At 42.7% G+C, this 57,671-nt stretch carries 40 protein-coding genes and 2 pseudogenes (1 of these 42 only partly in view); 29 read left to right on the top strand and 13 right to left on the bottom strand.

The window, feature by feature from the left end:
• Positions 1 to 228, bottom strand: partial view of a hypothetical protein gene (locus G399_RS0114370; RefSeq protein WP_006010258.1) — the 5' portion only. The gene continues 180 nt to the left of window position 1, outside the view; the window shows 228 of its 408 coding nt (coding positions 1-228); the start codon lies at positions 226 to 228; its stop codon lies off the left edge, out of view.
• Positions 229 to 252: 24 nt separating this feature from the next.
• Positions 253 to 807 (bottom strand): LysR family transcriptional regulator, encoded by a 555-nt coding sequence (locus tag G399_RS0114365; protein WP_006010256.1) that lies wholly within the window; start codon positions 805 to 807, stop codon positions 253 to 255.
• A 249-nt stretch (positions 808 to 1,056) separates the two neighbouring features.
• Between G399_RS0114365 and G399_RS0114360 the strand changes: the two genes are divergently transcribed.
• A complete protein-coding gene (locus tag G399_RS0114360; protein WP_006010253.1) occupies positions 1,057 to 1,728 on the top strand; it encodes a DedA family protein in 672 nt (223 codons plus the stop codon).
• On the opposite strand, the gene tcdA is transcribed toward G399_RS0114360, so the two are convergent.
• The gene (gene tcdA / locus G399_RS0114355; protein ID WP_006010251.1) at positions 1,725 to 2,513 is read right to left on the bottom strand and encodes a tRNA cyclic N6-threonylcarbamoyladenosine(37) synthase TcdA; all 789 of its coding nucleotides are present in this window, start codon (positions 2,511 to 2,513) and stop codon (positions 1,725 to 1,727) included. The two genes, G399_RS0114360 and tcdA, sit on opposite strands and share 4 nt — an antisense overlap.
• 167 nt (positions 2,514 to 2,680) lie before the next feature.
• On the opposite strand from tcdA, the pseudogene G399_RS21750 reads away from it, so the two are divergent.
• The 5 genes and pseudogenes from G399_RS21750 (at position 2,681) to G399_RS0114325 (ending at position 6,823) form a co-directional block, all read left to right on the top strand.
• A pseudogene (locus tag G399_RS21750) lies at positions 2,681 to 3,160 on the top strand (glutathione S-transferase family protein).
• Between the two features lie 22 nt (positions 3,161 to 3,182).
• Positions 3,183 to 3,556 (top strand): annotated as a pseudogene (locus tag G399_RS22865) (pirin family protein); the annotation flags it as partial.
• An 88-nt stretch (positions 3,557 to 3,644) separates the two neighbouring features.
• On the top strand, positions 3,645 to 3,746 hold the full coding sequence (locus tag G399_RS22855; protein WP_081585756.1) for a pirin-like C-terminal cupin domain-containing protein: 102 nt from the start codon (positions 3,645 to 3,647) through the stop codon (positions 3,744 to 3,746).
• Positions 3,747 to 3,869: 123 nt separating this feature from the next.
• The gene (locus G399_RS0114330) at positions 3,870 to 5,288 is read left to right on the top strand and encodes a mannose-1-phosphate guanylyltransferase/mannose-6-phosphate isomerase (RefSeq protein WP_006010246.1); all 1,419 of its coding nucleotides are present in this window, start codon (positions 3,870 to 3,872) and stop codon (positions 5,286 to 5,288) included.
• Between the two features lie 80 nt (positions 5,289 to 5,368).
• Positions 5,369 to 6,823 carry a phosphohexomutase domain-containing protein gene (locus G399_RS0114325; protein ID WP_006010244.1) on the top strand — a complete coding sequence of 485 codons (1,455 nt, stop codon included), beginning with the start codon at positions 5,369 to 5,371 and terminating at the stop codon, positions 6,821 to 6,823.
• Between the two features lie 96 nt (positions 6,824 to 6,919).
• On the opposite strand, the gene G399_RS0114320 is transcribed toward G399_RS0114325, so the two are convergent.
• Both G399_RS0114320 and G399_RS0114315 read right to left on the bottom strand, forming a co-directional pair.
• Complete coding sequence (locus G399_RS0114320) at positions 6,920 to 7,339, bottom strand: DUF3429 domain-containing protein (RefSeq protein WP_006010242.1); 420 nt, start codon at positions 7,337 to 7,339, stop codon at positions 6,920 to 6,922.
• An 80-nt stretch (positions 7,340 to 7,419) separates the two neighbouring features.
• Positions 7,420 to 8,700, bottom strand: a complete 1,281-nt coding sequence (locus G399_RS0114315; protein ID WP_006010240.1) for a citrate synthase — start codon at positions 8,698 to 8,700, stop codon at positions 7,420 to 7,422.
• 431 nt (positions 8,701 to 9,131) lie between these two features.
• Here G399_RS0114315 and sdhC point away from each other — a divergent pair, with 431 nt between their 5' ends.
• The 11 genes from sdhC (at position 9,132) to G399_RS0114260 (ending at position 27,662) form a co-directional block, all read left to right on the top strand.
• Positions 9,132 to 9,506 (top strand): succinate dehydrogenase, cytochrome b556 subunit, encoded by a 375-nt coding sequence (gene sdhC, locus G399_RS0114310; protein ID WP_026843755.1) that lies wholly within the window; start codon positions 9,132 to 9,134, stop codon positions 9,504 to 9,506.
• Entirely contained in the window at positions 9,500 to 9,847 is a 348-nt protein-coding gene (sdhD, locus tag G399_RS0114305; RefSeq protein WP_006010233.1) for a succinate dehydrogenase, hydrophobic membrane anchor protein, read from the top strand. The genes sdhC and sdhD overlap by 7 nt, the downstream gene beginning before the upstream one ends.
• A gap of 1 nt (position 9,848) precedes the next feature.
• Entirely contained in the window at positions 9,849 to 11,621 is a 1,773-nt protein-coding gene (gene sdhA, locus G399_RS0114300) for a succinate dehydrogenase flavoprotein subunit (RefSeq protein ID WP_006010232.1), read from the top strand.
• A gap of 14 nt (positions 11,622 to 11,635) precedes the next feature.
• Positions 11,636 to 12,346, top strand: coding sequence for a succinate dehydrogenase iron-sulfur subunit (locus G399_RS0114295; protein ID WP_006010231.1), 711 nt, complete (start codon positions 11,636 to 11,638; stop codon positions 12,344 to 12,346).
• Between the two features lie 273 nt (positions 12,347 to 12,619).
• Complete coding sequence (gene sucA / locus G399_RS0114290) at positions 12,620 to 15,448, top strand: 2-oxoglutarate dehydrogenase E1 component (RefSeq protein ID WP_006010230.1); 2,829 nt, start codon at positions 12,620 to 12,622, stop codon at positions 15,446 to 15,448.
• Between the two features lie 9 nt (positions 15,449 to 15,457).
• Positions 15,458 to 16,963, top strand: a complete 1,506-nt coding sequence (gene odhB / locus G399_RS0114285; RefSeq protein WP_006010229.1) for a 2-oxoglutarate dehydrogenase complex dihydrolipoyllysine-residue succinyltransferase — start codon at positions 15,458 to 15,460, stop codon at positions 16,961 to 16,963.
• Positions 16,964 to 17,135: 172 nt separating this feature from the next.
• Entirely contained in the window at positions 17,136 to 18,302 is a 1,167-nt protein-coding gene (gene sucC / locus G399_RS0114280; RefSeq protein WP_006010228.1) for an ADP-forming succinate--CoA ligase subunit beta, read from the top strand.
• Positions 18,302 to 19,174, top strand: a complete 873-nt coding sequence (gene sucD, locus G399_RS0114275; protein WP_006010227.1) for a succinate--CoA ligase subunit alpha — start codon at positions 18,302 to 18,304, stop codon at positions 19,172 to 19,174. The genes sucC and sucD overlap by 1 nt, the downstream gene beginning before the upstream one ends.
• A 364-nt stretch (positions 19,175 to 19,538) precedes the next feature.
• A complete protein-coding gene (locus G399_RS0114270; RefSeq protein WP_006010226.1) occupies positions 19,539 to 22,565 on the top strand; it encodes a TonB-dependent receptor in 3,027 nt (1,008 codons plus the stop codon).
• An 80-nt stretch (positions 22,566 to 22,645) separates the two neighbouring features.
• Complete coding sequence (pulA, locus tag G399_RS0114265) at positions 22,646 to 27,040, top strand: pullulanase-type alpha-1,6-glucosidase (RefSeq protein WP_006010225.1); 4,395 nt, start codon at positions 22,646 to 22,648, stop codon at positions 27,038 to 27,040.
• Positions 27,041 to 27,347: 307 nt separating this feature from the next.
• Entirely contained in the window at positions 27,348 to 27,662 is a 315-nt protein-coding gene (locus tag G399_RS0114260; protein WP_006010224.1) for a hypothetical protein, read from the top strand.
• 54 nt (positions 27,663 to 27,716) lie between these two features.
• Here the strand turns inward: G399_RS0114260 and G399_RS0114255 are convergent, their stop codons facing one another.
• Both G399_RS0114255 and G399_RS0114250 read right to left on the bottom strand, forming a co-directional pair.
• The gene (locus G399_RS0114255; protein WP_244877408.1) at positions 27,717 to 29,537 is read right to left on the bottom strand and encodes an SGNH/GDSL hydrolase family protein; all 1,821 of its coding nucleotides are present in this window, start codon (positions 29,535 to 29,537) and stop codon (positions 27,717 to 27,719) included.
• 115 nt (positions 29,538 to 29,652) lie between these two features.
• Positions 29,653 to 31,608: a hypothetical protein gene (locus G399_RS0114250; protein WP_148277376.1), complete on the bottom strand. Its 1,956-nt coding sequence runs from the start codon at positions 31,606 to 31,608 to the stop codon at positions 29,653 to 29,655.
• 244 nt (positions 31,609 to 31,852) lie between these two features.
• Here G399_RS0114250 and G399_RS0114245 point away from each other — a divergent pair, with 244 nt between their 5' ends.
• Genes G399_RS0114245 through G399_RS0114225 form a run of 5 tightly spaced genes read left to right on the top strand, consistent with a single transcriptional unit; the run spans position 31,853 to position 38,985 of the window.
• Positions 31,853 to 33,769, top strand: coding sequence for a carbamoyltransferase family protein (locus G399_RS0114245; RefSeq protein ID WP_006010217.1), 1,917 nt, complete (start codon positions 31,853 to 31,855; stop codon positions 33,767 to 33,769).
• A gap of 5 nt (positions 33,770 to 33,774) precedes the next feature.
• Positions 33,775 to 34,260: an SxtJ family membrane protein gene (locus G399_RS0114240; protein WP_006010215.1), complete on the top strand. Its 486-nt coding sequence runs from the start codon at positions 33,775 to 33,777 to the stop codon at positions 34,258 to 34,260.
• A 1-nt stretch (position 34,261) separates the two neighbouring features.
• Positions 34,262 to 34,414 carry a DUF5989 family protein gene (locus G399_RS22305; protein ID WP_006010213.1) on the top strand — a complete coding sequence of 51 codons (153 nt, stop codon included), beginning with the start codon at positions 34,262 to 34,264 and terminating at the stop codon, positions 34,412 to 34,414.
• A gap of 9 nt (positions 34,415 to 34,423) precedes the next feature.
• A complete protein-coding gene (locus tag G399_RS0114230) occupies positions 34,424 to 36,430 on the top strand; it encodes an alpha-amylase family glycosyl hydrolase (protein WP_006010211.1) in 2,007 nt (668 codons plus the stop codon).
• Positions 36,427 to 38,985: a glycoside hydrolase family 31 protein gene (locus tag G399_RS0114225; protein WP_006010209.1), complete on the top strand. Its 2,559-nt coding sequence runs from the start codon at positions 36,427 to 36,429 to the stop codon at positions 38,983 to 38,985. Before G399_RS0114230 ends, G399_RS0114225 begins: the two co-directional genes overlap by 4 nt.
• A gap of 11 nt (positions 38,986 to 38,996) precedes the next feature.
• Here G399_RS0114225 and G399_RS0114220 read toward each other — a convergent pair whose 3' ends face one another.
• On the bottom strand, positions 38,997 to 40,529 hold the full coding sequence (locus tag G399_RS0114220) for a tryptophan halogenase family protein (RefSeq protein ID WP_006010207.1): 1,533 nt from the start codon (positions 40,527 to 40,529) through the stop codon (positions 38,997 to 38,999).
• A gap of 275 nt (positions 40,530 to 40,804) precedes the next feature.
• Here G399_RS0114220 and G399_RS0114215 point away from each other — a divergent pair, with 275 nt between their 5' ends.
• Entirely contained in the window at positions 40,805 to 42,271 is a 1,467-nt protein-coding gene (locus G399_RS0114215) for an MFS transporter (protein ID WP_006010203.1), read from the top strand.
• Here the strand turns inward: G399_RS0114215 and G399_RS0114210 are convergent.
• The gene (locus G399_RS0114210; protein ID WP_006010201.1) at positions 42,258 to 43,292 is read right to left on the bottom strand and encodes a LacI family DNA-binding transcriptional regulator; all 1,035 of its coding nucleotides are present in this window, start codon (positions 43,290 to 43,292) and stop codon (positions 42,258 to 42,260) included. The two genes, G399_RS0114215 and G399_RS0114210, sit on opposite strands and share 14 nt — an antisense overlap.
• A gap of 184 nt (positions 43,293 to 43,476) precedes the next feature.
• Here G399_RS0114210 and glnS point away from each other — a divergent pair, with 184 nt between their 5' ends.
• Positions 43,477 to 45,141, top strand: coding sequence for a glutamine--tRNA ligase (glnS, locus tag G399_RS0114205; RefSeq protein ID WP_006010200.1), 1,665 nt, complete (start codon positions 43,477 to 43,479; stop codon positions 45,139 to 45,141).
• Positions 45,142 to 45,316: 175 nt separating this feature from the next.
• On the opposite strand, the gene G399_RS0114200 is transcribed toward glnS, so the two are convergent.
• Positions 45,317 to 46,069, bottom strand: a complete 753-nt coding sequence (locus G399_RS0114200) for a YciK family oxidoreductase (protein ID WP_006010199.1) — start codon at positions 46,067 to 46,069, stop codon at positions 45,317 to 45,319.
• 267 nt (positions 46,070 to 46,336) lie between these two features.
• On the opposite strand from G399_RS0114200, the gene G399_RS0114195 reads away from it, so the two are divergent.
• From G399_RS0114195 to sohB, 3 genes are all read left to right on the top strand, one after another.
• Entirely contained in the window at positions 46,337 to 48,931 is a 2,595-nt protein-coding gene (locus tag G399_RS0114195; protein WP_006010198.1) for a VolA/Pla-1 family phospholipase, read from the top strand.
• A 361-nt stretch (positions 48,932 to 49,292) separates the two neighbouring features.
• Positions 49,293 to 51,842, top strand: coding sequence for an acylase (locus G399_RS0114190; protein WP_006010197.1), 2,550 nt, complete (start codon positions 49,293 to 49,295; stop codon positions 51,840 to 51,842).
• Positions 51,843 to 52,016: 174 nt separating this feature from the next.
• Positions 52,017 to 53,045: a protease SohB gene (sohB, locus tag G399_RS0114185; protein WP_006010196.1), complete on the top strand. Its 1,029-nt coding sequence runs from the start codon at positions 52,017 to 52,019 to the stop codon at positions 53,043 to 53,045.
• Positions 53,046 to 53,139: 94 nt separating this feature from the next.
• On the opposite strand, the gene G399_RS0114180 is transcribed toward sohB, so the two are convergent.
• Positions 53,140 to 53,487 (bottom strand): hypothetical protein, encoded by a 348-nt coding sequence (locus G399_RS0114180; protein ID WP_006010195.1) that lies wholly within the window; start codon positions 53,485 to 53,487, stop codon positions 53,140 to 53,142.
• Between the two features lie 90 nt (positions 53,488 to 53,577).
• Here G399_RS0114180 and G399_RS0114175 point away from each other — a divergent pair, with 90 nt between their 5' ends.
• Positions 53,578 to 54,336 carry a Nif3-like dinuclear metal center hexameric protein gene (locus G399_RS0114175; protein WP_006010194.1) on the top strand — a complete coding sequence of 253 codons (759 nt, stop codon included), beginning with the start codon at positions 53,578 to 53,580 and terminating at the stop codon, positions 54,334 to 54,336.
• Positions 54,337 to 54,467: 131 nt separating this feature from the next.
• Entirely contained in the window at positions 54,468 to 55,259 is a 792-nt protein-coding gene (locus G399_RS0114170) for a methyltransferase domain-containing protein (protein WP_006010193.1), read from the top strand.
• A gap of 30 nt (positions 55,260 to 55,289) precedes the next feature.
• Here G399_RS0114170 and G399_RS0114165 read toward each other — a convergent pair whose 3' ends face one another.
• Together G399_RS0114165 and G399_RS0114160 are read right to left on the bottom strand one after the other, a co-directional pair.
• The gene (locus tag G399_RS0114165; protein WP_006010192.1) at positions 55,290 to 55,778 is read right to left on the bottom strand and encodes a glutathione peroxidase; all 489 of its coding nucleotides are present in this window, start codon (positions 55,776 to 55,778) and stop codon (positions 55,290 to 55,292) included.
• A gap of 135 nt (positions 55,779 to 55,913) precedes the next feature.
• The gene (locus G399_RS0114160; protein ID WP_006010190.1) at positions 55,914 to 57,572 is read right to left on the bottom strand and encodes a response regulator; all 1,659 of its coding nucleotides are present in this window, start codon (positions 57,570 to 57,572) and stop codon (positions 55,914 to 55,916) included.
• Between the last annotated feature and the right edge of the window lie 99 nt (positions 57,573 to 57,671).

Raw genomic sequence — 57,671 nt, 5'->3', positions numbered from 1 at the left:
GCGAAATACTTCGCCAATGTAAGCACCATAAATATTACATATAGTGAAAACCGCTTTATCTTCAAGCGCTTGATCATTGAAGTTATCTAAAAATTTTAGAATAATAGTATCAACCAGTGAGATGCTCTCAGCAGAAAAATCTAACTCTATGGAAAATTCTTCTCTACTCGTTTTGATTGCATCATCCGCGCTTTCGCGCATGAGTTGGTTTAAAGCTTGCTGTTCCATATTTATCCAAACACACTCGAATTATTATTTACGTAACGAAGACGGTAAATCAATTTTGCTATGATGTAAAATCAGAGTCTCTAATAATTGTGTACCTGGGCCTTTATTATCGGGTAAAGGACAGACTAAAAAAGCAGTCAGTTGTTTAAATTGGTTGCTTTGCACAGGTAAGCAAATAAGTTCGTTACTTTGTATTAGGTTTTTCACTTTATGTTGAGGCAACCAACAAAAACCTAGTTTTTGTCGAAGTAAATCAATTGCAGTATCAAATTGGCTTACTGTCCATCTGTTTTCCGATTTTAACCACCCTGACTTTGCTTCGGGCGACTCAAGATCTTTAACATTCTGAGTTAAATAACGAGAGCGTCTCAACATGACATGACCAGCCACTGTGAGCACCGCTTTTCGTCCAATAACTTCGAGTAATTGAACGTCCAATATGCCCTGTAATTTAGCCACAGCATGATTCAGCGAGGACTGCGACTTGTTTAGCTTTTCGGCTGCTTGAGCGTGTCCGCCATAGTCAACAACCGCTTGTAAAGTGCGCCATTGTTGTATGCTTGTCTTGGGCCTATACAACGGATATGGTTCCTTATCATGGTTTTGTATATCAATGTGTTAATCTATTATTTTAGTGCTTATGTGGCTCACACAATCCATTAGACGCCGTTCTGTATTTAATGTTCTGTATTTAATGTTCTGTATTTGATTCTCGTTTGTGAATCACTTAACTAATGACTTAAATCGTAGTCATCGATAATTAATCAGGATGATCCAACTATCAAGCATAGCGTAAACTATGCATACCAACCTTTTCACGGGCAAATTATGAAATATGCAGCTTTCCTTCCACTTACAGCCCTCATTGCGCTGCTACTCATTAGTGTGCTGGTAAATTTTAATGTTATTCCTGCGGGTATGAGTATTTTGGAATTGTTGCAGGATAATATGCAAAATGGCTTTTTCCTGATCATTTTTGTTATTATTTTATTAGAATCAATAATTTATGTTGGTTTTTATTTTCCAGGCCAGTTTTTTGCCGTCATTTTAGTCGTAGGAGCAAAACCCTCAGCCATGGATATTGTTTATTTAACGCTATGTATGGTTGTAGCTGCAACGCTTGGCTCGTTCATCAATTTCATGCTTGGCAAGGCATCAGGTAAACGTTCACAGCAACAAGGTGCGCAGGTGGCGAAAAGAAAGACCAAGCTAAGACACCTAGCGCTTGCCATGATCCATATCAACTCACTGGCTTTTTTCATGTTTTCACAAGGTAGTCAACAAAAATCATGGAAAGTGATTGGTTTGGCGGGCTTACTTAATTTACCCTACTATTTACTGCTAATAGCCGGCACTGCTGTGCTGAGTGAGCAAGTTATGGCGATGGTCGAAAATACAGCGCTATTGATTAGCATTGTATGCATTTGGTTAGCAATTGCGTTGATGTATGATGTCAAACAGTATAGGAAAGACAGCATAAAGGTTAATGCAAAAAGTTAAACCTTGCGCTCAACTATATACTTTATCGCTCTTGTCGCAGCCACTAGACCAAACGTGGCTGTAACACCAACAAATGCGCCAAAACCAGTGGCACAATCCATTTTTCCAGCGCCTTGTTGTTGAGTTTTTTCAAAACTCACACTGCCATCGGCCTGCGGATAACGCAGCTGTTCGGTTGAATAAACACATTCTACGCCAAAGTTTCGTTTCGGGTTTTTACTGAAATTATAAAAGCGGCGTAAGTCTGAGCGTAGCTTTGCCGCGAGCGGGTCTTGAATCGTTTTAGCCAGATCGTTGCATCTTACCTTCAATGGATCTATCTGTCCGCCTGCGCCGCCTACGGTAATAATTTTTACTTTGTTACGTTTGCAAAAAGCAATCATCGCAGCTTTCGCTTTAACGCTGTCTACAGCATCAATGACTACATCGAACGAAGTTGTAATATAGTCTTGAAGTGTTTCAGTGGTAACAAAGTCCTCTATCGCAGTTACTTTGCACTGTGGATTAATGTCTAGAATACGTTGTTTCATGACCTCGACTTTTGCCCCTTCAGTAGTTGATGAAAGCGCATGTATTTGTCTATTTACATTGCTTAACGCAATATCATCAAGGTCAATTAACGTGATATTGCCTACCGCGGTGCGCGCTAAAGCTTCGGCACTCCAAGAACCAACACCACCAATACCGACAACCGCTATATTGGCATTTTGTAATTTGCTCAGGCCAGCGTTTGTATAAAGCCTAACGAGTCCTGAAAATCGAGTGGAGACGGTTGCTGTGGTCATAAGGCTTTTCTGTATTCCAGTGGTGTAAGGATAAATTATGTCAATTACATAGTGCTAAACGTACTAAAAAATAGAACGTAAGCTCCGATTTTAAGCAGGTTACGTTCTATAAATTTAATGCTTTAATATCAACATCGACTTACTACGTTAAATAAGAGGAATTCAACATGGGTTTCTTAGTCAATGGTGTATGGCAAGACCAATGGTACGACACTAAAAAGAGTAATGGCAAATTTGTTCGTCAAGATTCTGCATTTAAAAATACAATTTCTAATCGGCAAGGGCTGAATTTGCGCCTGAATCAGGTCGCTATCATTTGTTTGTGAGTTTCACAGGTAACCATGACGACTACTACCCTAGTGCCTTAAGAAATCAAATTGACAAAATAAACGAATATGAATATCAGTGCATTAATAATGGTGTTTACATGGCAGGGTTTGCTAAAACTAAGGCGGCTTGCCGACTACCCAGCATTGTCAGGATACCTTAAGGAGCTTTTTCAGATAGCTGGAGTCAGAGAGACAACAAACTTTGATTATATAAAACGCCATTATTATTTCAGTCACACGATGATCAACTCAACACAAATAGTGCCTGTATGGCCGATAATGGAACTAGAGTCAGCGCATGGTCGCGAGAACCTTTAAGCCAAGTTATACGGAGAGAGCAATGACAAATCTGAAAGTAACAACAATTAAGCAAATTGTACAAGGGATGCCGGCTTCTGATGGTCCAGGCGTAAAGCTTAAACGCGTTATCGGGCAACCGATGTTAAAACGCTTAGACCCATTCCTATTGCTTGATGAGTTCGGTTCAGAAGATTCTCAGGACTACATTGCTGGTTTTCCAAAGCATCCTCATCGAGGTTTCCAAACAGTCACTTATATGCTTAATGGTAAAATGGGACACAAGGACACAAGGACTCAATGGGTAATGAAGGCGTTATTGAAGATGGCGGTTTGCAGTGGATGAATGCAGGGAAAGGTATTATTCACGAGGAAATGCCAATGCAAATTGAAGGTGAAATGCGCGGCTTTCAATTGTAAGTCAATTAGCCGTGCTGAGCTTAGCTACTGACCTAGTATTAGATAGCAAAGACGCCGCGCGAGCCATCTTTGTGAGTGTGAGCCTATTAATGAGCCGGTTGTGCAATGTGGACCGTTTGTGATGAACTCTCAGGAAGAAATTAATCAAGCTTTACATGAGTTTCAACAGGGCGTGCTAACGCAATAGGGGGGCGCTAAGTATATTTGGTCGACAATTCCTTAATAAATAGATGAAATATGCAGGTTTTGCATTGAATAAAGTGCTTTTATTCAATACCATCAAGTCAATTATGATTTGAAAGGAATGTTCATGAAGCCTGTTGTTCTTGCTGGTGGCACTGGAAGCCGTTTGTGGCCAAAATCTCGCGCTGCATTACCCAAGCAGTTTTTGGCGCTAACGTCTGATAAGACTATGCTGCAAGATACTATTTTGCGGTTACCTACTGATAAAATGGAGCAGCCCCTTTTCATTTGTAATGAAGAGCATCGTTTTATGGCAGCAGAACAATTGCGTGTCGCGAATATTAATTACGACAGCATTATATTGGAGCCGGTTGGCCGTAATACCGCTCCTGCAATTGCCTTGGCGGCTCTGAGAGCTCTGCAGCAGGGCGAGGACCCAGTGTTGTTAATACTGGCAGCAGATCACCTTATTTCTGATCATAGTGCCTTTCACTCAGCTCTGGATAAAGCCACCGTATTGGCTAACGAAGGCAAGTTAGTCACCTTCGGTGTGTTGCCAAACGAGGCGCATACAGGCTATGGCTATATAAAATCAGGCGAATCAGTTAATGAGGGCGGCTTTAAAGTTGCTGAATTTGTTGAAAAGCCAGATTTAGCAACGGCGCAAAAATACCTTGCAAGCGGTAAATATTACTGGAATAGCGGCATGTTTATGTTTAAAGCAAGTGTGTATTTGCGTGAGTTAAGTGAACATGCGCCTGATATTTTTGCTGCCTGCACCAGCGCAATGGAAAACACCGAAAAAGACATGACATTTATCCGAGTTGATGCCGAGGCTTTCGCTAAATGTCCGGATGATTCAATCGATTATGCCGTTATGGAACATACAGCTGACGCTTGCATGGTACCTTTGGACGCTGGTTGGAACGATGTTGGTAGTTGGACGTCGTTATGGGAAACATCACAAAACAAGGATGGATCGGGCAACGTTGTTATTGGTGATGCAATCCTCGACGGCGTAACTAATAGTTATATTAACTCCGAGCAACGTCTGATTGCGGTAATAGGCTTAGATGATGTCGTCGTGGTTGAGACCAAAGATGCTGTATTGGTGGCAAACAAAAATAAAGTGCAGGATATTAAGAACGTTGTTAGTCAATTAAAAGCCGAAAAGCGTCCAGAATTTGAGTTTCACCGCGAAGTATTTAGACCTTGGGGCAGTTACGATTCTATTGACAACGGCACTCGCTACCAAGTCAAACGCATCAGTGTGAAACCGGGTGAGAAACTCAGTGTGCAAATGCATCATCATCGCGCAGAGCATTGGATTGTCGTTTCTGGTAGTGCCAATGTAACAGTCGGTGAGAAAACATTGTTAGTGACAGAAAATGAATCTGTTTACATTCCTATTGGCGAAATTCATGCATTAGAAAACCCGGGTAAAATTCTTTTAGAACTTATTGAAGTCCAGTCTGGAAGTTACCTTGGGGAAGACGATATTGTTAGATTTTCAGACCGGTATGGGCGTGTCGAAGACAAAAAATAATATAATAGAAAAAGGAGGTGAGTTTACTTCCCTCTCCTTAAACTCCCTATTTTCAAAGTATAAATTAAAGACCAATAATAATGACTAAAATTACGTGTTTCAAAGCTTACGACATCCGTGGCGAACTGATAGAGCAATTGACCGAATCTGTTGCATATCGCATTGGTAGAGCTTTTGCAGAAGAACTGCAAGCTCGCACTGTAGTTGTCGGTGCCGATGTAAGAAAAACATCTATGCCACTTAAATTGGCTTTAGCTGCGGGTCTCATTGATGGTGGTGCTAATGTCAGCGATTTAGGGATGTGTGGGACAGAAGAGATTTATTTTGCAACCAAACACCTTGGCGTTGATGGCGGTATTGAAGTAACAGCATCTCATAACCCGATTAATTACAACGGATTAAAACTAGTTAAAGCCGGCTCTATACCAATTAGTGGTGATAGTGGCTTGTTTGCGATACGAGATAGAGCTGAAAGTTACGATGAGATGAATGTGCAAGCTCGCTTACATGCATTTAGTGGTGGAGAACTAGTGAGCGATGATAACTTTCTCAATGGTATGCATTCAATTCAAGAAAGAAAACTACTTGAAACTCACCATTATGAGCGTGTTAGTTGTGTAAATGACTACGTTTTGCACCTAGCAAGTTATATTAACTATAAAAAGCTATCTCCTTTAAAGTTAGTCGTCAATGCGGGTAATGGCTCTGCCGGGCCTGCCCTTGACGCCATTGAACTGTTTTTTCAGCATCAACATGTGGCTGTTGAGTTTATTAAAGTGCATCATCAAGCCAATGGCGATTTTCCTAATGGCATTCCTAACCCTTTACTACCTGAGAATCGGGCTGATACAGCAAATGCTGTGATTGCTCATAAGGCTAATATGGGAATTGCTTGGGATGGTGATTTTGATCGTTGTTTTTTATTCGATGAAAAGGGTCAATTTATCGAAGGCTACTACATTGTGGGCTTATTAGCGCAAGCCTTTTTAGCAAAAGAAAAGGGCGCGCGTATTATTTATGATCCACGTGTTTTTTGGAATACTGAAGAAATTATAAAAGCGGGCAGAGGAAAGCCGGTTAAATGCAAAACTGGGCATGCGTTTATAAAGGAAAGAATGCGTAAGGAAGATGCGATCTATGGTGGCGAAATGAGCGCTCATCATTATTTCCGCGACTTCGCATACTGCGACTCGGGTATGATCCCATGGATGCTTGTAGCTGAGCTGCTTAGTACCACAAAACAACCATTGTCAGAATTGGTGAGAGAGCGTATTGAAGCGTTTCCTTCGTCAGGTGAAATAAACTCTACTGTCGAAAATGCAGGGTTGACGATTAAAAAAGTCGTTGAGTATTACGGCGTTCAAGCCCAAACGATTGATAAGACAGATGGCATTGGCATGGAGTTTGGTACTTGGCGTTTCAACTTGAGAAAGTCTAATACGGAACCAGTGATACGTTTAAACGTTGAATCTAGAGGCGATATAGCCTTAATGCAAGAAAAAACTAAAGAACTGATGGATTTAATAACCGGTTAATACGCCGTTGACAGTCTAATATCATTCGTCTTGAGTCTTTGTGCATAAGACAAGTTCTAAGATTTAGCTAATTAAGAATCTGATTTTTTGGGATTTTTATGCGATTAAGGCCATCGCTAGGTGGCACATTACAACAACGGTCGTTAACGCCAAGCGCAGCGTCGTGTATTCAATGACTTTTGCTTTTGGCATAACCAAGGTATATTTGTCGTATGTGAGCATGCCAATAAATGCGCAAGATAAGACACCTAACAACACGTTACCGTCAAGCAATACCAGCCCCAACCAGCCCACAATACTGGGTAGCATAGCGACATACAACTGATGGTTAACGCGGTTATTCTGAAGTGCGTCATACCAATGAATACCACCGAAGAATGAAAGTATAATGGCTGAGTATTGTACAAAGTGTTGAAAAGTATAAAAATAATTACTTATGTCAGTGACTACTAACAGTGGAAGACATATAAATGGCAGTAGTCCCGCGTAACCTAGTAGTTTAAACTGTATCGGCATATTAACCCTCTGATGTGTATATTTAGTTTGATAAAAAAGGCGCCGAAAGGCGCCTTAATCTTTAACTAACGTAGCGTAAACTACCTTTTTATCGGAGTGTACTTACGCTGACCTTCGCCTGTATACAATTGACGAGGTCGACCAATTTTTTGACCTGGTTGACTTAGCATTTCATGCCAATGCGAAATCCAACCTACTGTTCTCGATAATGCGAAAATACAAGTAAACATATTGGTAGGAATACCAATCGCTTTGAGTATAATTCCTGAGTAGAAGTCGACATTAGGGAATAATTTCTTCTCTGCGAAATACGGGTCACTTAACGCAATACGCTCTAGTTCCATTGCAACTTCAAGAAGTGGATCATTTAACTTCAATTCAGCCAATACTTCGTGGCAGCTTTCACGCATAACGGTTGCTCGAGGGTCGTGATTTTTATAAACACGATGGCCAAAGCCCATTAAACGGAACGAATCATCTTTGTCTTTTGCTCTGTCAATAAATTCTGGAATACGGTCAACGGTGCCGATTTCTTCTAGCATTTCTAAACAAGCTTCGTTAGCGCCGCCATGTGCCGGACCCCATAAAGAGGCAACACCAGCAGCAATACATGCGTATGGGTTTGCACCAGAAGACCCGGCTAAACGCACGGTAGATGTAGATGCATTTTGCTCATGATCTGCATGTAATATAAATACTCTATCCATCGCTAGCTCAACGGTTGGACTAATTTTATAGTCTTCTGCAGGTACTGAAAACATCATATTCAGAAAGTTACCAGCGTAACTTAGATCATTGCGTGGGTAAACGAACGGTTGTCCAACATTATACTTGTAGCACATTGCAACCAGCGTTGGCATTTTCGCAATTAAACGATGCGCGCTGCGAAGTCGTTGCTCTTCACTGTTCACATCTAAGTCACTGTGGTAGAAAGACGACATTGCGCCAACGGTGCCGCAAAGCATTGCCATTGGGTGAGCGTCATTTCTGAAACCATGAAAGAACATGTTAATTTGCTCGTGCAAAAGGGTGTGCCGAGTAATGGTGTCTTTGAATTGAAGATATTCTTCTGTTGTCGGCGCGTGCCCGTGCAAGAGCATATGACAGACTTCTAGATATTCAGAATCGCGTGCTAATTCATCAATAGGATAGCCTCTGTGCAACAACACACCTTTAGCGCCGTCAATGAATGTAATTGAAGATTCACATGAACCTGTAGCCATGAAGCCTGGGTCGAAAGTAAAGTAACCGTGGCCGCCCAAGGCTCTGACATCAATTACAGGATGGCCTGCAGTTCCAGTCAAAATCGGAAGTTCGATTTCTTTATCACCTACTTTTAATGTGGCTGTATCATTTGCCATGCAGTGTTCTCCTCTTTAATTTACCACTGTACCGTTGTAGTCGACAAAATACGTTATTATCGACAAAATTGTTCACATCGTTACGAAAAGTGGCGCTATTTGTACTGGTATTGTAATAGTAAGTCAATTTAAATGCACATTCGATTAATAAATATTCTGTATTGACCGACACTATTAAGGGTTGCGATAAATGTCTAAGACTTAAGCCTTAATAGACAACAAAAAATTGTAATTTAATGGACGGATTGTTATATTATAGACCGCTAAATCAAAGGAATGGGTTTTGTTCCAATTTAGTCATATTTAATTCACAAATTGTTAACAAGTAAAGGGCGCCAGCACGCTCCACAAAAGTAAAACACACAACTAAGGTAAGCGCATAAACCATTTATTGTTGTGCATTACCTAAGAACGACTACAGGCATATTATTGTGAAGAAACAAAGACCGGTAAATTTAGACCTTAACACCATTAGTTTTCCACCCGCAGCGGTTGCATCAATTCTCCACCGTGTAACAGGCGTAGCAATGTTTTTTGCATTGTTATTTGTCATTTACGCTTGGGCTACCTCTGTTGCATCAATTGAAGGATATAATTCCGTTAACAGCATGATGGATGCTTGGTACGGGAAAGTAATTTCAATTGGTACCTTGTCGGCGCTGTCATACCACATTATCGGTGGTATAAGACATGGAGTAATGGACATGGGTTATTGGGAAGAACTTGATTCAGGAAACAATAGCGCAAGAATTGCAATGGGAATGTGGGTTGTGTTAACAATCGTATTAGGAGTTATATTATGGTAACGAACGAAGCATCAATGAAAAGAAACGGTATTCAAGATTACGTTTCGACGCGCACCACGGCTGCCATTATGACTGCATTTACGTTCTTCATGGTGTATTTTTTCGTGACAACCTCAGTTATTACCTTTGAAGTGTGGCAAAGTCTCTTCGCAAATATTTATATGAAGGCATTTACGCTAGCCACATTGATCTCAATTATGATCCACGTGCGTATAGGATTGTGGCAGGTATTAACAGATTACGTTAAACCAACTGGTCTACGCGCCGGTCTTCAATATGTTCTTAACCTTATTGCATTTGCGTATGTTGCAGTAGGTCTTTTCGTTTTATGGGGTGTATAATATGAGTTTACCCGTGCATGAGTTTGACGCGGTAGTTATTGGCGCTGGCGGCGCCGGCATGCGAGCTGCTTTGCAGATTTCGGAGTCTGGTAAGTCGTGTGCTTTGTTATCCAAAGTGTTTCCGACCCGTTCACACACAGTATCAGCACAGGGCGGTATTACCGTTGCACTAGGTAATTCACATGAAGATAACTGGGAATGGCATATGTATGACACCGTAAAAGGGTCAGACTATATTGGCGATCAAGAAGCCATTGAGTACATGTGTAAAACAGGTCCTGAAGCTATTATCGAAATGGAAAACATGGGTTTACCTTTTTCGCGTACTGAAGAAGGCAAAATATACCAACGTCCATTTGGCGGGCAGTCTACCAATTTTGGTGGCGAGCAAGCAGCAAGAACAGCAGCCGCAGCTGATAGAACTGGCCATGCGTTATTACATTTATTGTATCAACAAAATGTAAAAAATCGTACCAAGGTGTTCAGTGAGTGGTATGCACTAGATCTAGTTAAAAACCAACAGGGTCAAGTTGTCGGTTGTACAGCAATCGACATTGAAACTGGCGAATTGGTTTACTTTAAATCCAAAGCCGTCGTGTTAGCCACCGGTGGTGCTGGACGTATTTATGCCTCTACCACTAATGCTCATATAAACACCGGCGACGGTATTGGTATGGCAGTCAGAGCTGGTGTGCCATTGCAAGATATGGAAATGTGGCAGTTCCACCCGACAGGTATCGCTGGTGCAGGTACGCTTGTAACTGAAGGTTGTCGTGGTGAGGGTGGTTACTTATTGAATAAAGATGGCGAGCGTTTCATGGAACGTTATGCGCCAAACGCGAAAGACCTTGCCGGCCGTGACGTGGTCGCACGTTCGATGATGACAGAAATTCGTGAAGGTCGCGGTTGTGATGGTCCTTGGGGTCCTCACTTGAAACTGAAACTCGATCACCTTGGCAAAGATGTTCTGGAATCACGTTTACCGGGTATTCTTGAATTATCAAGAACTTTTGCACACGTTGACCCTGTAAAGGAGCCTATTCCAGTAATACCAACCTGTCACTATATGATGGGCGGTATCCCGACCAATGTTAATGGAGAAGTTATTAATGTCGACATTGACGGTAACGAATCCATAGTAGATGGCCTGTTCGCTTGTGGTGAAATTGCCTGTGTTTCTGTGCATGGGGCTAACCGTCTTGGCGGTAACTCGTTGCTTGATCTCGTTGTATTTGGTCGTGCTACCGGTCTACATCTTGGTAAGAGCTTAGACCAAATTGACGTACAAAGTGATGCGTCTGCTTCAGACCTTGAAGCAACAATGGCTCGCTTTAATCGTTGGGAAAGTTCTGAAAAAGGCAAGGGCGAAGACCCGGTCCAAATTAAGAAAGATATGCAGCAGTGCATGCAGCTTAACTTTTCGGTTTTCCGTGAAGGTGAGTCAATGGCCGAAGGCCTTCAGGAACTCAAAGATATTCGTGAACGTTTGCAAAATGCGCGTTTGGATGACAAGAGTTCAGACTTCAATACCCAACGCATTGAATGTCTAGAGTTAGATAACCTAATGGAAACTGCGTATAGCACGGCTGTTGCAGCGAACTTTAGAACCGAGAGTCGAGGTGCACACAGCCGTTTCGATTTCCCTGAGAGAGACGATGAAAATTGGTTGTGTCATAGCTTGTATTTGCCGGAATCTGATTCTATGCGTCGTCGTGAAGTAAACATGACGCCGAAGCTTAGAGAAGCCTTTCCGCCGAAAGTACGTTCTTATTAATAGGAGTAATCATTATGATGTTAGATTTTTCGATTTATCGATATAACCCAGATGTAGATGATGCACCTAAGATGCGAGATTATCAGTTAGAGGTCGAAGACGGCCAAGACATGATGGTGCTTGACGCTTTGATTGCATTAAAAGAAAAAGACCCTACATTGTCTTTCCGTCGCTCATGCCGTGAAGGTGTCTGTGGTTCTGACGGTATGAACATGAACGGTAAAAATGGCTTGGCGTGTATCACCCCTTTGTCTGCTTTACGCAAAGGTAAGATTGTCGTTCGTCCTCTGCCGGGTCTGCCTGTTGTGCGTGACTTAGTAGTCGATATGACGCAATTTTATACTCAGTATGAAAAAATTAAGCCATTCTTGATCAATGACGACAAGCAGCCGCCAGCACGCGAGTTCATACAATCACAAGAAGACCGAGCTAAATTAGACGGTCTTTATGAATGTATTTTATGCGCATGTTGTTCATCTTCTTGCCCATCATTTTGGTGGAACCCAGATAAATTTATTGGGCCAGCAGGCTTGTTACATGCATATAGATTTTTAATCGATTCTCGTGACACTGCTACCGACGAACGTTTGAATAATTTAGATGATGCATTTAGTGTATTCCGTTGCCACGGCATTATGAACTGCGTTAGTGTGTGTCCCAAAGGGTTAAATCCAACGAAAGCTATCGGCCAGATTAAGTCGATGCTATTACAACGGGCTGTTTAGTGCCTTATTGCCTATTCGCTAGGTACGTTTGAATGCTAAATAGCTGTCCTGAGAGGGACGGCTATTTTTTTATGCAAACAAAACTAAATCAACAATTAATATGAATTAAGAGATAATGATTTAAAAATTCAAGTTTTTTTCTATATTTGAGGTTATATATGTCGTCTTATACCATTATAGTCGTATATATCCTTACAAAAGCGTAATACTTAATTTACAAAAAGAATCTACTTAGAATACAATACCGATAACTTTTTATATCAAGGCTTAAGAATGCAAGACAGCGTGATGAAAGCATGGTGGGATTCATCCCACATGGCGGGAGGTAATACCGCTTACATTGAAGAGATGTATGAAGCTTACCTTGAAGATCCACAAAGTATTTTAGAAAATTGGAAAGTTATTTTTGATGCACTACCTAAGGTAGATGGTGTAGAGGTAGAATCTAACCATACCCAAATCAAGGCTGACTTTAAGCACATGGCCTCTCTAGGTCCTGCTGCACGTTTTACTCCGGGTGCTGCGGCAACGCAAGGCGATGTTCAAAGTGATGAGCGACAGGTAAAAGTATTACAGTTAATCAATGCTTACCGTTTTCGTGGTCATCAACACGCCAACCTAGACCCATTAAGTTTATGGATACAACCAGGGGTTCGAGATTTAGAATTAAAGCATCATAATTTGTCAGAAAGCGATTTTGGAGCCATGTTTAATCTTGGTTCATACGCTGTTAATGCCGACAAAATGGGCTTAGGTGATTTATTTAAATCGCTCAATCGCACCTATTGTGGTTCGATTGGCTCTGAATACATGCATATTACAGATACCGAACAGAAACGCTGGCTACAACAGCGTATCGAATCGGTTGAAGCCAAACCAGTGATTGATCGAGACGAGAAAATAAACATTCTCAAAGGCCTTATTGCAGCCGATGGTATGGAGAAATACCTAGGTGCTAAATTCACCGGTGCCAAGCGATTTTCATTAGAGGGTGGCGACGCTTTAGTACCCATGCTCAAAGGCTTGATTACCCAAGCTGGGGCATTTGGAACTAAAGAAGTTGTCATTGGGATGGCCCACCGAGGTCGTTTAAATATTCTGGTTAACGTGTTAGGTAAAAATCCATCGGTATTGTTCGATGAATTTGCTGGCAAACATGATGATACATTAGGTGCGGGGGATGTTAAATATCATGCCGGTTTCTCATCTGATTTTGCAACACCGGGCGGCAATGTTCACTTAGCCCTTGCCTTTAATCCGTCGCATTTAGAAATCGTTAACCCAGTGGTTATGGGCTCGGTAAGAGCTCGACTACAAAGACGTCACTGCGAAGATGGTTCGGCCGTATTACCAATCACTATCCATGGTGACGCAGCAATCGCTGGTCAGGGTGTCGTGCAAGAAACGTTTAATATGTCGCAAACACGCGGCTTTAAAGTAGGTGGTACGGTTCGTATTGTTATCAACAACCAAGTTGGATTTACAACATCGAATATTGAAGACGCCCGTTCTACCCAGTATTGTACTGACATCGCAAAAATGGTTCAGGCGCCGATTTTCCACGTAAACGCCGATGATCCTGAAGCTGTCATGTTTGTAACTAAGTTAGCGTTGGACTACAGAAATAAATTTAAACGCGACGTCGTTATCGACCTGGTTTGTTATCGTCGCCATGGTCACAACGAAGCTGATGAGCCGAGTGCTACGCAGCCGCTCATGTATAAAAAAATTAAGAAGCACCCAGTAGCCCGCCAAATTTATGCAGATCAGTTGATTGCTGAAGGTACGATTGAGAAACATGAAGTTGACAAATTGATGGCAGAATATAGAGCGGCACTTGATCATGGCGCTTGCGTTGTTCAAGAGTGGAGGCCTATGACTGAGCATTCAGTTGATTGGTCACCTTACATTGGGCATGATTGGGATGTTGAATATGACGGCAGTTTAACTGTCGAGAAAATGAAAGAATTAGGTAATGCATTAATCAACTATCCTGAAAAACATCGTCTACAATCTCGCGTAAATAAACTTTACCTTGATCGCAAGGCCATGGTAGATGGTGAGAAAATGCTTGATTGGGGGATGGCTGAAAACTTGGCGTATGCAACTATTTTGGCAGATAAAACCAATATACGTATAACGGGCCAAGATTCAGGTCGCGGAACATTCTTCCATCGTCACGCAGTTTTATACAACCAAGAAGATGGCTCCGCTTATTTGCCATTACAAAATATTTCAGCTGACCAAGGTCGAATTGATATTTACGATTCTGTATTATCAGAAGAAGCGGTTATGGCATTTGAATATGGCTTTGCCACCGCAGAACCTTCTTACCTAACTATTTGGGAAGCTCAGTTTGGTGATTTTGCAAACGGTGCTCAGGTTGTGTTTGACCAATTCCTATCGTCAGGTGAAGCAAAGTGGGGGCGTTTATGCGGTTTGACTATGCTATTGCCACACGGATATGAAGGTCAAGGTCCCGAACACAGTTCTGCTCGCTTAGAAAGATGGTTGCAAATGTGTGCTGACCATAACTGGCAAGTATGTGTGCCATCGACACCGGCACAAGTATACAATATGTTGCGTCGCCAAGCGGTTCGACCTATGCGTCGGCCATTGATAGTTATGTCGCCAAAGTCATTACTGCGTCATCCGCTTGCCGTTTCTTCTATTGAAGAGTTAGCTGCTGGTGTATTTTACAACGTGATAGATGAAGTTGATGAGCTAGACCCACAACATGTCAAACGTGTCGTTATGTGTTCAGGTAAGGTGTATTACGACTTGCTTGACCAGCGTCGCAAGAACGAAAAAAACGACGTTGCAATTGTTCGTTTAGAGCAACTGTATCCATTCCCTCAAGAAGAGTTCAAAGCCATCATGGCGAAGTATGAGCATGTGACTGACTGGGTTTGGTGTCAAGAAGAACCACAGAATCAAGGTGCGTGGTATTGCAGCCAACATCACATATGGCAGTCAATTCCGCCAGGATCTAACTTAACTTATGCCGGTCGTAAAGCGTCGGCTTCACCTGCAGTTGGCTATGTTTCTGTGCACAACCAACAACAAAAAGCGTTGGTTGAAGACGCACTTACAATAAACTAAGGAACCCAGATGACAATTGAAATAAAAGTTCCCGTATTACCTGAATCAGTAGCAGATGCAACAATCGCAACTTGGCATGTTAAAGCTGGCGATACTGTTACCAGAGACCAAAATCTGGTTGATATTGAGACTGACAAAGTAGTATTGGAAGTAGTAGCACCCGAAGACGGCGTCTTATCAGAAATTATACATGGTGAAGGTGATACCGTTTTAGGTGAGCAAGTCATCGGTAAAGTGGAAGAGGGAGGTGCTGCTAAAGCAACTCCGGAAACTCAAGCACCAGCAGCAGCGTCAGAATCTGCAGCACCAGCAGCCTCAGGCGCAGTAACTGCGATTAAAGTTCCTGTGTTACCAGAATCTGTTGCTGATGCAACAATAGCTACTTGGCACGTTCAACCTGGACAAGCAGTAAAAAGAGACCAAAACTTGGTTGATATTGAAACTGACAAAGTGGTACTAGAGGTTGTTGCACCGGCTGATGGTTCAATTTCTGAGATTTTGGCACAAGAGGGTGAAACAGTCCTTGCAGAAGCGATTATTGCGAACTTTGTTGCTGGAACTGCAGCAGCAACATCAGCGCCTGCAGCGGCAAACGTAGTTGCCGAGCAAGAGGATGAAAGTGATTCGGACGCGTTAAGTCCCTCGGTTCGTCGATTACTTGCTGAAAAAGGTGTTGATGCTAGTAAGGTTAAAGGCACGGGCAAAGGCGGCAGAATAACTAAAGAAGACGTTGAAAAGCATTTAAAAGCACCAGCTCCTGTAGCATCAGCCTCGTCACCAACCCCAAGTGCTGCGCCATCTGTGGCCGCAGGCGAGCGCACTGAAAAACGCGTACCAATGACACGTTTGCGCAAAACAATTGCTAACCGTCTAATGGAAGCAAAAAATACGACAGCAATGTTGACCACTTTTAATGAAGTTAATATGAAGCCAATCATGGATTTGCGTAAGCAATACCAAGAGAGCTTTGAAAAGCGTCATGGTATCCGCTTAGGTTTTATGTCTTTCTACGTTAAGGCCGTCACTGAAGCACTAAAACGTTTCCCTGAAGTTAACGCATCAATTGATGGTGACGACATTTGTTACCACAACTACTTCGACATATCTATTGCGGTTTCTACACCACGTGGCTTAGTGACACCTATTTTGCGTGATACTGATACTCTGGGTATGGCTGGCGTTGAAAAAGGAATTAAAGAGCTAGCGCTTAAAGGTCGCGATGGCAAGCTAGCACTGTCTGACCTGCAAGGCGGTAATTTCACTATCACCAATGGCGGTGTATTTGGTTCTTTAATGTCAACACCAATTATCAATCCACCACAAAGTGCGATTTTGGGAATGCATAAAATCCAAGACCGCCCAATGGCTGTGAATGGCAAAGTTGAAATACTACCAATGATGTATTTGGCATTATCTTATGATCATCGAATAGTCGATGGTAAAGAGTCGGTTGGGTTCTTAGTCACTGTTAAAGAAATGTTAGAAGACCCAACTCGTTTGTTACTTGATGTGTAAATTTTAAGTTAACAACGAGTTTTGAATCGAAAAACCCAGGTGATAACGGCTTTATCACCTGTGATGAGGCTAAGTTTGTGATAGAATTTAGCTAAGCAAAACAAGTCGCCCATAGTACTTTTCGAAGGAATCAACGGCGGCTTTTCTATTAAATAAAATCGGATAAATCAACATGAATTTGCATGAATACCAAGGCAAACAACTATTCAAAGAATACGGTTTGCCAGTATCTGAAGGATACGCTGCTGAGACTCCCCAAGCTGCTGTTGAAGCTGCAGACCGCATTGGCGGAACTGAATGGGTAGTTAAATGTCAAGTACACGCTGGAGGTCGCGGTAAAGCCGGCGGTGTGAAACTAGTTAAAGATAAAGCTGACATTAGAGCTTTCGCTGAAAACTGGCTTGGTAAAAACTTAGTTACGTACCAAACAGATGAAAAGGGTCAGCCGGTCAGTAAGATTCTTGTTGAAACATGCACTGATATCGCTCAAGAATTATATCTCGGCGCAGTAGTTGATAGAACGTCGCGTAGGATCATTTTCATGGCATCTACCGAAGGTGGTGTTGAAATTGAGACTGTGGCTGAACAAACACCGGAAAAAATTCTGAAAGCTGAAATTGATCCATTAGTCGGTGCTCAGCCATTCCAAGCTAGAGAGATCGCATTCAAGTTAGGCCTGAAGGGTGTTCAAATTCGTCAGTTCACTACTATCTTCATGGGTTTGGCTAAGATGTTTGAAGATCTTGACCTAGCGATGATTGAAATCAACCCACTAGTAATCAAGGCTGATGGCGATCTGCATTGCTTAGATGCTAAATTGGGCGTCGATGGTAATGCATTATATCGTCAGCCTAAAGTACGTGATATGAACGATCCATCTCAAGAGGACGCACGTGAAGCGCATGCGGCTAGATTTGAATTGAACTATGTTGCCCTAGACGGGAATGTCGGTTGTATGGTTAATGGCGCAGGCTTAGCAATGGGAACCATGGATATCGTTAACTTGCATGGCGGCAGCCCTGCAAACTTCCTTGATGTTGGGGGCGGTGCAACTAAAGAACGTGTTGCTGAAGCATTTAAGATTATTTTATCAGACAGCAAAGTTAAAGCCGTATTGGTTAATATTTTCGGTGGTATCGTACGTTGCGATATGATTGCTGAAGGTATTATCGGTGCAGTTAAAGAAGTGGGTGTTAATGTACCAGTAATTGTTCGTCTTGAAGGTACAAATGCCGAACTAGGCCGTGAGGTGCTTGCTGGTTCTGGTTTGGATATAATTGCTGCAGAGTCATTGACGGATGCTGCGCTTAAAGTTGTTGCTGCTGCGGAGGGCAAATAATGTCAGTATTAATTAATAAAGACACTAAAGTTATCTGCCAAGGTTTCACTGGCGGACAAGGTACTTTTCATTCAGAACAAGCAATTGCTTATGGAACGCAAATGGTTGGTGGTGTAACGCCTGGTAAAGGTGGTACTTCGCATTTAGGTCTTCCTGTATTCAATACAGTGAAAGAAGCAGTTGAATCAACAGGGGCTACGGCAACTGTTATTTATGTACCTGCACCATTTTGCAAAGATTCAATTATTGAAGCAGTAGATGCTGGTATCGAATTAGTGGTTTGTATCACCGAAGGTATCCCAACCATCGATATGCTCTATGTTAAAGAATACGTGGACCAAAAAGGCGCGCGTATGATTGGTCCAAACTGTCCGGGTGTTATCACTCCAGGTGAATGTAAGATCGGCATCATGCCTGGTCACATTCACAAGCCAGGTAAAGTGGGTATTGTTTCTCGTTCTGGTACATTAACCTATGAAGCGGTTAAGCAAACGACCGACGAAGGCTTTGGCCAGTCAACTTGTGTTGGTATTGGTGGTGATCCAATTCCGGGTTCTAACTTCATTGATATTTTGAAGTTGTTCCAAGAAGATCCAGCAACTGAAGCAATCGTGATGATTGGTGAAATTGGCGGAACGGCGGAAGAAGAAGCTGCTGAATATATTAAATCACATGTGACTAAGCCTGTTGTTTCTTACATTGCTGGCGTTACAGCACCTCCTGGTAAGCGTATGGGACATGCTGGCGCAATCATTGCTGGCGGCAAAGGCACAGCTGACGAGAAGTTTAAAGCGTTAGAAGCGGCTGGCGTTAAGACTGTCCGTTCACTTGCTGAGATTGGTAAAGGTTTACGTGAAATTACCGGTTGGTAATTTAGTACTGTAAGTTTGATTAAAAAAACCTGCTGTTGTTAGCAGGTTTTTTTGTCTTATAAAAATGAAAATAAATACCCGTGTTATTAAATTGTAAATAAAAATGTTTTGTAATAATTCTAAGCTTATGTTTTTGTTTCAAAAAATCTAAGCATCTAGTCAGCTTATAATGAAATAGCCCTATTAATTCGCATTTTTGTTAACTAAATGTTGCCTTATGTAATGAATACGTATGCACCTAATGTTAAAAGAACTCACAAGAATGTAACATCTGATCCCAGTACAAATAGGCGCACTTGCGTCATCAGCTAAAAAGTCTGATAAAGCAGGGAAGCGTCACACTCAACAGTAATGGGATACAAATATGACTAAATTCAAACCCAGCTTGATTACCGCAGCCTTAGTCGCTAGCGGAATGATGATTGGTAGTTTGCCCCTTTATGCACAGCAAACCGCTGAAACTTCGCAAGAGAATCAGACGGAAGAGAGTGCAGAAGAAAAAATTGAGAAAATTGAGGTTGTTGGTTTTAGATCCAGCCTGATCAAGTCGCTTAATCAAAAACGATTCAGCGACACGGTATCAGAGCAAATCTCAGCTGATGACTTGGGCGGACTACCGGATGTTTCAATGGCTGATGCGCTTACACGTTTACCGGGTATATCTGCAGTAAGAACCGGTGGCCAAGCTGCAGAGATTAACATTCGTGGTTTGTCTGGTGATTTTGTCTTCTCTACGCTTAATGGCAGAGAGCAAGTGTCAACCAGCGGCAGTCGGTCGATTGAATTCGATCAATACCCATCAGAGTTAATTAGTTCAGCTGCGGTATATAAGTCACCTAAAGCCTCTTTATTAGAAGGCGGTGTAGCTGGTACTGTTGAATTAAAAACAGCCAGTCCCTTATCTAACGACAAACAACACACCTTCAACGCAAACGTACGAGGCATGTATAACGACCGTGCTAGCGAAGTTGCGGATGCAGATGAGTTTGGCCACAGGATCAGCTTTGCTTATCAAGGCAAATTCTTAGAAGACACCTTGGGCGTTGCTCTTGGCTACGCGAAGTTGTACCAGCCCAGTGTGTCAACACAGTTTATCGGGTTAGCCTATAATCGTGAAAAAGACGTCGATTTTGTTGCAAATGATACCGGCAATCTTGACCCAAGTCGCCCAGTCTTAGGACAGTGCGGTGAATGTGAAAACATCACTGAAGGCTTTGAAATGCAGCATGCCGGCGGTGCTGAAACTCGAAATGGTTATATGGCCGCGATTGAGTGGGCCCCAGTCGATAACTTTGTGCTCAAAGCCGATGCGTTCTTAAGCAAGTTTGAATCAGAAGAATTTGCACGTGGTTTTCGAGTCAAGCTTGAAGCGCCCAATGTGACTATTGCCAATCCGACTATTGTTGGAAACGACGTTATAGGTGGTACCTTTAATCGTGATCGTGGAGCCAATACCCGAGTTGAACTGGTCAATGATGATAATCAAGACATTGATGAAGTTCGCAGTTTAGGGCTCAATGGTAAGTGGGACATAAACGATGACTGGACGATGTCCTTTGATATTTCTCATTCCTCTGCTAAAAGTGATTTCAGAAACGGTCTACTGTGGTCACTGGTTGCGGAAGATGCCAATGCGCTAGCGCCGGTATTAGATGAGAATATCTCCATCAGTTATTTATTGAATGGATTGGATTTACCTGACTTAGGCTTTAACCAAGCGGGTGATTTCATCGATTTAAACAAGGTAATGGTGTCTAAATATGGTATTTATCCATTCCAAAACTCAGACGAATTAGATGCATATCGCCTTGATTTTACCTATCAATTAGATAACAACTGGGTTCGTTCTATTGAGTTTGGTGCGCGCTACTCTGATCGTGCATATACCAATGACCGTTCCGTGTTTGAATATGGCAGTGATTCGGGTTTCTCAAGAAGCCAGCCACCGTTGCGCCTTACTGAAGATATGGTTAGCGTGGTTAACTGGGAAGGTGAGTTTTCATACTTCCCTAGTTACTTAGCGATTGATTTAGACAAAGCACTTGATGCATGGTTTCCAGGTGGCGTGCCGCAACCGGTTCAAAGCTGGGGCGGTTTCGATGGCGTCTTAAACCCACCTGATGGCGATCCACGTACTGATACTTCATGGTCTGTTTTGCAAAGTGGTGAAGTTTATGAAGAAGTAAATTCCGCTTACATTATGGCTAATCTCGACATGGAGTTAGCCGGTATTCCAGTTACCGGTAATATTGGTGTAAGAATGGTCGATACCAAACAAGCATCTACTTTCTTACAAAACGTGGGCGGTGATCCTGAATCTGGTGCCCAAATCATTACTGATGACATTGGCCTAGCTGTGGATACGTTCCGCCCCGTGATATTAGAAGACACCTACACTGATTATCTGCCGTCATTGAACTTAACGTTTAAATTGACCAGTAACCAGTTAGTGCGTTTCGCCGCTGCAAAAGTGATGGGGAGAGCCCCGATCAATGAAATGTTTGCCAATACCGGTGTGCAGGTTTCAGAACCGTCAGCGAGTCAAAATATTGATACCGGCGAAGTTACGGTGGTTGGTGAAGCTAGATTGTCGGGTCAAAGCGATAATAGCCCTTACTTGCGTCCTTTCTACGCGAATCAGTACGACATCTCTTACGAGTATTACTTTGATGACTCTGACGGTGCACTAATTGCCGCGCTTTATTACAAAGATATTCAGTCATTTGTTGATAGAAGTAAAACCGATCCTTACGATTTTGCCGCTAATGGATTTATTGTTCCTACCTCAATTGATATTCCTGTTTTTACGGATGAGGACGAAGCTCAACCCGTGTTGGATGAATTAGGCGAGCAAGTTTTTGTGAGTGTTCCGGTGATTGATGGCGCCTACACAACGGCTGAAAATAACGCTCGAGGCGGCTATATTCGGGGTCTTGAATTGTCATACACAGAAGTGTACAGCAATTTACCAGGACTGTGGTCTGGTTTGGGTGTTAGTGCAAGTTACTCATACACCGAAACTGAGATTATTAAACGAGCAAGTGAAAATGATGGCGTTTTCTCCACCTTACTGCCTGGTTTGAGCAAGCAAGTATTGTCCGGCACGCTGTTTTGGGAGAACGACGGTTTTGAAACTCGCGTCAGCGCGCGTTACCGAGACCCCTTTGTATCCAAGCAAGTTGCCGTCAATGATCAGGTCGTTAATTTTGATTCTGAGCTTATTATTGACTATCAAGCAAGCTACGAAGTGAATGAAAACCTCGGTATTTTGTTCCAAGTGAATAACTTAACGGATGCGCCGACCAAAAGTTACTTTGGTAACGAAGCTCGCACCGGCACTATTCAGTACTTTGGTACTCAATTCTTCTTGGGGCTAACGTACTCACTATGAAAATAACTAATTTAACGTCACTGTTTAAAATAGGCCTTCCTTTAGGCCGCAACAAAAGTATGACATTGGAGTGTTCACCTATGTTTAGTCGTAAAAGTATCATCAGCTATGCTGCTGTTATCTTGTCAATATTCGTATTGTCAGGGTGCGGTGGCTCAGATGTGGAGTCGGGGCAGGTTGCGTTAACCTGCAACGTACCAAATATTCCTAACTCGGATGGATCGGGATGTGTTCCTCCACCTCCTATCGTTTGTGCGGCGCCTACCGTGCCGAACGCTGCAAATGATGCGTGTGTTGTGGGTTTTAATCCAGAATTAGCACCACCCGTTGCTTTCCCTGGGCCAGACCAAGCTGTTTTGTATTATAACCGTGCAGCAGTGGGTGCGGACAACAGCCCATCTGATCCTTCATATGAAGGCTACCGACTACACACATGGAGCGACGATGCATGCAATGCCTATGCGGATGCAGATACTGCTTGGGATAATGGTCGCGTGCATACGGGTATCGATCCAACCTATGGTGCCTACTGGCTTCTTGATTTAAAACCCGGTTATGCGTTAACGACTGGTGCTTGCCACAACTTCATTGTTCACATCGGTACCGATGATGCGGGTAAAGAATTAGGCGGCGGTGACTTTCAAGCCAAGCTACAACAGCCAGAAGATGAACGTTTTGCGCGTATGAACTTCACCTTCTCAGGTGTCGCTACGTTGTATGAATTTCCGATTGACTCCTTAGGTGAACAGCCAGTATCCATTGATGGCGCTCAGGCACATTGGCTAGACGCAACGTCCATACTATGGGATGTTGATTTTGGTCTGGTCGATTCAGTTAAGCTGCACTACTCAGCAGATGCAAGTCTTGCTGTGACGGTGGCAACAGGCTTGAACGGAACCGTTGCTGAATTAACCGAAGTTGATTTAACAGATGATCAAAAGTTGATAGCGCCGCATTTAGCCCAGTTACCAGCGTTTGCAGGTGAATGGACAGTTGAGGATGCAAAAGCGGTATTAAAAACGCAGGCGGTACTTGGTGCATATGACAACGAAGGTAAACTTGTCGCCGCTACTCGCATTCAAATCCCTAATGTGTTGGACCAGCTGTATACGATGGGTGAAAACGATGCTGATGAGGCGGTCCTAGGACCTGTTTATACTGATTCTGGTATTGAAGTTAGAGTATGGGCACCAACAGCAACTAACGTTGCGCTTAAACTGTATGCTGCTGATAAGCGATTACAATCAACTAACCCGATGACGCTTGATGCCGCAACGGGTATATGGTCATATGCCGGCTCTATGGATATAGATCGCCAGTTGTATCGTTTTGAAGTGACCGTTTATCATCCTGAAAATGAGAAAATAGAAGTGCTAGACGTAACAGATCCGTATTCGGTTGGTTTAGCGCTAAATGGCCGCTTTTCACAGTTTGTTAATTTAACAGACGACGATCTAAAGCCAGAAGGATGGGATACGCATGATATTCCTACCATTACTGATCCAGAAGACGCGGTTTTATACGAAGGTCATATTCGTGATTTTAGTGCACTAGATGCCTCTACAACGGAAGTAAATCGTGGTAAGTACCTTGCGTTTACGGAAAAAGAGTCTGCCCCAATGCAGCATTTGGCTAAGCTAGCATCGAAAGGGTTAACGCATTTTCATATGCTACCAGTAAACGATATTGCGACAATTAATGAAGATACGAGCAAAACGGTTAATTTTTCAAGTACCGTGCAGCAAGTGTGTGCATTAAAGCCAACTGCGCCAGTTTGTCGTGATAACACGCCTCGTGATATTACAATTGGTGAGCTTTACAATAGCTTCAATGTGTTGTCGGAGCCAGGTGCTGCGCAAGCACTGTCGCAACAGTTGCGCGATATTGACCAATTCAACTGGGGTTATGATCCTAAGCACTTTAATGCACCTGAGGGCAGTTACTCATCTAACCCTGATGGCGTTGAGCGTATAATTGAAATGCGGGCAATGAATCAGTCGCTGCATGAAGTCGGACTTCGCGTGGTGCTTGATGTTGTGTATAACCATACTAATGCGTCTGGTTTGTTTGAAAACTCAGTATTCGATAAAGTTGTCCCTGGTTACTACCACAGATATGAAGTGGATAGTGGTGCAATTGTTCGCGAAACTTGCTGTGATGATACAGAGCCGCGCAATCGTATGATGGAAAAATTCATGGAAGATTCATTACTTCTTTGGACTGAACATTATAAGTTCGATGGCTTCCGCTTCGACATCATGAGCCAGGCAACTAAGCAAACAATGGTTGACCTGTATGCCAAAATACGTGAGCTAGATGCAGATAACTACTTCTATGGTGAAGGTTGGATACGTCAAGATCGTGGCTACGAGCAGGCTAATCAGATTAATATGGCTGGCACTGAAATTGGTACTTATAATGACCGCATTCGTGAAGGTATTCGTCGCGGTAATATTTTCTATAATGGCACTAGAACAAGTCGTTTAGAAAGTGCCGGCGAAGTGAGTTTAGTAACAGCAATGACCGATCAAGACATCGTTAAGATGTCGATGGCCGGCACCCTGACTGACTTTGTGTTAGAGACCTCAGGCGGCAACGCAACGGAAACTAGCTCGTTGGGCGGTTATGCATTGGACCCTGCTGATATCATTAACTATGTGTCTAAGCACGATAATGAATCATTATGGGATCAATATAATTATAACCTACCTGCTAATCTTACTTTAGAAGAAAGAATACGCGCACAAAATATCGGTATCGGTATACCTATGCTGTCGCAAGGTATTCCTTTCTTACAAATGGGCGGCGACTTTCTGCGTTCGAAGTCAATGGATCGCAATACCTATGATTCAGGCGATTGGTTCAGCCGTATCGACTTTACCTATGAAACAAACAATTGGAATGTTGGTTTACCTTTAGCAGAAGACAATCAAGGGATGTGGGATACCATTTCTACCTTCATGTTTTCGCCAGAGCGTGCTGCAAGTATGTCAAACATTGAGTTTGCAGCAGAAGTATTCCAAGAATACCTAAGTATTCGTACTGACAGTAAATTGTTCCGCTTAACGACCGCTGCAGATATTAAAGCGCGAGTAGGGTTTCACAACATTGGTTCACGCCAACAGCAAGGTTTGATCGTCATGAGCGTTGATGATGGTGTGTCTGCAAACACCGATGCGATGCTATCTGACCTAGATCCAAAGTATGATGCATTAGCTATTGTGATCAACACAGGCTACGAAGAGAAGTCTATTGAGGTACTAACGGCAAAGGGTTTCAAACTGCATACAATACTTGCAGACTCTGTTGACCCAGTCGTGCGCGGTGCGTCATTCTCTGAGGGTGCGGATGCGTCGGGTAACGGTACATTTACCGTTCCACCACTAAGCATGGCGGTGTTTGTTAAGGATCAAGGCATGCAGCGTGGTTATGGTTTATCCGCATTTGCAACATCCGGTGCACCTGATATCGTTCCATTTGGCGATACTGCAGTTTACTTGCGTGGTGAAATGAATGGTTGGGGTGAAGCCGATGCAATGAGCTATAAGGGCGATGGCGTATATGAAGTAGCCATTGCACTTACTGGCGAAACCACTTATGCATTTAAGATAGCATCTGCTGATTGGTCGTCCGTTGATTACGGTAATAATGCGGATCCTGAAGTGACTGAAGCGCTTGAAAAAGACGTATTTAGTGGTCAAGGCAATATGACCTTTACACCCAGTGTTGATGCAAGCTATGTGTTTAGCTTCAATGCGAGGGATGCCGATGCAGCAACCCTTACCATTGTTAATGAGGAACCTTATGTCGGCAATCCTATCTTCTTGCGCGGTGGCATGAACGGTTGGGGACTCGATAACGAATTCAGTTATGATGGTGGTCGTTTGTATTCTGTTGCGGTTGACCTTGGTGCTGAAGAGTATCAGTTCAAAGTGGCTAACGAAGGCTGGGCTGCGCCTAATTTAGGCGCATTCAGTGAAGACGATGCCGATGATTTAGTGGTATTAGGTCAAGACCTGCCCCTCATTGAAAACGGCAGTAATATTGTGATTGATGTCGCTGAAGCAGGCAAGTATGTGTTTATCTTTGATAGTACAAACGTAGACGAGCCAAAAATCAGAGTCTTTAACGAGCAGTTCTTTGGCGCTAACACGGTCTTTATCCGCGGTAGCCTGAATGGCTGGGGTGAAACCGACCCGCTAGTTTATCAAGGTGCCGGTGTTTATACGGTAAACATTAACTTAGATGGCGCAGACGTTAACTTTAAAGTGGCAACGAGTGACTGGGCAACGTATAACCTAGGAGCTGTAGCAGAGGATACTGCTGCAGTTACCCTAGGCGAGCCTAAAGTCATGTTCCAAGACGGCAATAGCGCAAATTTGACGATTGCTGCCCCCGCGGCTGGTTTGTATCAATTTAAGGTTCAAGGACCCGATGCAAAATCACCTAAGGTGACGGTAACGCCAGTAGAATAGTGTGTCCCTAGAGAGCTTTGAGAAAAGCTTATAATGAAAAACCAGCGAATGTCGCTGGTTTTTTTTATCCATTAATTACTCGAAACAGCCTGCCGCTGAGCTTCCAAAAGTTTGGATCCTAGGCTTTAAATGTCCGCCAGACCTACTTTATCAATCTCGATATCTGTTGCTATTCATAGCGTTTTGACTTAAGTGCAATGCAATAAGTTTTTTTAAACGGAAATTTAACAGCTGGTCATCGCTTCGCGCTTATAGCCAACTATTCTGCGCAGCTCAGCAAGGCCTTAGTTTTAATTAAAGGAATAATATGAAACTTTATCCATACTCAAAAATAAAAACTAAAAACCTTGGCGGTTTACTTATCGTCTCTCGTGTTTTGGGTGTCCTAAGTTATCTTTTAGCGATAAGCGCTATTTGTATAGGTTTTTATCTTACTTTTGCTGGTCCAGGTGGAACTACAGAACTTGGTAACGGCGCGACCATGACGATACAGAGAAATAGTGGACCAGCGCTTATGATTTCAGTCTGGGGAGTCGTTTCTTCGATCTGTATTTTAGTTTTCAGTGGTTTATGTGCAGCGGTGGTCTCTTGCGAAAATAAATTTACAACTGTTGTCGAGTAAATGCATATAGCAAGCAATCGGACCATTTTCATGTGCTTAGCTTAGTTAAAGGGGCTAGTGAATGTTAGGCAACGCCCTCTCAATCAACGCAATATTACCGTCTATTGCTATGCCTATAGCCCCGGCTAATTTTGCGCGTTGATAATAATATAAAGATTCGTTTAAACGCTTCTGCTTAAACTTTATTTCAGCTATTTGTAAGTTATACAAGCCATTGTGCGGTAGCGCATCGGCTAAAATTTGAATGGTTTTCGCCACCATTCTTTGATCATCTTCGCTTTGGTAACGATTAAGACTCAATTGCATCATCTGCAGCCAAGAGGTTTTTTTGAGGAAAAAGTCTTGACCCGCTTGTTGTTGCCAGTCGGCTGGTTTGGGCAGTGACGGTGTGGTTGCTTGTGTTGTAAAAGGGTAGTCAGAGAGCAAATTCAAAATGGTAGCAAAGCCATAATATTCCTCCTGAGCCAGCATCAAGCGCTCAGCCCAAGCGCGCTCTATGCTCACATTAGCAAAGGGTTTTATGTTGGCATTTTCTACCATCGACTGGTAAAACGCGTTTGAGATCACAAAGTAGCCCTGCAGATTAGGGTGCAGATGTTCCAACATCATGCTGCTGCCAACAATGCCTTTTGGGCTGCGAATAGCAAGCTGGTTTTCTGAATCGACTAACACGGCACTGTTCTGCATTGCGAGCTTACGAATAATCTCGTTTATGGCTAAAGGAGCTCTAAAACGCAATTGGTCATGCTCAACAGCTAGCGCAAAGTGGTTTTTTGCTATTTGCACTTGCTGCAACTGTAGCGCAAGTTTAGCAATCTTAAAGTGTAAATCCGCTGAGGTAGATGAGGACAGTGTGCTTGATGCAGATTGTAAATCTTGAATACGCTGCTGTTGATTTAAACCAGCCGTATTGTCAAAAAGTGCCGTAGTCGTGTTGCTAAACCTAGACTCAATTGGCAAACTAGAAAAAGGCGCTTGATCCGCATGATTACTTGCAATGGTTGATATATAAACCTGAATACCGGCCTTGCTATATTTAGCCAATAGTGCCGACATGTTGCTTTCAAATTGCTCAAGGCCCGCATAATAAATGCTGGAATCTTTGGCAATTGCTTTGTTTTTAGCGACCTTCGCCATAAATGTGCGAGATTGCTGTCCGCTTTGAAGCTCTGTTGATATGTCTTTTAAAATGTCTTTCGGATCGGTGTTTACTGCGACACTGGACGATCCATCTGAACTAGAGAGTCCAAAGTACACGCGTTGCAGTAGTTGAAAAACGCGATAATCTTTTAATGATAGAAACCATCGTGTGGTAATACCCGATCCCATTGCCGTATAGTTTGAGCCTACCCCTAAAATACCTAAAAACTCGTTGTGTCCCGCATAAATTAATACAACATCGGGTTGTTGAGCAATGATTTCGTCAGCAAAATCAAGCAGAGTGTAACTATTAATAGCAGACATGGCGGTATTAAGAACCTCAACATATCTGCCCGGCATGCTCGGCTTTAGGCGCTGATCAAGCGTTCCTGCAATACTCGCGCCTAAACCATAAGGAAACCCAGCGGCAGTGCTTCCTCCCTGCACAATTACTCGGTAGCCGTTCTTGGGTTTCTGCTTAAGAATAAAATTGGCTTCCATCGTCACGGACGGAGTTGGTGCATTTATAGGAAAGTAACGGCTCATCACATCGGGCCGCGGCAATTGATAGCTTGGGTGCGCCGGATTCTCAATAAACAGCGGCACTTGTTGCCCAAAGCCAACAAGCCGCAGACCTACCTCGAGGACCACAAAAAATAGCAGGGGAATGAATAGGGCAATGATATAGAAAATAAATCGCTGTCGACTTGCTGGTGCTGACTTATTGTGTTTCATATTTGTTTTTTTCATCTTGCTCAATTTCATTTATTTGGGTTGCTTTTTCACGTCACTGTAAATAGCTGTTTGCACCCTTTTATTGAATACACTAAAGCTGCTTACAAGGCAGAGACTAGGAGCTAATCTGCTGCTTAATTGCCATAGCACGTTTATTATCGGGCTCAATTTCCAGTAGCCTGTTTAATACAGAAATAGCCTCCAACACATCGCCTGACTTAAACACAATTTCGGCTAAGGTTAGGTAGTAATTGGCATTCATGGTTGCCCCATTGTTGCTAACTAGCAAAGCCCGCCTTGCATAAAACTCGGCTAAGCCAAACTCATCAATTTGTAGGTATAACAAGCTGGCTATTCGCGCTACTTCATTTTCATTTGGTAAAGCGTCATACAGCACACCAGCAGCTTTCGCCGCTTCACTGATGTTTCCTTGTTGCTGTAGCAGTAATAAAAGGGCCTGTTGGCTGGTGAGCCAAGACTCGCCTTCAATTCTTCTTTTTGCTATTTGCTCCAGCGCGGTTTTGTTGCTCGGTAGCGCCACCCTTTTTTTGATATCGGTAAAAGGATAATCTGAGGTGAGTATCTGAATTTTATAGTCCCCTACGAGTTGGTCAACATCCGAAAGCGGCATATTGCGCCAGGCGTGTTCAATCGACAGTAAGTCTAGTAAAGCGACTTTGACGTTGTTTGGTGTGCTGAACGGATTATTTTCAAGTGGGCTACTTTGAAGTATTCGGTTTTCAAGTGTTTTATTCTCAAGTACTCTGCTCTCAAGGGCGCTGTTCTCAAAGGCGCTGTTGTCAAGGAGTTGCTGATAAAAAGCATCCGCAATTAAAAAGTATCCACGGGCTGTTGGATGTAAATGTTCTAACATATGTTTGGCGCCGATAATGCCGTCACTAGTGTCGTTCCTTATTGCACGCTCGCTATCCACTAAGAAGCTTAAGTCCTGACTGTTGGCTGTCTTTCTTATAATATCGTTAAATATAGATGGCGCTCTAAAACGCAAAAGATCATAGTTGTTGGCCAATAAAAAAAACTCGGCAGCACGTTGATCATTTTCAAGTGACATTGCCTTAGCCACTTCATAGGCAAGGGTAGCAGACGTACTGCCCTTGTTTAATAGCGTTACGCCTTGTTGAATAATGCGTCTGTTAGAGCGAGTATTTGCGTTATCAACAAATTGCTGTTCTTCGACCGTATTGCTCGATGAAAATGGCGGCAGGTCCTTCTCATTAGACGCAATGGTTGACACATACACAGGAATATTCGCCGTTATTAATGCAGATTGAATGGCAAGTAAGTTCTGCTCAAATTGTTGTGCACCCTGTTCAAATAATACTGAGGCAAATGCAATGTCTTTTTCCTTCGCTACCGACGCCATTACCGTGCGCGAGCTACCGCTGTGATCAAGCCTGCTATGTTCCTTATCAGCTGAAGATTGAAAAAGTCCGTAGTAAAGCGATTGCATTAACTGAAAAGTTCGCCACTCTTTTACTATTAAAAATAGTAAGTTGGCTGCATGGCTGCCGTTCGAGGCGTACATCGAGCCTACGCCCATGATGCCTAAGTATTCATTGTGGCCAGCGTAAATAAGCACCGCATCAGGCTCAATAGCAATGACTTCATCAACAAAATCAAGCAAGGCATAACTATTGATACTGGCCATCGCGACCGAGATAATTTCAATACGGCTATTTGGAAACTGTGCCTTAACACGCTGATTTAACATACCGGCGGGCGAGCCGAATCGCCCGTATGGAAAGCCTGCAGCCGTTGAGCCTCCCATTAACACGATACGAATACTGTCGGGGTCTTTGTTTTGTGCAAATAAAAATGTATCGGGACCCACGGGCGGAGCAAACAGTGGCTGATGGAAAAAACGTTTCACGACATCGGGATTAGGTTGTAAATAGTCTTGGCTATAATTCGACGTGATAAATAAAGGATAGGAATGGCCGAAGCCAGTAATACGCAACACACCTTCAACTAACAGCAGCATTGCAAAAGGCAATAACACGGCAATGACATAAAAAATAGGACGCTTTTGTTGAATCGAAGCCTTTCGCATGCTCGAAGCATTTTGTCGTAGATTGTTTTTATTTTTAGCCGACATAGTTGCTCAAGTACCTTGGTATGTTGCTTGTAAATGATGGTTATGCAGGTAAGTTTATCCTAAAATCTGAGTGAAAATCATGTTAATAGCTTGTTGCATACGTATGCTGTGCGAAAATCTGGCAAAATGCTTGTTTTAGACTAGTCCACATCAAAAATATCGGTAAACTAGCACCACGTTTGTAAACAGATTTGGCTTAATGATCAAAATTTTAGGGATGTCAGCTTTCTATCACGACAGCGCAGCGGCGTTAATTGTCGATGGTGATATTCAATGTGCGGTGCAAGAAGAACGCTTTAGTCGCATTAAGCACGATCCTGATTTCCCCACCCAGGCAATCCAATATTGCTTGCAAAGCACGCATACCGACTTACAAAGCATCGACGCAGTGGTTTTTTACGATAAACCATTACTCAAATTTGAACGTTTGTTAGAAACCTACTTAGCCACAGCGCCAAAAGGCTTTTTGTCATTTTTACGTGCTATGCCTATTTGGATGAAAGAGAAGCTTTATTTAAAGTCTGTATTGCGCAGTGAGTTACGCAAGTTAATCCATCAACAGCGAGCACAAGCGAACGGCACTTTGTATCATGATGAAGTGAATAAAGAAAAAAAGCCCAAAGTGCCGCAATTGCTTTTTTGTGAGCATCATGAATCGCATGCTGCGGCAGCATATTTTCCCAGTCCGTTTACTGATGCTGCGGTGCTGTGCCTTGACGGCGTTGGCGAATGGGCAACATCGTCGGCTTGGCGAGGTAAATTAGGTGAACTAACACCGCTATTTGAAATACACTTTCCACATTCGCTGGGTCTGCTATATTCCGCATTTACCCAGTATTGCGGCTTTAAAGTTAACAGTGGCGAATATAAGCTGATGGGCCTAGCACCTTATGGTGAGCCTATATATGTTGATTTAATTAAGCAAAAGTTGATTCATATAAGAGACGATGGCAGCTTCTCGCTAGACATGGACTATTTTGACTATGCCGCGGGTAAAACCATGACTAACGCCAAATTTCATGCTCTGTTTGAGGGCCCTGCGCATGGCTATGATAGTCAAACAACGCAAAAACAAATGAACCTTGCACGCTCTATTCAAATGGTCACCGAAGAGATTGTGTTGAAGATTGCAGCGTACTTACACCAACAAACACAGTGCGAGAACCTGTGTTTAGCGGGCGGTGTTGCGTTGAATTGTGTTTCAAACGGCAGATTAAGTCGGGAAGGGCCGTTCAAACACATTTGGATACAGCCGGCTGCAGGCGATGCAGGCAGTGCCGTTGGTGCAGCGCTGCAGGTATGGCATAAGTATTATCAAAAAACAAAAAAAGCATTAGTAGTGAGTAATGCGTCAAATGACGTAGCTCAGCTTGATCACATGAATGGCGCCTTTTTGGGCTGTGAGTTTACGTCCGCGCAAGTGCAGTTTGCCTGTGAAAACAAGTCGTTACCCTTTTCTGTAGTGCCCGATGAATTTTTATTCAAGCAGGTTGCAGCCTATCTTGATGAGGGCAAGGTGGTCGGTTGGTTTCAAGATGCTATGGAGTTCGGTCCTCGAGCTTTAGGCAATCGCTCTATCATTGGTGATGCGCGCAATACTCAAATGCAGTCTCAGATGAATCTCAAAATTAAACAGCGAGAATCGTTTCGACCATTTGCGCCAGCCGTACTAAGTGAAGATGTTAGTGACTGGTTTGAGATGGATGTTGCTAGTCCGTATATGTTGCTTGTGGCTAGGGTGAAAAAAGAACATTGTGTTGCGTTAGACAATCAGCTAGCCACGGGACTCGATAAGCTGCAGCAAATTAGAAGCTCTGTGCCCGCTATTACACATGTTGATAACTCGGCAAGAGTACAAACTGTGCACAAAGCAACGAATCCTAAGTTTCATCGCCTTATTACTGAGTTTAAAAAGCTAACTGGTGTTGGCATGGTCATCAATACGTCCTTTAACGTCAGAGGTGAGCCACCGGTTTGCAGTCCTGATGATGCAATACGTTGTTTTTTAGCCACTGATATGGACGTGTTGGTGATGCAAAATATTATGCTGTTAAAGTCTGAGCAACCAGATGAGCAAATACAAGCAGCTAAAACAGTTACGTTTGAAAAGGATTGATAGGGATGAAAAATGCAGTGGCAAGTGTAATGACAAGTGCAGTGACAAGTGTAGTGAAAAACGCAGTGAAAAAAATCATGTTACCGCTCGCTAATAAAAACGATATTAAAGCCATGCGCGCTTTTGCATTAACGATGTCCATTGCTGTTCCTAGTGTTTTTATGCTGCTGTTACCCTGGCTGTTTGGGCACGCTGCGCCGTATTGGCCTGCGGGCATTAGCACCGTCATGATGTTACTTTATTGGGTGTTCCCAAAAGGCATTTATTATCCATACTATGGGTGGATGATCATTGCATCGGTGCTGGGATGGTTTAATACGAAGCTTATTTTAGCTCTGATTTTTTATGTGGTAATAACGCCTATCGGACTCATTATGACGACATTTGGCAAGTTACAATATAAAACACACGTTAGTGGCCACAGCAACTGGGTGAAACCGCTGCACACCGATGCCAGAAAAGACAAGAAACGCTTAGAGGAACCTTTTTAATATGACGGAGTTTTTACACGATCTATGGACTTTTTTAAAGGTACGTAAAAAGCTATGGCTTTTACCCATTATTATCATTCTCGCTTTACTCGGCGGCATCGTAGTGGCAACGCAACAGTCATCACTCGCCACGTTTATTTACACATTATTTTAGGGATATAGTATGTCTGCTATGTACAAACGCAAAAGCAATCACAAACACCAGCAGCTCAGCTTTTTAGCTGTCGCGTGCTCGGTCTTTCTAGTCGGCGCATGTTCGCCTTCAAATCCTCAACATTCTTCCAATGACAACACGACAGCGAAGCTTATGGCAAGCAAACAACAAACTATATTAGCAACTCACCCACATGCTGCACAAGGTGAAGGAAAACCGGTCGTTTATCAGGTGTTTACCCGATTATTTGGCAACACTAACGAAACTAGCAAGCCTTGGGGAACGCTAGCAGAGAATGGCGTGGGCAAATTCAGCGATTTTGATGACACAGCGCTGCAAAGCATCAAAGAGCTAGGCGCGTCATACATCTGGTATACCGGTGTTCCACATCATGCCGTCATCAATGATTATACCGAATTCGGCATCAGCTTAGATGATCCTGATGTAGTGAAAGGACGCGCTGGCTCTCCTTACGCAGTGAAAGACTACTACAATGTGAATCCTGACCTAGCCGATGACCCGGCAAATAGACTGGCAGAATTTGAAGCTTTGATAACGCGCACGCACGCGCAGCAGTTAAAAGTCATCATTGATATTGTGCCCAACCATGTTGCGCGCGATTACCGCTCGTTAAGCAAGCCAGAAGGTGTGTATGATTTTGGTGAAAATGACAATACCGAGGTGGAATATGCACGTGATAATAACTTTTATTATGTGGTAGGCGAGTCCTTTAAAGTGCCGGTAGGCGAAAACGGTTATCAAGCATTGGGCGGTGAAAGTCATCCCTTAGCCGACGGCAAGTTTAATGAGACACCAGCAAAGTGGACAGGTAACGGTGCACGTGAAGCCCAGCCGAGCTTTAACGATTGGTATGAAACCGTCAAAGTAAATTACGGCGTTAAGCCGGACGGAAGCTATGATTTTGATACGCTACCTGCAGAATATGCTAACAAATCACTGGCCGAGCATGCTGCATTTTGGCAGGGTAAGTCAGTGCCTGATTCATGGATAAAATTTGAGCAAATAGTGCATTATTGGCTTGATAAAGGCGTGGATGGTTTTCGCTACGATATGGCTGAAATGGTGCCGGTTGAGTTTTGGTCGTATTTAAACTCATCAATTAAAGCGAAAAATCCCGAGGCATTCTTGTTAGCAGAAGTGTACAACCCCAGTTTATATCGCGACTATCTCAAGCTTGGGAAAATGGATTATCTCTATGACAAAGTCGAGTTTTACGACTCACTTAAATTATTGATGCAGGGCAAAAGCGATGCTCAGCCATTAGAAGATATTCAATTGGCACTTGCCGATATTGAGCTGCATATGCTGCATTTTTTAGAAAATCATGACGAACAGCGCATCGCGAGCGAAGATTTTGCGGGCAGTGCTGAAAAAGGCAAACCCGCAATGGTGGTATCAGCCCTGATCAGCAAGTCGCCCACCATGCTGTATTTTGGCCAAGATGTTGGTGAGGATGGATCCGAGGAAACAGGTTTTGGCGACCCAACGCGCACCACAATATTCGATTATGCCGGCGTTCCTGCGCACCAGCGATATATGAACAAGGGCAAGTTCGATGGCGCTGCGTCGAGCGAGTCAGAAAAACACTTACGTGCGTTTTACGAGCGCCTGATGAAAATTTCGGCAACGCATCCCACTATGCTTGGAAAATACCAAAGTCTGCATTCATTAAATGTAAAAAATGCTCAAGACGATAGCGTAAATAGCTACTCGGGTTCACAGTTTTCGTTTGTCAGGTGGAATGAAAATAAGGCACTTGTTGTGATCAGCAACTTCAGTGAGGATAACTTACCAAGCGTCACCGTTAATTTACCAATTTCATTATTAACCCAATGGAAGCTAAACGAAGGTGAGTACAGTGCCATTGATTTACTGAATGGTTTTGCTTATAAAATGAAGGTGGCAAGAAAACGCTCTGGTGCATCAGTGCGTGTTCAATTAAATGCATTACAGTCAGTTGTGCTTGAAATTGATCTGAATGAGCAAGCGCAATGAGTGGTTTACGCAGTTCACGACGTCGTTCAAGCAATCCACTGCATTATGTTCTGATTGCGCTATTACTTGTCGCTAGTATATCTGTCGACAAAGCAACCGCGAAGCCTGTTGATAGCTACATCAATGCTGACCGTAAAGACGATGAAGGCCTTAGCAATGCGGTTGTTATCCAACAAGTACAGAAACAAAATCAAGTTTTACAGATTGAACTGTCAAACGGAAGTGTCACCCTAACCGCAATAAACGATGCTTCCTTCGAGGTTTTTTATCAACCTGTAAACGTCAAGCAGTTACCTTCATTTGCGTTAGCGGAGGGAGTGACTGAAAGAAAGCAAATAGAAACAAGCTTGCAGGTTTTCGCCGAATATCTTGAATTTTCGGTGGCTAACTTGTCCGCTCGTCTTCAAATTTCTCCATTTTCGATTAGCTACTATCGCGACGGCAAATTACTGGTTGCGGAAGAAGCCGGCCTATTTAATTTTGATACCCTTCGTGGCTTTCGATTTAAACTGCAGGATAATGAGAAAATCATGGGCGGTGGACAGCGCGTGTTGGGCATGGATAGACGCGGTCATCGCATGCCTTTGTATAACAAAGCACATTACGGCTACACCACTGAATCGTCACAAATGTACTACAGCTTACCCGCGGTAATGTCGACTAAAATGTACGCTATTGGTTTTGATAATAGTGCCTCTGGGTTTTTAGATATCGGCCACACTCAAGCCGATGTATTGCAATTTGAAGCCGATGCAGGAAGAACCTCATATATTATTAGTTCAGGCCAAACTTATGCTGACTTGGTGCGTAATTTCGTTGATGTGACGGGAAAACAGCCTTTGCCACCCCGTTGGGCTTTGGGCAATTATGCTTCAAGGTTTGGCTACAAGACACAAAAACAAACGCTTGATACTATTGAAACCTTTCTAAAAGAAGACTTTCCGGTGGATGCCATTGTCATTGACCTGTATTGGTTTGGCCCTGATATCAAAGGCCACATGGGTAATTTGGAATGGGACAAAAATGCATTTCCAGAGCCTGAGGAAATGATTGAAAAGTTAAATAGGCAGGGTGTAAAGACCATTTTAATTACCGAGCCGTTCATATTATCAAGCTCGTCTCAATGGGAGTCGGCCGTTAACAGTGATGCTCTAGCCCGAAGTATAGGTGGTGGACCGCGGCGTTTTGATTTTTATTTTGGCAATACGGGTTTAGTTGATGTGTTTGATGAAGCGTCGCAAGACTGGTTTTGGCGCTTTTATGAAGCGCTTGATGAACAGGGCGTGGCTGGCTGGTGGGGCGACTTGGGTGAGCCAGAAGTACATCCCGGTGATAGCCTGCATCGATTCGAAGGCAAGGTAGTGACGGGTGATGAAATTCATAACGTCTATGGTCACAAATGGGCGCAGATGGTGTATGAGCGTCAAACTGCATTACGTCCCAATGAGCGTCCGTTTATTATGATGCGCTCTGGTTTTCTGGGCAGCCAACGTTATGGCATGATCCCTTGGACAGGCGATGTTTCCCGTGAGTGGGGCGGTTTGAAGCCTCAGGTTGAGTTATCATTGCAAATGAGTATGTTTGGTTTAGCCTACACACATTCTGATCTTGGTGGCTTTGCAGGTGGTGAAGAGTTTGACCCTGAACTGTATATTCGTTGGATGCAATATGGTGTTTTTCAGCCAGTATATCGTCCGCATGCACAGGATAATATTGCGCCAGAACCGGTTTTTCATGACAAAAAAACGAAAGATATTACCCGCGAGTTTGTGAAGTTAAGGTATCGCATGTTGCCATATAACTATTCACTTTCATTTGAAAACTCACTTTTTGGTACGCCAATGATGAGGCCGACCTTCTTCAATACGGCAGATACCGATATTGACAACGCGCTTAGTTATTATTGGGGCGATGCGTTTTTGGTACATCCGATTACGGAGCCGGGTGTTAATGAAGTGTCGATGGCACTGCCAAAAGGTGTTTGGTTTAATTATTGGACCGATACCAAGATCGTGAATCAATCCAACACCAGCAAAGAAATCGTGATGCCTGCACCGCTTCATCAGATCCCCATTCTGGTTAAGGCTGGCGCATTTGTGCCGATGTCGAAGGACATGCAAAACACGACTGAGTATAATAGTGCTGCGCTAAGTGTTCATTATTATCACGATAGCTCAATTGCAAACGCTCAATATACAATGTTTGATGACGACGGCAAAAATCCTAATTCTATTGCATCAGGAAATTATCAAACTCTGAAATTTACATCTGATGCTGCAGCGACAGGAGAGGGTAAAAGTGTTACGCAGTTGTCGTTATCAGTCGTCGTAAATGGCACATATAAAGGCGCATCGAAAGTAAGGGAAATGACGTTTATTATTCACGGACTCGATAAACAGCCAACCGAAGTAGTGGTAAATGGCCAAAGCGTTAAGATACAGACAGCAGCGCAGGCTGCTCTTAATTCAACAAACGCGTATTGGCATTATCAAACACAGCAACTAAGAGTGAAGGGAAGACTCGAGACGGAGCTAAGTCTTCTAATTGTTGACTAAGCTTTGAGGGCTTAGATTAATCCTAAACTTGCGTTGTGCGAAGCGAAGTGAGTGGTGCTTCGCATAAGGTATTGTGTAAGTTGACGCATGTTACTGCTCGGTAGCTTATTTGCAGAGCTTGCAGACGCAAATGAGCCATATCCTGCTAGCAGGCAATACCAAGAAATAACCGGATAGTATTGCGTCATTGTGTGCTTTTCGAGGACCGATGCAATATCTTTTTTCGCACGCCAAGTGTCAATAACGTCGGCTAATTGTGTTGAAATATTGTTATTTTCGCGGTTATCAATCCAATACTGCGATCCCGTTCGCGTGTTCATTTTATAGTGGCAAACAATATAGTCTCTGACACCATTGAAGCGTTTTCTAATACTTTCATTGAATGCGAGCTTAATGCGATCTGGTTCTGATGTATACATAGGATCTAATAAGCTTGAGGCCAATTTGAGCACGGTTTCTTGTACAAGGTGCAGGGCTGTTGCTTCCAATGGTTCGATAAAGCCTTGCGACAGGCCAACAGCAACCACGTTTTTGTGCCAGTGACGCTGAACCTGACCTACCTTCATTTTTAGGTGTTTTGCCGGCTTTTGCTCCGCGCCACTATCCTTGCTCATATCGGCTCCAATGTGATCCCGTAATTCTTTTTCAGCCTGTTCAGGTGACAAATACTGGTCACTATAAACATAACCATTCCCCGTTCTATTGGTTAGCGGAATTTGCCACGCCCAACCGGCAGACAAGGCTGTCGCCTTTGTCTCAGCGGCAATGATATCCTGTCTATTTGAGGGTATTGCTACTGCACTATTGTTGAATAAGTTGCTTGCAAATGTTTCAAAAGGTTCTTGCAACACACCTTGAAGCAGCAGTGAATTAAAACCCGTAGCATCAATGAAAAGATCGGCGTTAAGTTGTTCTCCAGATGCTAATTGTATCGCCTGAATACCGCTATCGGGGTGCTGCAGGACCGACTCCATTGTGCTGCTAATATGCCGTACCCCATTGCTAACGGCGTGCTGACATAAAAATGCGCCTAACTTGGCTGAATCGAAATGGTAAGCATAATTTAAGGGTACTTGCGGTTTCCCTGGTAACGGTTTTGGGCTTAGTTTGAATTTAGCTAAGTGCGCGGACAAGAAAAAGTCGTCAGGATTAACCGGAACATCCATCCCTCGGGATCGCATTTGGCAGTGATACAAAAAAGCGGCGGCTGTTTGTCGATCAAATGGAGACGGAAAAGGATGAAAATAGCGGTTCGTTTGAGTGTGTTCGCTCCAATCAATGAAGCTAATTCCATTTTTGAACGTAGCGCTGCAAGCCGGCATCCACTGCGACTCTGTAATATCAAGGAGGTCAAAAAATTTCTTTAGTTGCGGAGTTGAGCCTTCACCGACGCCAATAATACCAATTTGCGGCGACTCGACTACTGTGATTTCCCAAGCCTTTGAGTTGGCGATGTCTTCTTTATTACGTCCCAAATAATGATTCATCATATTAGCCGCCATCCATCCAGCGGTGCCTCCTCCTAAAATCAGCAGTTTTTTCATTTTTGTCTTAGTGGTTAAATGGTATCGTTAAAATTTACCAAATATTAGCAGCGAATACATGCACTCGTTTTGGTTTTTGCAAATAAGCCCCCGCACAATGCGCTGAATACGTATGCAGTTGGATAGTTATTTATAAACGATGAAGTTACACTAGCGCCATTAGTTAACATGTGGTTTACATGCACGTTGCTGATGCGTAAGACACGCAATGGCTGTCTTCCGTCTTTGCAGTTCTGCTAGCAACAATAAAACGACAATAAAAATAAGAGTAATCTATGCAAAAACAGCAACCCCGGTTGAGCTTTTGGCAGCTTTGGACTGTTAGCTTCGGTTTTTTAGGCGTGCAGTTTGGTTTTGCTTTGCAAAACGCAAATGCGAGTCGGATCCTGTCTGATTTAGGTGCCGATCTGCACTCACTTTCTTTCTTTTGGTTAGTTGCTCCGATCATGGGTTTACTTGTACAGCCGATAGTGGGCGCTGCATCTGATCGAACATGGAACAAACTTGGGCGTCGCAGACCCTTCATTTTGGCAGGTGCTATTGCGGCGGCTCTCGGCATGTTTTTGATGCCTAATGCGTCCTTGTTTGTGGCGCTCATCGCCCCTATGATTTTTGGCGTTTTAATGCTGGCACTAATGGATGCCTCGTTCAACGTATGCTTTCAGCCTTTTAGGTCGCTAGTGTCGGACATGGTACCTGCTGAACAGCGTAATTCAGGTTACTCAATTCAATCATTGTTGATTAATGTGGGTGCCGTTATTGGCTCAATACTGCCGTTTGTATTAACCAATGTTGTGGGCTTGGAGAACACTGCAAAGGCAGGCGCTGTAGCGCCGTCGGTGGTGTGGGCTTTTTATATTGGCGCTACTGTTTTACTCGGCAGTGTGTTGTGGACGGTTTTTAGAACCAAAGAATACAAGCCCAAAGATTACTACGCATACAAAGGTTTAGATGCCGCACAGGTTGAAAAAAATCTTGCTCAGCAGAAGACCTTGGGGCAAAAGTTGTCTGAGTTTTTTGGGCTAATGAAAACCATGCCAGACACTATGAAACAGCTTGCGCTTGTGCAATTTTTCTCATGGTTTGCGCTATTTATTATGTGGGTTTACACAACGCCAGCAATTACTCAACATATTTGGGGCGTAGAGGTTAAGTGGTTCGATCCTGCTTACTTAAAATCAGTCGATGTCCCCGCATCTATTATCGCAGCAAAGGGTGCCGCAGGTGATTGGGTGGGTATATTGTTTGCCGCGTATTCCTTCTTCGCCGCTATTTTCTCCGTTTTCCTAGCTAAATTGGCAGACAAAATTGGACGTAAAGTAGTGTACGCAGGCTCGCTATTTATTGGCGGCATCAGCTACATTAGCTTCTTATTCTTTGAAGATCTAACGCCAACCACAGTCAATCTATTGATCACACAAGTGACTGTGCCTGCGGGCGCTGTAAACTTGATAGTTCCGATGATAGGTATCGGGATCGCATGGGCTGCAATATTGGCAATGCCATACGCCATGCTCGCAGGCTCGTTGCCAGCTGATAAAACGGGTGTTTATATGGGTATCTTCAACTTTACCATTGCAATGCCGCAAATTGTGTGTGGTTTAACCGCTGGTTTTATTCTGAAGTATGCTTTTGGCAATGAAGCGGTGTATATCATCATGGTCTCGGGTGTTGCTATGATATTCGCGGGGTTCGCTGTTTTTAGAGTGAAGGAACATGTTCAAGTGACTAGCTTGCAGTAAAGCCATAACCGCAAGATTGCCTAACGATTAGTTCTGGCGGCATTAAGTAATCAGTTACCGGCTCGTTATGGATCAGTTTCAGTAGGTTTGACACTAACAGTTCGCCAGCAATTTGGGTGTTTTGTTGTACCGTTGTTAGTGGCGTAGACGCAAACTCACTAATTTGAATATTGTCATAGCCAACAACAGCAATGTCTCTAGGCACTTTTAAGCCTTGGCTTCTAATTGCCCTGATTGCTCCCAACGCAATCAGGTCTGAAGCACACACAATAGCATCCGGATGTTCACCCGCAAGTATTTCCATGGCTGCTTTGTAACCCGCCAATTCAGTTGATATCGCATCTTTCTGCACTACTTTTGAGGTGTCGAACCCGCCTTGGGCGACCACTGTCATAAAACCATCAAAACGTGCTTTAAACTCAGGGGCGCTCTCATCGGCCAAGCCGATAAACGCAAAACTTCGATGCCCTAATGAGATCAAATGACGAGTGACTTCTACGCCTCCCAAAAAGTTATCACAGCCGATTGAAATACCGGGGTGTTTTTTATCAGGCGCTCCCCAACGTAAAAACCGGGTCCCTTGTTCTTCTAATTGAGATAATTTGTATTCATAGTCAGTATAACTACCGTAGCCTAATAAAATGAGGCCGTCGGCTTTGTTTGAATCTTCATACACAGCGTGCCAGTCATCCTTCAGGTTTTGGAAAGAGACAAGTAAGTCATACCCCGCGGCAGCGCTTGCTTTTGTGATACTGCCGAGCATGGAAATAAAAAACGGATTGATAAGAGAATCATCGGAAGTAGGGTCTTCAAACAGTAACAACGCTAGCGTTTGGCTCCGTTGTTTGCGCAAATTGCTCGCGTTTTTATCGACTTTATAATTAAGGTCTTTCGCAATTTTCTTTATTCTTTCTCTTGTTTCCTCATTCACCAGCGGGCTATCGCTCAAAGCCCTTGAGACGGTGGATTGTGATACACCAGCCATGTGTGCAATATCAAAAGAGGTTGCTTTACTTTTCATTTACGGATGTCATTTATAGATGAATTCTTGTTGCTAGTGGCCTAAGTTATACACTACTCGACCTAGCAAGTTCAAATTGTTTGCATATTAAGCCCCTCAATATGCAAAATTCTGACTATTGTATTAGCTTCAAAGTGATATACTAGACGAAAAGTAGCACTATATAACAAAGGAACATTTACACATGGCCGAGATTGAGCATCGACCGTCCAATTTTATCAGACAAATTATAGATAAAGATTTGCAAAGCGGCTTACATTCAACCGTATCCACCCGATTTCCACCTGAGCCAAACGGTTATTTACACATCGGTCATGCGAAGTCTATTTGCCTAAATTTTGGCATTGCTCAAGATTACCAAGGAACCTGTAATTTACGCTTTGACGATACTAATCCAGAAAAAGAAGATATCGATTTCGTGAACTCGATTAAGCACGATGTTAGCTGGCTTGGTTTTGAGTGGAATGGCAAAGAAAGATATTCATCTAACTATTTTGACCAACTGCATGACTATGCCGTTGAGCTAATAGAAAAAGGCTTAGCCTATGTTGATTTCAGTGCGCAAGAAAAAATGCGTGAAATGCGCGGAACGCTAACTCAAGCGGGCACGAATAGTCCACACAGAGATACGACACCAGCGGAAAACGTAGTGCTGTTTGCAAAAATGCGGGCGGGCGACTACAAAGAGGGTGAGTGCAGTTTGCGCGCTAAAATTGACATGAGCTCTTCTTTTATGTGTATGCGCGACCCCGTGCTGTATCGAGTGAAGTTTGCGCATCATCACCAAACAGGCGACAAGTGGTGCATTTATCCAATGTACGATTTTACGCATTGTATTTCGGATGCAATTGAAGGGATTACGCATTCTTTGTGTACGCTTGAATTTCAAGACAACCGTCGATTATATGACTGGGTCATCGACAATATTTCGATTGACTGCAGACCCAGACAATACGAGTTTTCTCGACTTAATTTAGAATACAGCGTACTAAGTAAACGTAAACTAATTCAACTAGTTGAAGAAAAGCGTGTTACCGGTTGGGATGATCCTAGAATGCCAACCCTAGCGGGTCTTCGCAGAAGAGGATATACATCTGCATCCGTTCGCGAATTTTGCTTGCGTATCGGTGTAACTAAAATGGATAACTTGGTCGAGATGAGTATGCTCGAAGCATGTATTCGGGATGAATTGAACGCCAATGCACCGCGCAGAATGGCAGTATTAGATCCACTTAAAGTGATTATTGAAAACTATCCAGCAGATCAAGTTGAATGGCTTGATGCACCTAATCATCCAGCTGATGACACAATGGGCACTCGTAAAGTACCATTCAGCAAAGAGTTGTGGATTGAAAAGGAAGACTTTAAAGAAGCCGCGAATAAAAAGTTTAAACGTTTAGTGTTAGAAAAAGAAGTGCGTTTACGTAATGCTTATTTCTTGCGAGCCGAGCGTTGTGACGTAGATGAAAATGGTGAAGTAACCACCGTGTATTGTACTTATGATGCCAGCACACTTGGCACAGATCCCGTGGATGGCCGAAAAGCTAAGGGAGTTATTCATTGGGTAAGTGCAGCCGAGGGTAAGCAAGCGGAGGTTCGACTGTATGACCGTTTGTTTACGTCGGCAAACCCCGCATCGGAGGACGATTTTACCGCGACAATTAACCCAAGCTCATTAATTGTTAGACAAGGGTTTGTTGAACCTTCCCTGCTAAAAGCTGACAATGGCGACACGTTTCAATTTGAAAGGACCGGCTATTTTTGTATCGACAAGGACAGCAAATCTGATGCACTAGTCATTAACAGAACTGTTGAACTTCGTGATACTTGGGCGAAGATAAACCAATAAATAAGATTAGTCGTGGTCAACACGGGTGATTGTATTCAAAATAAAAAGTCTGTTGATGACAAATAATAAAGGGTAAATCCAATGCTAGCGATTTACCCTTTTTTTGTTGTATCCAGTGAACTCTTATCAAACGTGAGCTCATATCTGAGTCTATATCGGAGCTTATATCTCTCCTTTATTTGGGCTGGCAGTCTAATGATTGGCCATTTACGTGTTTGCTATCATCAGAGGCCAAATATAAATAAGTAGGCATAATATCCTCTGGTGTTTTTAATGAATCAGGCCTTTCACCAGGAAAGGCTTTGGCCCGCATGGTCGTTCTTGTTGCACCGGGATTAATACAGTTGAATCTAATACCTGAACTTTTATATTCATCGGCGAGCACCTGCATCATGCCTTCAGTTGCAAACTTAGAGATGCTGTATGTGCCCCAATATGCGCGACCTGCACGACCTACTGAGGACGTTGTGTAAATAACAGAGGCTGACTTATTTTGTTTTAATATTGGCAATAACGCTTGAGTCATAAAAAACTGACTATTGAGGTTAACCTGATTCACTTCCATAAATTCGGATTCTGTAATTTCGTGAAAAGGGCACAAATTGCCAAGAATGCTGGCATTGAATAAAACAACGTCAATTTTTTTATACTGACCTTCTATACTCGCGACCATATCCTGGTAGTGTTTAGAGGTAGCGCCTTTAAAGTCAATAGGCACTATTGATGGCGTTACGCCGCCATTGTTGATTATTTCATCATAAGTACTTTCTAACTTTGATACTGTTTTACCCAACAGAATAAGTTCAGCACCGTGTTTTGCGAAAGTAATTGCGGCTTTTCTACCAATGCCGTCACCTGCGCCCGTAATAATGATCGTCTTATTTTGTAATGCGTTTTTGGTGCTTGTGTATTGTAAGTGTGATTGCATATTTGAACTGATTATTATTTGCTAAGAATCGACGATCTGCATATTAACTTACTATATAATCAGGCTAAAGGTGTTCCTGCATATTTTTGAAAATTTACGATTTTTCATTACAAAGTATTAACAAACCTTTGCAAAGTGAACTTAAAGTCAATACTATTACGATAATTATAACTGGTCATACTTGTTAGACTATCCGCAATATCGACACGTGAATAATAAACGAAAATGTGTTCGGTAAATATTATCTGCAAGCAAGTGGGGAAATGAATGAATAAATTGTTAATTAGCACGAGTGTTTTGGTAGCGTTAGGCTTAGCTGGCTGCGGCGGTGGGGATACACTTGAAGAAATTAGAACTGAAACGACGCCACAAACTCCTTTTTCGCGTATCGTTTTTGATCCAGCAAATGGTAACTTGAATATACCAAATGACTTGTTAATGCTTCCTGGCGATGACGGCTTTTTCGATTACACGCTCAATATTCCGGTTGCCGATCCGACAAACTTTAGTGACCCTCAAAACGCGTTGAACATCCTTGATGGGTGGTCTACTAACCAGCCATTCGTTATTAACGTTGAGACGCCACCCAATACGTCTATTGATGCTGCTACCTTGAGTGCCGGCATACATTTATACGAAGCTACATTAGGTTTGAACCAGCAAGATGCTGATTGTGCAGCCATTCCCATCCCGAGTGCGGGCTGTAAAGTCGGGGATAAATTAACGTTTGGTGTTGACTATGTTCTTGGCTTAGTGGACAACAATACAGTTTCTGTTGTTCCCCTTAAGCCCCTAAAGCCGGCTCAAGGTTATTTGTTGGTAATGACAGAGGATCTTCAGGATTCATCAGGAAAAGCAGTGAAAGGTTCATCAACTTGGGACCTAGTTTCACAAGATATTGAGACTAAACCGTTGGCAACAGCGGCACAGTTAAACTTGCAAACACTGATTAATTTGCACCTGAGTTCATTGGCTAACGCCGGTGTGCAGACCGATAATATCACTTATGTTTCTGCGTTTACAACACAGTCAGTATCCAACGTACTGGACACCGTTAAGCGACTTATGATTGCTGAATTTGCGGGACGAGCGGCAGCGGGTGATCCAACCGCAGGTGAAGCACTACCGGTTATAGTTACCAGAGATGTTGAATTGGCTCCTAATTCAATGGAAGCATTGAGTCTTGTCTCCGTGGATCTCGTTACTGGCGCAGTTCAAAAAGATATTGCGGATTTACCAGCAGAAGCAGCCGGTCTTATTCCTGCTATTAATGCTGCAGATTTTTCCTCATTTACCAGCTGTTCAGGCCTATTAGTTAGTGCGGGTGGTGGATTTGGCAACGCATCTGCTGACGTCAATGTTTTTGCTTCAGGTGTTGCTGTTGGTATTCTAGGCGACGTTGGCCAATTCTGCGCGGCGAGTCGGTTTGAAGGCAATATTTCATTGCCTTATTACTCTGCTATTCCTACAGCTGAAAATCCATTAGCGCCAGTCAATAGCTTCTGGACATCAGCTTGCGACAGCGGTATCGTTTTAGCCAGAGCTGGTTCAGCCTTGGCAAGTGCGACACCTGGTCCAAACGCAGCATTGTGTACACAGGTTGGTTTGGCTGATGTAAGAATTAATGGCGAGTTACTTGATCGTGACCGTAACTTAACGAAATTTAGTTCTGTACCACAGCCGAGGGGCGGCAACATGGGTTTTGAGACATTAGACGTTCAAGTCACTGTGCCTAACCCACAAGTTGCTACTGCACTTGGTTTTAATCTTGAGAAGCCAGAAGCAGGTTGGCCTGTTGTCATGTTGGCTCACGGTATTACTTCGCAAAAAGAAGATATGCTGGCAGTCACAGGTGCTTTATCGTTAGCTGGTTTTGCTACTTTTGCGATTGATCAACCTATACATGGTTCACGTGGATTTGACTTAGATGGCGATGGCGTTGACGATTTAAATGCGACAACCGTTAGCGCTACACACTATTTAAACCTTGCTGTTTTGCCAGCAGGCAGAGATAACTTACGCCAAAGTGTTTCTGACTTGTTAGGCTTGAGATTAGGCTTGAATGCGGTTGTTGATACTAGCGCATCACAAGCAGTTGATATCGATACATCCAATGTATCCATCTTTGGTGTATCTCTTGGTGCAATCACTGGAGGTAACTTTGCCGCCGTTGCTAACACTGGTTTCAATGGTCCGCTGAGCGCTTTTGATAGCATGTTCGCAATTCAAGCTGCGTCCTTAGAATCCCCTGGAGGGGGCACTGCAAACTTCCTATTAGAGTCGGCGGCATTCGGTCCGTTGGTCAAAGGCTTATTGCTGTCACAGGGGTCGCCAGATTTTCAGGCTTTCTTAGTGGGTACTTTTGGCACTACTGATGTTACCGAAGCACAATTAGTGGGCGCTGTGAATGGTTTCCTAGCTGCTTTATCGCCAGAACAACTTGCTGGTGCAAATGCGTTATTTAATCAGTTCTCTTTCGCCGCACAAACAGTGATTGACTCTGCCGATCCAATAAACTACTTCACTGCGTTGGCAAATAACACGCCAGTTCACATGATGACGGTAATTGGTGATGGTGGTGATAATCTGCCTGACCAAGTTATTCCGGTAACAACGGCGGTTCCTTTGGCCGGTCAACAAGCCTTGGTCAACATTATGGGCTTGCAGCAAATATCATCCACTAAAACAGGTACACCGTCTATTAGCGGTGTTGTGAAGTTTGTTGAAGGTGCCCATGGAAGTAGCTTGAGTCCTGGTAGCAGCCAAGATGTTACCGCGGAGATGCAGCGCGAAGTCGCTAACTACTTTGGTTCCAACGGAACTGCAATTGTAATAACAAATGAAGCCGTTGTCGCCAATTAGTATGATGCGTTAACAGTGTTAAGCAGATTTAAAAAGCCAGCATAATTGCTGGCTTTTTTGTGTTTATTTATCGCATCCTTTTAGAAAACGCTGGCTTTAAAACCGTTAAGTTATTTTAAGTGGGGCGATTAAACAAACTAGAAACACTTTTTAGTCAATCGATGAATTCGTTTTTAGCTAACTGTGTTAGCTAAAAAAAACTAAACTTCAATTAATAACAAAGCTAATTGCCACTGTTAATTAAAATGTGCATTATTTTGTAAAAAAATTATTAATTTATTGTAAAATATATGGTTTTTTAGCTAAACTTAAGCACTAGGCTAGGATTAAAAATTACAATAACAATAAGGATGTATTATTGATGAAAATTAACTTCTCATTATTCAAACAAACACTCACTGTTGCTGCTGCTGCTGTTGCTATTGCGCTGACTGGCTGTGGAGGAGACGGTGATAAATTTGAAGTCATTAAGCCCACGCCACTAGCACCTCCAACGCCCCCCGTTGCACCGCCAATACTACCTGCATTTGATTCAGATGGTGTACTGCAAGCCAACATTCGGTGGACAGATTATGGTGTGCCACATGTGACCGCGGATAATCTGGAAAGCATGTCTTTTGGCGTTGGTTATGCCTTCGCGCAGGATAATTTATGTATCTTGGCAGACCAAATTATTAAATATAACTCCGAACGTTCAAAATATTTGGGTCCAGACCGAAATCCGGGCACTGGTGATTCAGAGCATTTAATTAATGATTTTGGATTCTTAACGCTGGGGATCCGAGAGCTAGCAGAACAAAATTTAGCCACCTTAAGCGCAAATAGTCGTGCAATGTTAAGCGGTTACACGAAAGGCTTTAACCGATATTTAAATGAGACTGGCGCTGCAAATATCGATCCTAGTTGCGCAAATCAACCCTGGGTACAAGATATAGACAGCACAGATTTGTTAACCTACTCAATGGGTGTTGCATTGTTACCTGGTGCAGCCAATTTCCTTGGTCCAATGTTTATTGCCGCTCCTCCCGGAGAAAATCCATTTCCAACTCCGGTTGCCGCTGCGCCAGGGATGTCTCTTGAGCAAGGACTTCCGTTTAAGATTGAGCCTACTATTGCTATACCAGAAAGAAACCCTCAAGACATGGGCTCAAATGGATGGGGCCTTGGCTCTGATAAGACCGAAAATGGCATGGGAATGGTGCTTGGTAATCCTCACTTTCCGCACACAGGTAACCTACGTTTTTGGCAATTTCACACGACTATTCCAGGCTATTTAAACGTGATGGGAGGCTCACTTATGGGCTTGCCGGGTGCGGTTAATATTGGCTTTAATGAAAACGTAGCGTGGACACATACATTCTCTACTGCAGAGCATTTTGTGGTATACCAACTTCAGTTAGACGCGACGGATGCAAATAATTTAACTCATTCTGTGGATGGTAGTAAAAGAACGATTTATAAAAAAGAGCTGATGATTGATGTTGCCGTGGCGCCGGGGCAAACCATTAAGTTGAAGAAAAACACCTACACCACTAATTATGGCCCAATGATTGTCGTGCCTGGTAATTTTGAGTGGGAAGCAGGTGGCTCTGCGTTCGCTATCAAAGATGCTAATTTACCAAATTACGATGTACTTGATCATTGGCTAGCAATGAATTTAGCCACCGATATGACTGAATTTAAACAAGCATTTAAAGACTATGACGGGGTTATTTTTAATAACACTATGGCGGCGTCTAAATCCGGTGAAGTCTTCTACATTGATGACTCAACAGTGCCAGGATTAACTGCAACAGCGTTGAATGCACTAGCAACCAATCCAGCGCTGATCCAAATAAAACAAGCAGCAGGTTTCACGGTATTGCCAGGTTTTATAAGTGCATTTGATTTCAATGCGCCAGTGCCGTATGCAAGCGCACCGAAATACGAAGGTACAGACTATGTGCAAAATTCAAATGACAGTTTTTGGTTAACTAACTTTGAAAACCCAATTACAGGGGTATCACCGTTATACGGTCAGGTCGGGAATGAGCAGTCATTACGCTCTAGAATGGCGCATAAACTCCTTGCCAATGCATCTGGTTCTGACGGTAAATTTAATATGATGGAAGTGGAGGAGGCCTTACTGAGTAATCGAAATTATCTGAGTGAAGCTATTCTTCCTGAGCTACTATCAATTTGCCAAGCAAACCGAGAAGATGATATTGATGTAAGCGGTCGTACGATTAATTTAGGTGAGGGTTGTGATGCATTAACAGCTTGGGACTCGACGATGAATATCGACAGTGTCGGTGCTCATGTATTTAGAGAGTTTGCGTTCCAATTTAGACGTAATCCACAATGGGCGGTAGCCTATGATGTAAGCGATGTGTTGAATACACCAAGAGGTTTAGTGGATAATTCAGTCACAGTAATGCAATTAGCTACCGCAGTCGATAAAATCGAACGCGCTGGAATTGCCTTAGATGCGACGCTGGGTGAAGTGCAGTTTGTTGAGAAAAGCACGGCTGCAGGCTTGCCCAGTGGAGAACGTTTACCGTGGGGTGGTGCACATAACGTGGAAGGGGGGTTTAATGTATTTAGTACAAGCACATCCAATAATGGTACTGAGCTTCCTCGCCACACTTATCCTGCTATGGACAATAGCTCAATATTGAGTGCGGATGCTCAGGGTTATCATATTACTTCTGGCAGTAGCTGGATTTTTATTGCTAATTTCACTGAAGATGGTCCTGTTGCCAAAGGTTTGCTGACCTATTCACAATCACATAATCCTGGATCGGAGCAATCTGACGATCAAACGAAATTGTATTCTTTGCAACCTCAATTACGTCCTTTACGCTTTACTGAAGCAGATATTGCCGCGAACTTGGTGAAAGAAGTCAATATAACAAGTGCTGTTCAGGAATGATTAGACGAAATTTGTCTTTAATCTGAATCTGCATCGGATTTATATGGTATAAATTTCTCCATTGTAAAAAATACATAAAACGCGTAAAAAATAAAAAAAAGGGCCTTCGGGTCCTTTTATTTTGTGTTTTTGGCCCAAGATACACTTGGTAAATTCAGTATAGAGGAATGCAATTTGGAATTTTTATTTGTATATGGTTTGTTTTTAGCGAAAGCAATCACCATCGTTGTTGCGATAGTCGTCGTTGTTGGTTTCATAATTGGCATTGCTGTCAAACAGAAGCAATCAAGCGCAAGCGGTAACCTTGAATTTGAATCTTTGTCAGAGCACTTTGACGATATCAAAAGCCAAGCTCAACACGTACTTTTAGACAAAGACGAGTTGAAGAAGTTTGAGAAAGAAGAAAAGCAAAAACAAAAAAAGAAATCATCGAAAAAAGACGAAGAAAAGAAGAATAATATGTTCGTTTTGAATTTCAATGGTTCGATGAATGCGCAAGAAGTCGAACAATTACGCGAAGAGATCACTGCAATACTTTGTGTCGCAACAAAAGATGATGAAGTGTTAGTCAATGTTGAAAGTGGCGGCGGCGTTGTTCATGGGTATGGACTTGGAGCGTCACAACTACAGCGTATTAAAGACAAACAAATTAAGTTAACTGTGAGTGTTGATAAAGTGGCTGCAAGCGGCGGATATATGATGGCTTGTGTTGCAGACCACATCATTAGTGCTCCTTTTGCTATCATTGGTTCGATTGGTGTTATTGCTCAGTTACCTAATTTCAATAAAGTGTTAAAGAAAAATGAAATTGAATTTGAACAACATACGGCCGGCGATTTTAAGCGCACTTTAACTATGTTTGGTGAAAACACCGATGAAGGTCGCAATAAATTCAAGGAAGAAATTGAAGACGTGCATGTCATGTTTAAAGGCTTTGTTAAACAACATCGTCCAGAGTTGGAAATTGATAAAGTGGCTACGGGTGAATATTGGTATGGTCAGCGCGCAAAAGAATTAAATTTAGTCGATGAATTGAAAACATCAGATGACTTTTTAATGGATGCAAACAACAAATATAGATTGTTTCACATTAAATATGCGACCAAGAAAACACTTGCTCAAAAGTTAGGTTTTTCAGCATATCAAGCTATCGAACAGACATTTATGCGATTGGTTGATGCTGGAAACAAGTTATACCGCTAGTGTAAAAGTAGATTACACCCAATAAAAAAGCGGCCATGCCGCTTTTTTAATTACTAAGCTAAGGATAGATTACCTTAAAGACAAATCAGTATTGCTATCGGGGTGCTTTCGCGCCCGGATTGATGTCTTGGATTTGCTTCGTATAAAAATCCTTTACTGAAAAGCTAGAGGCTGACTTTTTGCTCTTGGCTTTTGCTTTAGCAGGCGCTTTTGGTTTCTCTATTTTAGCTTCTTTTACCGGCTCTTCTACTTTTTGTTTTTTGAGAGTAGGCGCTGCGCCCATGCTATCAGCCATTTCTTCTAGTTGTGCTAAACGGATGTTTTTACCACCGTCTACAGTGTACCAACCACCTTTTGCCTCGATTATTGGTGCTTTACCATTTGCTGCTTCGTAAGCGGCTGTGAATTTTGCTAAGACGCTGTCTTTGTCTAATTTGCTCATACGTTCTTATGAACCCTTTTTATAATAGTAATGTTAATATACCTTTTTTATTTCAAATGTCTAATTTGAGTGATTTGGAGCCGTATTTTTGTGAGAAGACATGAATTTATTAGATTAATTGACGATTTGCTACTGCCAAATACAGTTAATGACTATTGTCCAAATGGACTACAAGTGGAAGGGACTGACGAAATTAGCAAAGTGATTACCGGTGTTACAGCATCCCAAGCATTGATTGATGAGGCAATAAAACGCAAAGCCAATTGTATTTTGGTGCATCATGGTTATTTTTGGAAAGGCGAGTCACAGCCAATTACGGGTATTAAAATGCGCCGCATCAAATCACTTTTAATGCACGATATTAATTTGTTAGCGTATCATCTGCCTATTGATATACATCCAACCCTTGGCAATAACGCACAATTAGGTAATTTATTGAACGTGAGCGGTATTCAGTCTCATCCTACATTAAAGCCAAGTGGCATTGTAATGTCCGCAGAGATGGCGCGGGTGATTGATGCGACAACCTTTCAAAAGCAAATTTCGATCGCGCTAAATCGAGAAATACTGCATGTGAGTGGTCGCTCCAATAAACCGATTAAGCGAGTTGCATGGTGCACTGGTGGAGGACAAGGTTATATTGATGCTTGTGCGGAGTTAGGTGTTGATGCGTTTATTTCTGGGGAAATATCAGAGCAAACCACGCACAGTGCCAGAGAACTCGATATTCACTATTTTGCGGCGGGTCATCATGCAACTGAACGCTATGGTGTTAAGGCAATTGGTGAGTATTTAAATACGTTACCGGGCATTGAAGTTGAGTTCGTTGATATTCATAATCCTGCATAATGCTGGTTTTTGGATGGCATTTTGCAACACGCACGTAATCCTTCATTAGGGCTTAGTAAATCGATGGAGGGATCCGTTCATCGTAAATTGTATAAAAATTTTATTAAGATATTAGGTGCTCACAATAAAACATGAAAGATAGAAAAGTAGCGACGCCAACAGATACATTTTTCAACGGTATTGCGAATAAATTTGACAATAATATCTATGGCACCACTAAAGGGCGTTTGCGTCATCAGATGTTACTGCATTACTTGTCTGCGTTAATTCATTCACCGCAGCGTTTGGCTGTTTTAGATGCTGGCGGTGGGACAGGGATGATGTCATTAGAGTTTGCGCAAGCGGGTCATCAAGTCACCTTATGCGATGGCTCAGAAGAGGTGCTTAATATTGCAAAGCAACGTTTGGCTGGCGCAACATTGGCAGGTGCAACGAATACAAGTGTTGAGCAAACAGATATATTGTCACTTAACTATCCGCAACAATTCGACGTCGTTCTTTGCCATGCGGTGCTTGAATGGTTGCAAGAGCCTCTAGTGATTGTCGACAAGCTATTTACTCAATTGCGCCAAGGTGGTCGATTATCCTTGAGTTTCTTTAATCGCGATGCTGCTTTGTTTAATAATGCTATTTGGGGGAATTTTGATTATATTGATGCTGGCTTGAAAGCCCGCAATCAAGTCAGATTAAATCCACATAATGCGCAACGCCCAAGTGAGATCATGCACTATATTCAGCATAAATACCCTACTTACACAATCGAGCATAAAGCAGGAATAAGGTGCTTTCATGACTACTTACAAGATCGCAGTAAGCAAGTTGATGAATATGACAAAATTCTTGCATTAGAAATGAAATATGGGGCAACCGAACCTTACATGTGGCTCGGTAAGTATTTCCATTTAATTATTAAAAAAGACTAATGTAAATGCGCAATATTGTCTTAATGTAAATTAAGCTTCTAATGCGGCGGTGATGTCAGCTTCCATCTGCTCGGGTTTGGTGGCGGGGCTGTAGCGTTTAATAACGACACCTTGTTTGTTGACTAAAAATTTAGTGAAATTCCACTTAATTCGTTTACTCCCTAAAACACCAGGTGCAGCATCCTTTAGTAATTTGTAAATAGGTGCTGCATTGTCGCCATTGACCTCTACTTTTTTCGAAAGAGGAAAAGATAGATTGAATCGCATCTCGCAAAATTGTGCAATATCACTATCTGTACCTGGTTCTTGATGACCAAATTGGTCGCAAGGGAAGCCAATAACTTCAAGCCCACTGTCTTTATGTGCCTTATACAGAGATTCTAAACCATCATATTGCGGCGTAAACCCACATTTGCTTGCAGTGTTAACAATTAGCACCACCTTGCCTTTATATTGCTTAAGTGGGACAGTATCGCCATTGTTAGCAACGTAATCTAAGTCATAAAATGTGTTGGCCATGTTATTCTCTTAATTGAATATTTATCTTAGTGTAACAGCGGGCCAAAAATAATCTGTAATTTAGCAAAAAAAAATCAAAAATTTACTATTTAACTGTAAAATTAATACGGCGTTGTGGTCATATGGGCTGCTATTTTAGGCAACGTATTCAGACAGATGTTCTTGATAATCAGACATCCGATAGGCTTCAGGAAATTCATTTATCTTTTTCCTAATTAAGTTGTAACGTTTTTTGTTGGATTCAGATAGGCGCTTGTCCTTCAGCTCGTCTACCAACACCAAGGTCTTTTGATCTTTATACTCAGCCTTTTTAATGTCGCTTAAACATTGCAATAAATTAAGCGTAAAAGCAGGAACGCTAGCGTCTAATTGACGTGCTTTATAAAATAGTTCGATAGCCTCGTTAAGTTGATTGCCGAGGTAGAGAACCATCCCTTGATCGTTCACGCGTTTCGCCTTTTCTTCTGACAGACCCAGTGATTTTTCTGTTTCTAGTATAAGGCTGCCGGCTAATATTTGGTCAATTTGATCATCTTTAGCCGATAGTTTACGATCTACTTCGTTCCAAACTTCACGTGCTTTATCTTCTTTACCTAAGCCAAACCAGACTTTAATTGCATCTACCATGGTTGTTAGTTTTGCATTTTTTGCATCGCCGACGGTTTTGTTTAAGATAATGCGTTCAGCTTTTTGTTTATCGCCTTCCAATAAGCTTGCAAGAGCAAGCATAAAGTCGCGCTGGTGTTGGGTTTGGTTATCAAGAATACTTCTACTAGCGTTGCCAATTAAGCATTTTGCTGCATGTAGCTTAGGTGCGCGCTCGTTCAATGCAGAATTTTCAGCCAGCTGTAAGTGGTATCGAGCGAGTTCAATAGTGTACTCGTCAAAGCGTTCTTTAACGGTAAAATTGCTTTGTCGTTTTTTCTCTAACAGCCTAATTGCTTCTTCACTCCTGCCTTGCATTTTATAGGCGAGCACTTTTAGCTTGGTAGCCGGAATGGTGAGGTCATTTTCTTTAATATTGTCGAGAATTTTCCCCGCCAAATCATAATTTTCTTTGCCAATTTCAACACACGCCATCCATTCATAAGCTTTGTCTTTGGTTAATTGGTCGCTAATCAGGCTATCTAGCATGTTTTGGCAATGACGCCATTGTCCAGATAAAAACTCACTCTTAATTAACCCCCAATGTGCCCAGAGCACATTAGATGAACGTTCTAATATATCGCGATAAAGTGCGACTGCGTCACTGTAGCGTTGTTCACTGATCAGTAAACGTCCTTTAAGTTTAATAAAGTCGGCACGCGCGCGCTTGCTCAAACCGCCTTGAAGTGAGTCATCAACAAACTTGAGTGCTTTTGCCGGTTGTTCATTATCTAAATATTCAAGTGCAGGCTTTATTTTTGAACGAATGCTTAGGTAATGATTCATCGAGGTGTGCAAGGTTTTTATAGTGTAAGGTTTAATAATTAGGATGTCAGGGTGAATATCTAGGATTTGACTAATTGTCTGTGGCAATCGATCCGATGTTAAAAACACAACGCCGGTTGAAGGTTTAATCAGCTTTGCTTCTGCCAGATACTGTATCCACTCAACGCCATTTTTGTTTTGACCTAAGTGGAAGTCGATGACAACAACATCAAAGTCTATTGTTCTTAAACCATTCCTTAATTCTTTACCGTTGGTATAACTCGCAATATCAAACTCGCCCATAGACAGCAGATTGCTGCGCAGGTTTAGCCGAGCAGTCGTGTTATCTTCGACGATTGCGATTTTGATTTTGTGCTTCATCATATCAACTTCCTATTCATAATCAGTTCAACAGCTTATCAATTGATGCTCCAAGTTGAACGAAATTTGTGCTGTTTTTGGGTATGCACTAAAATACATAGG

This window comes from Brumicola pallidula DSM 14239 = ACAM 615 (assembly GCF_000428905.1).
In the GTDB taxonomy this organism is placed as follows: Bacteria; Pseudomonadota; Gammaproteobacteria; order Enterobacterales; family Alteromonadaceae; genus Glaciecola; species Glaciecola pallidula.
This window is presented reverse-complemented; position numbering and strand designations above follow the sequence as displayed.

What these genes read in the sequence shown, in the direction of transcription:
- G399_RS0114360 (WP_006010253.1), top strand. Translation starts at nt 1,057, where the DNA reads ATGAAATATGCAGCTTTCCTTCCACTTACAGCCCTCATTGCGCTGCTA.
- tcdA (WP_006010251.1), bottom strand. Translation starts at nt 2,513, where the DNA reads ATGACCACAGCAACCGTCTCCACTCGATTTTCAGGACTCGTTAGGCTT.
- G399_RS0114330 (WP_006010246.1), top strand. Translation starts at nt 3,870, where the DNA reads ATGAAGCCTGTTGTTCTTGCTGGTGGCACTGGAAGCCGTTTGTGGCCA.
- G399_RS0114325 (WP_006010244.1), top strand. Translation starts at nt 5,369, where the DNA reads ATGACTAAAATTACGTGTTTCAAAGCTTACGACATCCGTGGCGAACTG.
- G399_RS0114320 (WP_006010242.1), bottom strand. Translation starts at nt 7,339, where the DNA reads ATGCCGATACAGTTTAAACTACTAGGTTACGCGGGACTACTGCCATTT.
- G399_RS0114315 (WP_006010240.1), bottom strand. Translation starts at nt 8,700, where the DNA reads ATGGCAAATGATACAGCCACATTAAAAGTAGGTGATAAAGAAATCGAA.
- sdhD (WP_006010233.1), top strand. Translation starts at nt 9,500, where the DNA reads ATGGTAACGAACGAAGCATCAATGAAAAGAAACGGTATTCAAGATTAC.
- sdhA (WP_006010232.1), top strand. Translation starts at nt 9,849, where the DNA reads ATGAGTTTACCCGTGCATGAGTTTGACGCGGTAGTTATTGGCGCTGGC.
- G399_RS0114295 (WP_006010231.1), top strand. Translation starts at nt 11,636, where the DNA reads ATGATGTTAGATTTTTCGATTTATCGATATAACCCAGATGTAGATGAT.
- sucA (WP_006010230.1), top strand. Translation starts at nt 12,620, where the DNA reads ATGCAAGACAGCGTGATGAAAGCATGGTGGGATTCATCCCACATGGCG.
- odhB (WP_006010229.1), top strand. Translation starts at nt 15,458, where the DNA reads ATGACAATTGAAATAAAAGTTCCCGTATTACCTGAATCAGTAGCAGAT.
- sucC (WP_006010228.1), top strand. Translation starts at nt 17,136, where the DNA reads ATGAATTTGCATGAATACCAAGGCAAACAACTATTCAAAGAATACGGT.
- sucD (WP_006010227.1), top strand. Translation starts at nt 18,302, where the DNA reads ATGTCAGTATTAATTAATAAAGACACTAAAGTTATCTGCCAAGGTTTC.
- G399_RS0114270 (WP_006010226.1), top strand. Translation starts at nt 19,539, where the DNA reads ATGACTAAATTCAAACCCAGCTTGATTACCGCAGCCTTAGTCGCTAGC.
- pulA (WP_006010225.1), top strand. Translation starts at nt 22,646, where the DNA reads ATGTTTAGTCGTAAAAGTATCATCAGCTATGCTGCTGTTATCTTGTCA.
- G399_RS0114260 (WP_006010224.1), top strand. Translation starts at nt 27,348, where the DNA reads ATGAAACTTTATCCATACTCAAAAATAAAAACTAAAAACCTTGGCGGT.
- G399_RS0114255 (WP_244877408.1), bottom strand. Translation starts at nt 29,537, where the DNA reads ATGAAACACAATAAGTCAGCACCAGCAAGTCGACAGCGATTTATTTTC.
- G399_RS0114250 (WP_148277376.1), bottom strand. Translation starts at nt 31,608, where the DNA reads ATGCGAAAGGCTTCGATTCAACAAAAGCGTCCTATTTTTTATGTCATT.
- G399_RS0114245 (WP_006010217.1), top strand. Translation starts at nt 31,853, where the DNA reads ATGATCAAAATTTTAGGGATGTCAGCTTTCTATCACGACAGCGCAGCG.
- G399_RS0114240 (WP_006010215.1), top strand. Translation starts at nt 33,775, where the DNA reads ATGAAAAATGCAGTGGCAAGTGTAATGACAAGTGCAGTGACAAGTGTA.
- G399_RS22305 (WP_006010213.1), top strand. Translation starts at nt 34,262, where the DNA reads ATGACGGAGTTTTTACACGATCTATGGACTTTTTTAAAGGTACGTAAA.
- G399_RS0114230 (WP_006010211.1), top strand. Translation starts at nt 34,424, where the DNA reads ATGTCTGCTATGTACAAACGCAAAAGCAATCACAAACACCAGCAGCTC.
- G399_RS0114225 (WP_006010209.1), top strand. Translation starts at nt 36,427, where the DNA reads ATGAGTGGTTTACGCAGTTCACGACGTCGTTCAAGCAATCCACTGCAT.
- G399_RS0114220 (WP_006010207.1), bottom strand. Translation starts at nt 40,529, where the DNA reads ATGAAAAAACTGCTGATTTTAGGAGGAGGCACCGCTGGATGGATGGCG.
- G399_RS0114215 (WP_006010203.1), top strand. Translation starts at nt 40,805, where the DNA reads ATGCAAAAACAGCAACCCCGGTTGAGCTTTTGGCAGCTTTGGACTGTT.
- G399_RS0114210 (WP_006010201.1), bottom strand. Translation starts at nt 43,292, where the DNA reads ATGAAAAGTAAAGCAACCTCTTTTGATATTGCACACATGGCTGGTGTA.
- glnS (WP_006010200.1), top strand. Translation starts at nt 43,477, where the DNA reads ATGGCCGAGATTGAGCATCGACCGTCCAATTTTATCAGACAAATTATA.
- G399_RS0114200 (WP_006010199.1), bottom strand. Translation starts at nt 46,069, where the DNA reads ATGCAATCACACTTACAATACACAAGCACCAAAAACGCATTACAAAAT.
- G399_RS0114195 (WP_006010198.1), top strand. Translation starts at nt 46,337, where the DNA reads ATGAATAAATTGTTAATTAGCACGAGTGTTTTGGTAGCGTTAGGCTTA.
- G399_RS0114190 (WP_006010197.1), top strand. Translation starts at nt 49,293, where the DNA reads ATGAAAATTAACTTCTCATTATTCAAACAAACACTCACTGTTGCTGCT.
- G399_RS0114180 (WP_006010195.1), bottom strand. Translation starts at nt 53,487, where the DNA reads ATGAGCAAATTAGACAAAGACAGCGTCTTAGCAAAATTCACAGCCGCT.
- G399_RS0114170 (WP_006010193.1), top strand. Translation starts at nt 54,468, where the DNA reads ATGAAAGATAGAAAAGTAGCGACGCCAACAGATACATTTTTCAACGGT.
- G399_RS0114165 (WP_006010192.1), bottom strand. Translation starts at nt 55,778, where the DNA reads ATGGCCAACACATTTTATGACTTAGATTACGTTGCTAACAATGGCGAT.
- G399_RS0114160 (WP_006010190.1), bottom strand. Translation starts at nt 57,572, where the DNA reads ATGATGAAGCACAAAATCAAAATCGCAATCGTCGAAGATAACACGACT.